The organism is Ruegeria sp. CK2, from assembly GCF_056536585.1.
This window is the reverse complement of the sequence record NZ_JBQFPW010000011.1, coordinates 113,149-163,656: the sequence shown is the minus strand read 5'-3', so window position 1 is coordinate 163,656 and position 50,508 is coordinate 113,149. Positions and strand designations below refer to the sequence as shown.

53 protein-coding genes (1 of these 53 only partly in view) are annotated in these 50,508 nt (G+C 56.8%); 19 read left to right on the top strand and 34 right to left on the bottom strand.

From position 1 onward, the window contains the following. Positions 1 to 95 precede the first annotated feature (95 nt). From pta to ACR0BU_RS16910, 6 genes are all read left to right on the top strand, one after another. Positions 96 to 1,118, top strand: a complete 1,023-nt coding sequence (gene pta / locus ACR0BU_RS16935; RefSeq protein ID WP_298937290.1) for a phosphate acetyltransferase — start codon at positions 96 to 98, stop codon at positions 1,116 to 1,118. A 73-nt stretch (positions 1,119 to 1,191) separates the two neighbouring features. Beyond that, a complete protein-coding gene (locus ACR0BU_RS16930) occupies positions 1,192 to 4,005 on the top strand; it encodes a molybdopterin oxidoreductase family protein (RefSeq protein ID WP_480738058.1) in 2,814 nt (937 codons plus the stop codon). Continuing rightward, positions 4,002 to 4,766, top strand: a complete 765-nt coding sequence (locus ACR0BU_RS16925) for a 4Fe-4S dicluster domain-containing protein (protein WP_480738059.1) — start codon at positions 4,002 to 4,004, stop codon at positions 4,764 to 4,766. Before ACR0BU_RS16930 ends, ACR0BU_RS16925 begins: the two co-directional genes overlap by 4 nt. Further along, a complete protein-coding gene (locus tag ACR0BU_RS16920; RefSeq protein WP_480738060.1) occupies positions 4,766 to 5,653 on the top strand; it encodes a dimethyl sulfoxide reductase anchor subunit family protein in 888 nt (295 codons plus the stop codon). The genes ACR0BU_RS16925 and ACR0BU_RS16920 overlap by 1 nt, the downstream gene beginning before the upstream one ends. 105 nt (positions 5,654 to 5,758) lie before the next feature. After that, a complete protein-coding gene (locus tag ACR0BU_RS16915; RefSeq protein WP_299887611.1) occupies positions 5,759 to 6,220 on the top strand; it encodes a carboxymuconolactone decarboxylase family protein in 462 nt (153 codons plus the stop codon). Beyond that, positions 6,217 to 7,098: a sigma-70 family RNA polymerase sigma factor gene (locus tag ACR0BU_RS16910; RefSeq protein WP_480738061.1), complete on the top strand. Its 882-nt coding sequence runs from the start codon at positions 6,217 to 6,219 to the stop codon at positions 7,096 to 7,098. The genes ACR0BU_RS16915 and ACR0BU_RS16910 overlap by 4 nt, the downstream gene beginning before the upstream one ends. Before the next feature lie 37 nt (positions 7,099 to 7,135). Here ACR0BU_RS16910 and dapA read toward each other — a convergent pair whose 3' ends face one another. Next, complete coding sequence (dapA, locus tag ACR0BU_RS16905) at positions 7,136 to 8,008, bottom strand: 4-hydroxy-tetrahydrodipicolinate synthase (RefSeq protein ID WP_480738062.1); 873 nt, start codon at positions 8,006 to 8,008, stop codon at positions 7,136 to 7,138. A 133-nt stretch (positions 8,009 to 8,141) separates the two neighbouring features. On the opposite strand from dapA, the gene ACR0BU_RS16900 reads away from it, so the two are divergent. Beyond that, on the top strand, positions 8,142 to 10,115 hold the full coding sequence (locus ACR0BU_RS16900) for a lytic transglycosylase domain-containing protein (RefSeq protein WP_480738063.1): 1,974 nt from the start codon (positions 8,142 to 8,144) through the stop codon (positions 10,113 to 10,115). Here ACR0BU_RS16900 and ACR0BU_RS16895 read toward each other — a convergent pair. Together ACR0BU_RS16895 and mnmC2 are read right to left on the bottom strand one after the other, a co-directional pair. Beyond that, complete coding sequence (locus ACR0BU_RS16895) at positions 10,089 to 10,958, bottom strand: DMT family transporter (RefSeq protein WP_480738064.1); 870 nt, start codon at positions 10,956 to 10,958, stop codon at positions 10,089 to 10,091. The genes ACR0BU_RS16900 and ACR0BU_RS16895 overlap by 27 nt on opposite strands. Next, on the bottom strand, positions 10,955 to 11,620 hold the full coding sequence (gene mnmC2 / locus ACR0BU_RS16890) for a tRNA (5-methylaminomethyl-2-thiouridine)(34)-methyltransferase MnmC2 (RefSeq protein ID WP_480738065.1): 666 nt from the start codon (positions 11,618 to 11,620) through the stop codon (positions 10,955 to 10,957). Before mnmC2 ends, ACR0BU_RS16895 begins: the two co-directional genes overlap by 4 nt. 55 nt (positions 11,621 to 11,675) lie before the next feature. Here mnmC2 and ACR0BU_RS16885 point away from each other — a divergent pair, with 55 nt between their 5' ends. Next, entirely contained in the window at positions 11,676 to 12,710 is a 1,035-nt protein-coding gene (locus tag ACR0BU_RS16885) for an NAD(P)/FAD-dependent oxidoreductase (RefSeq protein WP_480738165.1), read from the top strand. Between the two features lie 20 nt (positions 12,711 to 12,730). Here ACR0BU_RS16885 and ACR0BU_RS16880 read toward each other — a convergent pair whose 3' ends face one another. From ACR0BU_RS16880 to ACR0BU_RS16865, 4 genes are all read right to left on the bottom strand, one after another. Then, positions 12,731 to 13,531 carry an HTD2 family dehydratase gene (locus ACR0BU_RS16880; RefSeq protein ID WP_480738066.1) on the bottom strand — a complete coding sequence of 267 codons (801 nt, stop codon included), beginning with the start codon at positions 13,529 to 13,531 and terminating at the stop codon, positions 12,731 to 12,733. A gap of 15 nt (positions 13,532 to 13,546) precedes the next feature. Then, positions 13,547 to 14,089 carry an NADPH-dependent FMN reductase gene (locus ACR0BU_RS16875; protein ID WP_298937302.1) on the bottom strand — a complete coding sequence of 181 codons (543 nt, stop codon included), beginning with the start codon at positions 14,087 to 14,089 and terminating at the stop codon, positions 13,547 to 13,549. Positions 14,090 to 14,222: 133 nt separating this feature from the next. Beyond that, positions 14,223 to 14,894, bottom strand: coding sequence for a YiaD family glycine zipper/OmpA-like lipoprotein (locus tag ACR0BU_RS16870; protein WP_298937303.1), 672 nt, complete (start codon positions 14,892 to 14,894; stop codon positions 14,223 to 14,225). A 128-nt stretch (positions 14,895 to 15,022) separates the two neighbouring features. Beyond that, positions 15,023 to 15,715: a helix-turn-helix transcriptional regulator gene (locus tag ACR0BU_RS16865; protein WP_299082121.1), complete on the bottom strand. Its 693-nt coding sequence runs from the start codon at positions 15,713 to 15,715 to the stop codon at positions 15,023 to 15,025. 104 nt (positions 15,716 to 15,819) lie between these two features. On the opposite strand from ACR0BU_RS16865, the gene ACR0BU_RS16860 reads away from it, so the two are divergent. After that, positions 15,820 to 16,011, top strand: a complete 192-nt coding sequence (locus ACR0BU_RS16860) for a hypothetical protein (protein ID WP_298937305.1) — start codon at positions 15,820 to 15,822, stop codon at positions 16,009 to 16,011. 2 nt (positions 16,012 to 16,013) lie between these two features. On the opposite strand, the gene ACR0BU_RS16855 is transcribed toward ACR0BU_RS16860, so the two are convergent. After that, on the bottom strand, positions 16,014 to 16,661 hold the full coding sequence (locus tag ACR0BU_RS16855; protein ID WP_480738067.1) for an RluA family pseudouridine synthase: 648 nt from the start codon (positions 16,659 to 16,661) through the stop codon (positions 16,014 to 16,016). Positions 16,662 to 16,758: 97 nt separating this feature from the next. On the opposite strand from ACR0BU_RS16855, the gene ACR0BU_RS16850 reads away from it, so the two are divergent. Then, entirely contained in the window at positions 16,759 to 17,169 is a 411-nt protein-coding gene (locus tag ACR0BU_RS16850) for a nuclear transport factor 2 family protein (RefSeq protein WP_480738068.1), read from the top strand. A 2-nt stretch (positions 17,170 to 17,171) separates the two neighbouring features. Continuing rightward, positions 17,172 to 17,882: an SGNH/GDSL hydrolase family protein gene (locus tag ACR0BU_RS16845; protein ID WP_299082115.1), complete on the top strand. Its 711-nt coding sequence runs from the start codon at positions 17,172 to 17,174 to the stop codon at positions 17,880 to 17,882. Here ACR0BU_RS16845 and rarD read toward each other — a convergent pair. The 10 genes from rarD to ACR0BU_RS16795 all read right to left on the bottom strand — a co-directional run bounded on the left by rarD (position 17,873) and on the right by ACR0BU_RS16795 (position 28,989). Beyond that, positions 17,873 to 18,778, bottom strand: coding sequence for an EamA family transporter RarD (rarD, locus tag ACR0BU_RS16840; RefSeq protein ID WP_480738069.1), 906 nt, complete (start codon positions 18,776 to 18,778; stop codon positions 17,873 to 17,875). The genes ACR0BU_RS16845 and rarD overlap by 10 nt on opposite strands. 169 nt (positions 18,779 to 18,947) lie before the next feature. Next, a complete protein-coding gene (locus ACR0BU_RS16835; protein ID WP_480738070.1) occupies positions 18,948 to 21,401 on the bottom strand; it encodes a GcvT family protein in 2,454 nt (817 codons plus the stop codon). An 89-nt stretch (positions 21,402 to 21,490) separates the two neighbouring features. Beyond that, positions 21,491 to 22,474, bottom strand: a complete 984-nt coding sequence (locus ACR0BU_RS16830; protein WP_299082111.1) for a GlxA family transcriptional regulator — start codon at positions 22,472 to 22,474, stop codon at positions 21,491 to 21,493. A gap of 9 nt (positions 22,475 to 22,483) precedes the next feature. Continuing rightward, complete coding sequence (locus ACR0BU_RS16825) at positions 22,484 to 23,377, bottom strand: homocysteine S-methyltransferase family protein (protein WP_298937312.1); 894 nt, start codon at positions 23,375 to 23,377, stop codon at positions 22,484 to 22,486. Positions 23,378 to 23,388: 11 nt separating this feature from the next. Then, positions 23,389 to 24,441, bottom strand: a complete 1,053-nt coding sequence (locus ACR0BU_RS16820; RefSeq protein WP_480738166.1) for an alcohol dehydrogenase family protein — start codon at positions 24,439 to 24,441, stop codon at positions 23,389 to 23,391. 3 nt (positions 24,442 to 24,444) lie between these two features. Continuing rightward, the gene (locus ACR0BU_RS16815) at positions 24,445 to 24,921 is read right to left on the bottom strand and encodes a cupin domain-containing protein (protein ID WP_299887651.1); all 477 of its coding nucleotides are present in this window, start codon (positions 24,919 to 24,921) and stop codon (positions 24,445 to 24,447) included. An 18-nt stretch (positions 24,922 to 24,939) separates the two neighbouring features. Continuing rightward, positions 24,940 to 27,396: a GcvT family protein gene (locus ACR0BU_RS16810; protein ID WP_480738071.1), complete on the bottom strand. Its 2,457-nt coding sequence runs from the start codon at positions 27,394 to 27,396 to the stop codon at positions 24,940 to 24,942. A 15-nt stretch (positions 27,397 to 27,411) separates the two neighbouring features. After that, a complete protein-coding gene (locus ACR0BU_RS16805; protein ID WP_299082104.1) occupies positions 27,412 to 27,792 on the bottom strand; it encodes a GFA family protein in 381 nt (126 codons plus the stop codon). 4 nt (positions 27,793 to 27,796) lie between these two features. Next, a complete protein-coding gene (locus ACR0BU_RS16800; RefSeq protein WP_298937317.1) occupies positions 27,797 to 28,420 on the bottom strand; it encodes a LysE family translocator in 624 nt (207 codons plus the stop codon). Then, complete coding sequence (locus tag ACR0BU_RS16795) at positions 28,420 to 28,989, bottom strand: helix-turn-helix domain-containing protein (protein ID WP_299082101.1); 570 nt, start codon at positions 28,987 to 28,989, stop codon at positions 28,420 to 28,422. The genes ACR0BU_RS16800 and ACR0BU_RS16795 overlap by 1 nt, the downstream gene beginning before the upstream one ends. A 143-nt stretch (positions 28,990 to 29,132) precedes the next feature. On the opposite strand from ACR0BU_RS16795, the gene ACR0BU_RS16790 reads away from it, so the two are divergent. Continuing rightward, positions 29,133 to 29,387, top strand: a complete 255-nt coding sequence (locus ACR0BU_RS16790; RefSeq protein ID WP_299082099.1) for a DUF1294 domain-containing protein — start codon at positions 29,133 to 29,135, stop codon at positions 29,385 to 29,387. A 29-nt stretch (positions 29,388 to 29,416) separates the two neighbouring features. Here ACR0BU_RS16790 and ACR0BU_RS16785 read toward each other — a convergent pair whose 3' ends face one another. From ACR0BU_RS16785 to ACR0BU_RS16775, 3 genes are all read right to left on the bottom strand, one after another. Beyond that, entirely contained in the window at positions 29,417 to 29,881 is a 465-nt protein-coding gene (locus ACR0BU_RS16785) for an NUDIX hydrolase (protein WP_298937320.1), read from the bottom strand. A 29-nt stretch (positions 29,882 to 29,910) separates the two neighbouring features. Then, a complete protein-coding gene (locus ACR0BU_RS16780; protein WP_480738072.1) occupies positions 29,911 to 30,366 on the bottom strand; it encodes a GAF domain-containing protein in 456 nt (151 codons plus the stop codon). A 92-nt stretch (positions 30,367 to 30,458) separates the two neighbouring features. Beyond that, entirely contained in the window at positions 30,459 to 31,631 is a 1,173-nt protein-coding gene (locus ACR0BU_RS16775; protein WP_480738073.1) for a thiolase family protein, read from the bottom strand. 100 nt (positions 31,632 to 31,731) lie between these two features. On the opposite strand from ACR0BU_RS16775, the gene ACR0BU_RS16770 reads away from it, so the two are divergent. From ACR0BU_RS16770 to ggt, 3 genes are all read left to right on the top strand, one after another. Beyond that, positions 31,732 to 32,070: an STAS domain-containing protein gene (locus tag ACR0BU_RS16770; protein WP_299887671.1), complete on the top strand. Its 339-nt coding sequence runs from the start codon at positions 31,732 to 31,734 to the stop codon at positions 32,068 to 32,070. A gap of 22 nt (positions 32,071 to 32,092) precedes the next feature. Beyond that, complete coding sequence (locus ACR0BU_RS16765; protein WP_480738074.1) at positions 32,093 to 32,458, top strand: ATP-binding protein; 366 nt, start codon at positions 32,093 to 32,095, stop codon at positions 32,456 to 32,458. A gap of 296 nt (positions 32,459 to 32,754) precedes the next feature. Next, positions 32,755 to 34,332, top strand: a complete 1,578-nt coding sequence (ggt, locus tag ACR0BU_RS16760; RefSeq protein WP_480738075.1) for a gamma-glutamyltransferase — start codon at positions 32,755 to 32,757, stop codon at positions 34,330 to 34,332. Between the two features lie 35 nt (positions 34,333 to 34,367). Here the strand turns inward: ggt and hspQ are convergent, their stop codons facing one another. Further along, complete coding sequence (gene hspQ, locus ACR0BU_RS16755; RefSeq protein WP_298937326.1) at positions 34,368 to 34,694, bottom strand: heat shock protein HspQ; 327 nt, start codon at positions 34,692 to 34,694, stop codon at positions 34,368 to 34,370. 328 nt (positions 34,695 to 35,022) lie between these two features. On the opposite strand from hspQ, the gene ACR0BU_RS16750 reads away from it, so the two are divergent. Continuing rightward, a complete protein-coding gene (locus ACR0BU_RS16750; protein WP_298937327.1) occupies positions 35,023 to 35,604 on the top strand; it encodes a transglycosylase SLT domain-containing protein in 582 nt (193 codons plus the stop codon). 15 nt (positions 35,605 to 35,619) lie between these two features. Here the strand turns inward: ACR0BU_RS16750 and ACR0BU_RS16745 are convergent, their stop codons facing one another. The 4 genes from ACR0BU_RS16745 to ACR0BU_RS16730 form a co-directional block, all read right to left on the bottom strand. Beyond that, positions 35,620 to 36,216, bottom strand: coding sequence for a LolA family protein (locus tag ACR0BU_RS16745; RefSeq protein WP_298937328.1), 597 nt, complete (start codon positions 36,214 to 36,216; stop codon positions 35,620 to 35,622). A 39-nt stretch (positions 36,217 to 36,255) separates the two neighbouring features. Then, positions 36,256 to 39,195, bottom strand: coding sequence for a DNA translocase FtsK (locus ACR0BU_RS16740; protein WP_480738076.1), 2,940 nt, complete (start codon positions 39,193 to 39,195; stop codon positions 36,256 to 36,258). Positions 39,196 to 39,209: 14 nt separating this feature from the next. Continuing rightward, positions 39,210 to 40,391 carry an aminotransferase class I/II-fold pyridoxal phosphate-dependent enzyme gene (locus ACR0BU_RS16735; protein ID WP_480738077.1) on the bottom strand — a complete coding sequence of 394 codons (1,182 nt, stop codon included), beginning with the start codon at positions 40,389 to 40,391 and terminating at the stop codon, positions 39,210 to 39,212. 108 nt (positions 40,392 to 40,499) lie between these two features. Then, on the bottom strand, positions 40,500 to 41,828 hold the full coding sequence (locus ACR0BU_RS16730) for an amidase (protein ID WP_480738078.1): 1,329 nt from the start codon (positions 41,826 to 41,828) through the stop codon (positions 40,500 to 40,502). Positions 41,829 to 41,878: 50 nt separating this feature from the next. Here ACR0BU_RS16730 and ACR0BU_RS16725 point away from each other — a divergent pair, with 50 nt between their 5' ends. After that, positions 41,879 to 43,141 carry an FAD-dependent monooxygenase gene (locus ACR0BU_RS16725; RefSeq protein ID WP_480738079.1) on the top strand — a complete coding sequence of 421 codons (1,263 nt, stop codon included), beginning with the start codon at positions 41,879 to 41,881 and terminating at the stop codon, positions 43,139 to 43,141. Here ACR0BU_RS16725 and ACR0BU_RS16720 read toward each other — a convergent pair. The 6 genes from ACR0BU_RS16720 to ACR0BU_RS16695 all read right to left on the bottom strand — a co-directional run bounded on the left by ACR0BU_RS16720 (position 43,138) and on the right by ACR0BU_RS16695 (position 47,171). Continuing rightward, the gene (locus ACR0BU_RS16720; protein WP_298937333.1) at positions 43,138 to 43,323 is read right to left on the bottom strand and encodes a Trm112 family protein; all 186 of its coding nucleotides are present in this window, start codon (positions 43,321 to 43,323) and stop codon (positions 43,138 to 43,140) included. The genes ACR0BU_RS16725 and ACR0BU_RS16720 overlap by 4 nt on opposite strands. After that, positions 43,320 to 43,961: an LON peptidase substrate-binding domain-containing protein gene (locus ACR0BU_RS16715; protein ID WP_299887694.1), complete on the bottom strand. Its 642-nt coding sequence runs from the start codon at positions 43,959 to 43,961 to the stop codon at positions 43,320 to 43,322. The genes ACR0BU_RS16720 and ACR0BU_RS16715 overlap by 4 nt, the downstream gene beginning before the upstream one ends. A 27-nt stretch (positions 43,962 to 43,988) precedes the next feature. After that, positions 43,989 to 44,906, bottom strand: a complete 918-nt coding sequence (trxA, locus tag ACR0BU_RS16710; RefSeq protein ID WP_480738080.1) for a thioredoxin — start codon at positions 44,904 to 44,906, stop codon at positions 43,989 to 43,991. Positions 44,907 to 44,991: 85 nt separating this feature from the next. Then, the gene (locus ACR0BU_RS16705) at positions 44,992 to 45,780 is read right to left on the bottom strand and encodes an exodeoxyribonuclease III (RefSeq protein ID WP_480738081.1); all 789 of its coding nucleotides are present in this window, start codon (positions 45,778 to 45,780) and stop codon (positions 44,992 to 44,994) included. 72 nt (positions 45,781 to 45,852) lie between these two features. Then, positions 45,853 to 46,260 carry a GFA family protein gene (locus ACR0BU_RS16700; protein ID WP_480738082.1) on the bottom strand — a complete coding sequence of 136 codons (408 nt, stop codon included), beginning with the start codon at positions 46,258 to 46,260 and terminating at the stop codon, positions 45,853 to 45,855. 224 nt (positions 46,261 to 46,484) lie between these two features. Next, a complete protein-coding gene (locus ACR0BU_RS16695) occupies positions 46,485 to 47,171 on the bottom strand; it encodes a response regulator transcription factor (RefSeq protein WP_120634046.1) in 687 nt (228 codons plus the stop codon). Positions 47,172 to 47,333: 162 nt separating this feature from the next. Between ACR0BU_RS16695 and ribA the strand changes: the two genes are divergently transcribed. Continuing rightward, on the top strand, positions 47,334 to 48,428 hold the full coding sequence (gene ribA, locus ACR0BU_RS16690; RefSeq protein ID WP_480738083.1) for a GTP cyclohydrolase II: 1,095 nt from the start codon (positions 47,334 to 47,336) through the stop codon (positions 48,426 to 48,428). Further along, on the top strand, positions 48,425 to 48,925 hold the full coding sequence (locus ACR0BU_RS16685; RefSeq protein WP_480738084.1) for a L,D-transpeptidase family protein: 501 nt from the start codon (positions 48,425 to 48,427) through the stop codon (positions 48,923 to 48,925). The genes ribA and ACR0BU_RS16685 overlap by 4 nt, the downstream gene beginning before the upstream one ends. On the opposite strand, the gene ACR0BU_RS16680 is transcribed toward ACR0BU_RS16685, so the two are convergent. Both ACR0BU_RS16680 and ACR0BU_RS16675 read right to left on the bottom strand, forming a co-directional pair. After that, positions 48,909 to 49,568: a YggS family pyridoxal phosphate-dependent enzyme gene (locus tag ACR0BU_RS16680; protein WP_480738085.1), complete on the bottom strand. Its 660-nt coding sequence runs from the start codon at positions 49,566 to 49,568 to the stop codon at positions 48,909 to 48,911. The genes ACR0BU_RS16685 and ACR0BU_RS16680 overlap by 17 nt on opposite strands. A 102-nt stretch (positions 49,569 to 49,670) precedes the next feature. Then, positions 49,671 to 50,508, bottom strand: the 3' portion of a protein-coding gene (locus tag ACR0BU_RS16675; RefSeq protein WP_298937341.1) for a porin. The gene runs 104 nt beyond the window's last position; only the last 838 of its 942 coding nucleotides appear in the window; the start codon falls outside the window, past its right edge; its stop codon occupies positions 49,671 to 49,673.

Here is a 50,508-nt window from a genome sequence, read left to right as displayed (position 1 = left end):
GGGCGAACCCTTCCGCCGCGACGCCATGAAAAAACCCGTCGCAGTCGCAGGCGTCAACGCAAACGACATGACACCTCAAATACAAGCGTAGGCACGTGAAACCTCTGCGTACAATTCTCGGAACTGAAACCGGTTCCGACAAGATCATCGCCCTTGCTGAGGGCGATGATCCACGCGTTGTTGAAGGTGCTCTGAAGGCGCGCGCTGAAGACATTGCCCAGATTATCCTTGTTGGAGATCGGGCAAAGGTCGTTGCTTTGCTAGAAGAACAGGGCGGGACGGATGTCGATGGAATAGACATTCATGATCCAAACGACTCCCCGCATTCGGGGGCATTTGCGGTGTCTCTTTATGAGTTGCGCAAACACAAAGGCATGACGCCTGAACAGGCACGGCAACAAGTCCGCAATCGTCTGAACTATGCCGCAATGTTGGTGCATGAAGGTCTCGCAGACGGAACGGTTGGCGGAGCGGTTGAAACAACATCAGCCACTGTCCGGGCCGCGCTTCAAATCATTGGCAAAGCGCCTGACGCCGCGATGGTCTCCAGCTTTTTCCTGATGCTCTATTGCCGGGACCATCATACTGTTCGGGGGGCGCATATCTTTGCCGATTGCGGCCTCGTCGTGGATCCGAATGAACAGGAACTGGCAGAGATCGCGCAAGCATCAGCCAAGTCTTATCAGACCTTGACCCACGAAACGCCCAGGGTTGCGATGCTGTCGTTTTCGACCAGAGGCAGTGCAAATCACCCCAAGGCCTCAAAGGTCATCGAGGCAACACAGATTGCAAAATCTGCAAATCCCGACCTTTTGATTGATGGTGAATTGCAGTTCGACGCCGCCTTCGTTCCAGAAGTGGCGGCGAAAAAGGCGAAGGATTCTCCACTGCGCGGAGAAGCAAATGTCTTTATCTTCCCAAACCTCGATGCGGGCAATCTAGGCTACAAAATCGCCCAACGGATCGGTGGTGCCGAAGCAATCGGACCAATCCTGCAGGGTCTGGCAAAACCCGCAAACGACCTGTCGCGTGGATGCTCGGCCGAGGATGTATTGCATATGATTGCCGTGACTGCCGTGCAGGCACATCACTCAAAAGCACAGGACGCATCCGATTAAAGCCAGCTAGCAATAAAGGTTTTGTTCTGACCGAAATACTGGAAGGATCGAACCAACAGCCAAAGGGACGTACATGAACCAGCCAGTTATCGACACATCGCCGAAGGTTTCGGACGAGGTCCGTAAAACCACCTGTTACATGTGCGCCTGTCGATGCGGCATCAATGTACATATGAAAGACGGCAAGGTTGCCTATATCGAAGGCAACCGTGACCACCCGGTCAACAAGGGTGTCTTGTGCGCGAAGGGCAGCGCCGGGATCATGCAAGTCAACGCGCCTTCGCGCCTGCGCAAACCATTGCGCCGGGTCGGGCCACGCGGATCGGGTGAATTTCGCGAGATCGAATGGGACGAAGCGATCAGCACTGCGGTAGGCTGGTTGAACGAGTTGCACGAGACTGCACCGCAAAAACTGGCGTTTTTCACCGGGCGGGATCAGAGCCAAAGCTTCACTTCGTTCTGGGCGCAGAACTTCGGAACGCCAAACTACGCGGCGCATGGCGGGTTCTGTTCCGTCAACATGGCTGCCGGCGGCATCTACACGATGGGCGGCGCGTTCTGGGAGTTCGGTCAACCCGACTGGGACCATACAAAGCTGTTCATGCTGTTTGGCGTGGCAGAGGACCATGACAGCAATCCGATCAAAATGGGCATCGGCAAGATCAAGGCGCGTGGCGCGCGGGTGATCGGGGTCAACCCGATACGGTCCGGGTATAATGCTGTGGCTGATGACTGGGTCGGCATCACGCCCGGCACCGATGGCTTGTTCATCCTGTCCCTGATCCATGTGCTGATGAAGGCAGGCAAGATCGATCTGGACTATCTCGGCCGCTACACCAACGCGCCGATTCTTGTGAATGCTGCTGACGGCCCGGAAAAAGGTCTGTTTCTGCGCGATAACGACGGCAAGCCACTAGTGATTGACCGCAACACCGGCAAACCCACTGCATTTGACAAACCCGGTGTTCGCCCGGATTTGTCAGCGACTTACGAAAAAGATGGTGTTACCCATCGTCCCGTCTTTCACCTAATGGCGGACAAGTACCTCTCGGATGAACACGCGCCAGAGGCCGTGGCCGAACGGTGCGGTATCCCAGCCAAACGCATTCGCGCGATTGCCGCTGAAATCGCCCGTGTGGCCTTTGACGAGGCCATTGAGCTGGATCAGGAGTGGACTGATTTCCGCGGTGAAACCCACGCAAAAATGATCGGTCGCCCTGTCAGCTTTCATGCGATGCGCGGAATTTCAGCCCACGCCAATGGATTTCAGACCTGTCGCGCGCTGCATGTGCTTCAAATCTTGTTGGGAACGGTCGAGGTTCCGGGCGGCTTCCGCTTCAAACCGCCCTATCCCAAACCGGTTGAGGCGCACCCGACACCGCATGGTGATCGCCGCCCCGGGCGCCCGCTGAATGGCCCGCATCTGGGCTTCCCACGTGGCCCCGACGATCTGTTGCTGGATGATGACGGACAGCCGCTGCGCATCGACAAGGCCTTTACCTGGGAAAACCCGATGTCGGCCCATGGGTTGATGCACATGGTGATTTCCAACGCCGCGGCAGGCGATCCGTACAAGATCGATACGCTGTTCATGTACATGGCCAACATGTCCTGGAATTCCTCGATGAACACCAAGGGCGTGATGGAGATGCTGACCGCCCGCAACGAAGACGGCAGATACGTTATACCAAACATCATCTATTCAGATGCGTATTCGTCAGAAATGGTGGCCTATGCCGACCTGATCCTGCCTGACACGACGTATCTTGAACGACACGATTGTATTTCGCTACTGGATCGCCCGATCTGCGAGGCCGACGCAGCTGCCGACGCCATCCGCTGGCCGGTGATCGAACCCGATCGTGACGTGCGAGGATTCCAATCCGTGCTGATTGAACTGGCCAACCGCATGAGTCTGCCCGGCTTTACCAATGAGGACGGTAGTCCAAAATGGAAAGACTACGCAGACTATATCGTTAATCACGAACGTCGACCGGGTATCGGACCACTGGCCGGGTTCCGTGGCCCGGACGGTGACAAAGAAGGCCGTGGCGAAGTAAATGCCGATCAGTTGAACCGCTATATCGAGAATGGCGGTTTCTATGTCGCGCATATTCCGGACGGGGCTGACTATTACAAACCCTGGAACACGGCCTATCAGGACTGGGCCGTGGGTATGGGCATCTATGACAGCCCGCAGCCCTACCTGTTTCAGCTTTATTCCGAACCCATGCGCAAGTTCCAGCTGGCCGCCGAAGGCCATGGCGACCGGCAACCGCCGGATCACCTGCGTCAGCGTATCCAAGACACGATGGATCCGCTACCTATCTGGTACGAAACAGACCAGCAGGGCAACGAAGGTTACAGTATCAACGCGCTGACCCAACGCCCCATGGCGATGTATCACAGTTGGGGCACACAGAATGCCTGGCTGCGGCAGTTGCACGGGCGCAACCCGCTTTACGTACCAACGAAACTCATGCGGGAACACGGGCTGCAGGATGGCGATTGGGCCAAAGTCAGCTCTCCGCACGGAGAGATCACTGTTCCGGTCATGGAGATGGCGGCGCTAAATGACAATACGGTCTGGACGTGGAACGCCATCGGTAAGCGCAAGGGTGCTTGGGCGCTGCAAGACGACGCGCCCGAGGCGACCAAAGGGTTCCTGCTGAACCATCTGATCCACGAACTGATGCCGCCCAAAGGCGACGGGATGCGGTGGGCCAATTCGGATCCGATCACCGGTCAGGCCGCGTGGTTCGACCTAAAGGTCAAGATCGAGAAATCAGAACCCCCGGGCGATGCTGAAAGCCAACCAGAGTTTGATCCAATTAAATCACCGGTGGGAACCGGCCCCAAAGACCTTGCGTGGAAGGTAGGCAAATGACCCAACTCCCCCAATCCACGAACCGCAAGATGGGTTTGGTCATCGACCTTGATACCTGTGTGGGCTGCCATGCCTGCGTTATCTCATGCAAAGGCTGGAACACCGAAAACTATGGCGCGCCTTTGTCCGATCAGGACGCTTATGGCGCTGACCCCTCGGGTACCTTCCTGAACCGAGTGCATTCTTATGAAGTCCAGCCAGCCGAGGGCCACGCCCAATTGGTTCACTTCCCCAAATCCTGCCTGCATTGCGAAGATGCGCCCTGCGTTACCGTTTGCCCCACCGGGGCCAGTTATAAACGTGTCGAGGATGGCATCGTTCTGGTCAATGAAAGCGACTGCATCGGGTGTGGCCTGTGTGCCTGGTCCTGCCCCTACGGAGCCCGCGAACTGGATATGGCCGAGGGTGTGATGAAGAAATGCACGCTTTGCGTCGATCGCATCTACAACGAAAACCTGCCCGAAGTGGACCGGGTTCCATCCTGTGTTCGCACCTGCCCTGCAGGCGCACGCCATTTTGGCGATCTGGGCGATCCCGACAGCGATGTCAGCAAACTGGTCGCGGAACGTGAAGGCATGGATCTGATGCCAGAGATGGGCACGAAGCCGGTCAACAAATACCTGCCGCCCCGCCCCAAAGACACTGTTGAAGACCAGATCGATATTCTGGCACCACTGCTGGCCCCTGTTGCGGAAGAACCAAAGGGCTTCATGGGATGGCTCGACAAAGCCCTCGATAAAGTCCCCGGGGGAGCGAACTGATGCACCCGGCACCTTCTGTCATCATCTTCACCACCTTCTCTGGTCTGGGCTTCGGGCTACTGTATTTCCTTGGGTTCGGTGTCCCGGACGTATCGGGCGTCACGGCATTTGTGTTCTTCGCGATCGCCTTTGGTCTGGCTGTTGGCGGCCTGCTGGCGTCGACCTTTCACCTCGGCCATCCCGAACGGGCGTGGAAAGCGTTCAGCCAATGGAAATCAAGCTGGCTGAGTCGCGAGGGCATCTGCGCCGTGGCCGCCCTGCTGGTCATGGGGCTCTATGCCATTGGCGTGATATTCCTGGGACAGCGCTGGGTTTTTCTCGGACTTCTCGGCTCGATCCTCAGCCTCGCAACGGTCTTTACGACCTCGATGATCTATGCCCAGCTCAAAACCATCCCGCGCTGGAACATGTGGGCGACACCCGCCATGTTCATCACCTTCAGCATCGCGGGCGGGTCCTTGCTGGCGGGTGCGGAAAGCCTTGCGCCCAAGCTGATGGCTGTGGCCGGGGTCGTGCAACTGATCTATTGGGCGATGGGGGACAAAGCGTTTCAGAAGGCGGGCACCGACCTGGGTTCGGCAACGGGTCTTGGTGATCGCGGCTCTGTCCGCGCCTTTGAACCGCCCCACACCGGCACAAACTACCTTCTGCGCGAATTCGTTCATATCGTCGGGCGCAAACACGCCCAAAAACTGCGCATCATATCGTTCGCTCTCGCCTTTGTTCTGCCCATCCTGCTGATCATCGCTCCGGTAGACGGCATCGTGATCAAACACCTTTTCGCGCTGTTTGCCGTCCTCTCTCACATCGCTGGAGTCGTCGTCTCCAGGTGGCTTTTCTTTGCACAAGCCGAACATGTTGTCGGGCTGTATTACGGAAAACGGTGATAATTTTGAAAAGAGCCTCAAACAGAGGCTCTTTTTTTCAATTATGTCACAAATCTAGTCGCTGGCCCGTCCTGTTTCTGTTCAACTCATAAACAGGAGATTTCAATGTCCGCACGCATCAATCATTTTTCCGTTGCGCCAACCTTGATGCAACCCATGCTCGACATGGAGGAGCGTCTCAGAGCATCGGGGTTGGAACACAGTTTGATTGAACTTGTGAAGCTTCGTGTGTCACAGATAAACGGCTGCGCCTATTGCATCCACATGCATACCCATGACGCCCGCGCGAATGGCGAGAGCGAGGACCGGCTGCACTTGCTGAACGCGTGGCACGAATCGTCGTTATATTCCGGACGCGAACGCGCCGCGCTATCTTGGGCTGAAAGCCTTACCAGGATTGAATCCAGCCGAGCTGCCGAAGCGACGTATCAGACAATGGCGGCACAGTTTTCCGAGGAGGATCAAGTGGCGCTGACATTGGTTATCACAACCATCAACGCCTGGAACCGCATCGCAATTGGCTTCGCGATACCACACCCCACGTCCAGCAAGGCATCAGCGGCGTGACCCGCAACGAAGAAGTCCCCGACGATCAGGTTTTCGTCGTTCTGCAGCCGCGCTTGTTCGCGGTTGCATATCGCATGCTCGGAACCGTCAGCGATGCTGAGGATATCGTGCAGGATGCCTATCTGCGCTGGCGGCGTGTCGATCCCGAAACTGTGCGTGATACGACGGGCTACCTTATCCGTATCGTTACGCGGCTCTGTCTCGACCATTTGCGCGCGTCAAAGGCTGTTCGCGAAACTTATCCCGGTGAATGGCTGCCAGAACCTCTGGTAACCGAGGATCCAACAGAACGGCTGGATCGGGACGTGTCGATCGCACTGTTGATGGCGCTGGAAAGGCTATCCCCGCTGGAACGCGCGGCCTTTCTTCTGCATGACGTCTTCGACCAATCCTATCACGAACTGGCCGAAACGCTAAAGCGCAGCCAAAGCTCATGCCGGCAATTGGTCAGCCGCGCAAGAAAACATGTCGATCAGGCCAAACCGCGAACCAAGATCGCACGCGAACATGGTGAAAGCCTTGCCACCGCTTTCTTCAGAGCAGCCAAAAGTGGGGATACCAACGGTCTGGCAGAAATGCTGGCGCAGGATGTCCAATTACATTCCGACGGTGGCGGCAAGGTTATCGCGACGCTAAATCCGATCTATAGACAAGATAAGGTCATTCGATTTTTTGCCGGGCTGGCGCGGAAGCCATCTGCTCAACAAAGGGTCGACTGGGTCACGTGTACGCTGAACGGGCAACCTTCGATCATTAGTCGCGACCCGAGAGGCTTCGTACAGGCGATTTCCCTCAACGTCGAAGCAGACCAGATCACAGCTATCTATATGGTGCGCAACCCCGACAAGACCCGGCACCTTGAAGCACTTCTGACCTAACAGGGCCTGCACGACGCACAGGCCCAGAGGTTTGACGTTAAAGTAACCCTGCGTGGGCCATGGCCGCGTCGATGGCGACCTTGGTGCTGTCTTCCAGCGTGGTCAGTGGCGAGCGCACCTCTTCGCTACAACGCCCAAGCTTGCTCAGCGCGTATTTTGCGCCCACAAGCCCGGGTTCGATAAAGATCGCCTCGTGCAGCGGCATCAGTCGGTCCTGATACTTCAATGCGGTCGCATAATCGCCGGCCAGTGTTGCCTGCTGGAACTCTGCGCAAAGATTTGGTGCGACGTTTGCCGTGACCGAGATGCACCCAACCCCACCATGGGCATTGAAGCCAAGCGCCGTTGCGTCTTCGCCAGACAACTGACAAAAATCGGGACCGCAGGTTGCGCGTTGCTGGCTGACACGCGCCGGATCACCGGTCGCGTCTTTGACGCCGATAATGCGCGGCAGCTTAGCCAGCTCACCCATCGTCTCAGGCGACATATCGATGATAGAACGGCCGGGAATATTGTAGATGATAATCGGAATGTCCGCGCATTCGTGTAGGGTTGTGAAATGCGCCAACAACCCGCGCTGGGTCGGCTTGTTGTAATATGGCGTCACGACCAAAGCCGCAGCAGCGCCGACAGTCTTGGCGAACTGGACAAACCGGGTGGCTTCGACCGTGTTGTTTGATCCTGCCCCGGCGATGACCGGAACGCGTCCAGCGGCGGCTTTGACAACCTCTTCGACCACCGTTTCATGCTCTTCATGGCTAAGCGTTGGGCTTTCCCCAGTGGTGCCGACAGGAACCAGCCCAGTGGAGCCTTCCTGGATTTGCCACTCAACCAAGTGTTTGAGCGTGTCCAAATCCAACTCGCCGTTGCGGAACGGGGTGACGAGAGCTGGCATCGAGCCTTTGAACATGAAACGCTCCTTCGGGTGCAGTTTGCAATTTTCGCACTCCGGTCCATCACGATTTTAGCTTTGTGAGTTGATCCCGGCGGCGCAAGGTTTATCCTCACAGGCTCTATCCTCGGTTGGTTGGGAAATGCAAGGGATGACACGCGTTATAGCCCTGTTGATAGCAGGGATTATGTTTTTGGCGCTGCAGCCGGTCTCGGCACTGGCGAATACGGCAGGGGACTTGCGGGCCGGGCTGTATGAAATGCGCAAAGGCGACTGGAACGAAGCGCTACGGGTTTCGGGGGCACGTGGATCTGTGTCGCGAGACATCATCGTTTGGCACTGGTTGCGCGAAGGATTCGGCAGCTCGGGCGATGTTCTCGTGTTTCTTGAGCGACGCCCGGATTGGCCGGGCCTCGCCTGGCTGCGCCGCGAAAGCGAGCCATCATTTACAGGCGCAGATCCCAATCGGGCACTTAAGTTCTATGCCGAGCTTCCGCCGCAAACTGCAGAAGGCGCGTTGAACTATGCCGTCGCGTTGATGGCCAAGGGTCGGCAAGGTGATGCCGAGGCAGATATCGTGACCGCATGGCGCACGATGCCCATGGGTTCTGGGCTGCAAAAAGACTATCTGGAGAATTTCGGCAAGCTGCTCAAGCCCCATCATGCGGCACGGCTGGACCGACTGCTGTGGGACGGCCATCTTATCAGCGCCGACCGGATGCTACCCCTGGTCAGCGATGATGATCGCAAGCTGGCCGAGGCGCGTATCGCCCTGCAAAAACGCCAGCCGGGTGTGGATGGCAAGGTCGCGGCGGTTCCAGACTCTCTGACCGGGTCCGCAGGCCTTGCGTTTGACCGCTTTGTATGGCGCGACCGCAAAGAACTTGACGATAGCGCAATTGACCTGATGCTGGCCCGTTCCACTGACCCAGACGCATTGGGCGAGCCGGACAAATGGTCGGAAGGGCGGCGCAGACTTGCGCGCCTTGAAATGCGCAACGGTGACCCGTCACGCGCGTACAGAATTGCCGCAAACCACCACATGACCCCCGAGATGGGGTATGGCTATGCCGATCTTGAATGGCTGTCCGGATTTCTGGCACTGCGTAAGCTGAACGATCCGGCAACGGCCGCCCGGCACTTCCAGAATTTCACGGGCGCGGTGAAATCACCTATCTCAAAAGGTCGTGGTGGGTACTGGCTGGGACGCGCCTATGCTGCGTCAGGGGACGCCGAGAAAGCCTATGACGCTTACGCCAAGGGCGCTGACTATCAGACCTCTTTCTATGGTTTATTGGCTGCCGAGCAAATAGGGCGACCCTTTGATGCCGAGTTGGCCACACCCCGCCGTGCGCCACATTGGAAGCAAGCCGGTTTCGCCGATTCCAGCGTTCTGGAGGCCGGGTTGTTGCTGCTGAAAGCTGGCGAGGACAATTTGGCGGAACGCTTTCTGACTCATCTGGTTGAAGACCTTGATTCCGTAGAAGCCGCCCAATTGGGCGATTTGGTCATAGAACTAAAAGAGCCGCATCTTGCGGTCATGATCGCCAAGCGCGCCGCAACAACCGGAACTGTTTTGCCTGCCGCCTACTACCCAGTGCATCCGGTTGCTGACATGGGGCTACCAATGGCCAAAGAAATGACCTTAGCCATCGCCCGTCGTGAAAGCGAATTTGATCCGGTTGTCGTCAGTGGTGCGGGTGCGCGCGGTTTGATGCAGGTGATGCCTGCCACAGCAAAACTGGTCGCGCGGGAACTCGGGATCCTCAGCGGACATCAGACCGGTCGGTTGACGTCGGACTGGCAATATAACGCAAAGCTAGGGGCCAACTACCTGTCCGGGCTGGCCGCTGATTTCAACGGCAATATCGTGATGATGTCCGCTGGTTATAATGCCGGACCCAGGCGGCCAATATCCTGGATGGCACGCTACGGAGACCCTCGTACCGGGGACATAGACGTGGTCGACTGGATTGAGACCATCCCGTTCAGCGAAACCCGCAACTATGTGATGCGCGTGGCGGAAAGCCTGCCGGTGTACCGCGCACGTCTGGGCCAGCCAGCGCTGCCAGTTCCCTTCTCGCAGGAATTGGTTGGCTCAACTCTGGCGGCGTTCGCGCCATAACGTGAACAGCCCTGCGGCAACAACAATCGATGCACCTGTGACAACCTCGGGGCGCAACGCTTCGCCAAAGATGGTGATTCCAAGAATTGCGCCCCAGACCAGGTGGAAATAGGCGAAAGGCTGCACGGCGCTGGCCTCGGCCATCTCATAGCATTTGATCAGTAGCCAGTGTCCCAACACGCCGCTGACGCACAGCACCGCCATCCAGATCCAATCGCCTCTGGCCATGGGTTCCCAGAACCACATGCCGACCAATGTCATCGCCACTGCGCCCGCAACCCCAGTCCAGAAGAAACTGGTGGCGGTGCTGTCCTGACGTGCCGCATATCGGGTCAAAAGCCCGTAGAGCGCAAACATCAGCGCTGAAATCAACGGGACAATGGCCCACGGGTTAAAGACGCCGACGCCAGGCTGCAAAATGATCAGAACACCCACGCATCCAACGCCGATGGCGGCCCAGCGCCGCCACCCAACTTTTTCGCCTAATACCGGGCCACTCAACGCTGCTATCAAAAGGGGGTAGCAGATAAAAACGGCCATGGAGTCGATCAGACCCAGGATCGTGAAACTGAACACGGCCACGCAGATCTCGGCCGCCAACAGAACGCCGCGAAACACCTGAAGACCCAGCTGGTTGGTTCGGGTTGCTGCCTTCAATCCACCGGGTGCCCGAGCCGCCAGCGCAATGACAAACGCCGCGAAGAACCAATAGCGGATCATCACGACCATATATGTGTTGTAGGTCCCGGCCAGATGGCGCGAGATGCCATCCTGCAAGGCAAACACAATCGTCGCAGCAATCATCAGCGCGATGCCTGCACGGGCATTGTTTTGCTGTGTCATAGTTTGACAGCCCGCGTCATATGCCGCTTGTGGCCATAGCCAGATGTTCGCGTGACCTGAAAACCGGCCTCTTGCAAACCTCGCCGTACAAAACCTGCGGCGGTGTAGGTGGCCGCTGTACCTCCTGGTGCGGTGTGTTGGGCGACGTCCTGCATCAACTCTGCGCCCCACAGCTCCGGGTTTTTTGCCGGGGAAAACCCATCAAGAAACCACGCATCTGCCATCCCGGCCCAAGCGGGCAATGTCGCTCGCGCATCTCCTTGGATTACTTCAAGCTGCAGGGTTTCAAGCTGGCACTTGTGACCATCCCAATGCGTTAGGAACCGATCGCTCCATGGCTGCAATTCAGGGAACCCAGCCAAAGCGCGCCGCATGTCTGCGGACGCCATGGGAAAGGCTTCGAAACTGCTAAAGTACAGCGGGCTGGTTTGCCCCGATCTCTCCCACTCGGACCAAACGGTCAACATGTTCAGACCGGTGCCAAAACCAAGTTCTGCAATGTGAAACCCAGGGGCGAAACGCACGGGCAGATCATTGCCCGCCAGAAATACATGGCGGGTTTCTTCCAGGCCGTTGTGCAGTGAGTAGTACGGGTCATCAAAACGATCCGAGACCGGAATCTGATCATCCGTCCACGTCAACTGGGCGCGCTGGTCTGCCATTCGGGAATCCTGTAGCTAAGCGGCGCGACACTGAACAAGGATAAGGGAATTGGCAATGGTCGATGTGACGGTGCGCGGCGCGGGGATTTTTGGCTTGTCCATCGCATGGACCTGCGCCCGACGCGGTGCAAAGGTTCAGGTTGTCGACCCCTTTGGCCCAGGCGCCGGGTCAAGTGGAGGTCTAGTCGGCGCCTTGGCCCCACATGTGCCCGAAAACTGGAACGCCAAGAAGGCTTTTCAGTTCGAGAGCCTGATCTTGGCCGAGCCGTTCTGGACTCAAGTTGAAGCAACTGGTGGAGTATCAGCTGGTTATGGTCGCCTGGGGCGCATCCAGCCCATCCCTGATCAACATACCCTGAACTTGGCCCACCAACGCCAGATATCAGCTGAGGAGCTGTGGCAAGGTCGTGCAGAATGGCGCGTTGTCGAAATAGCACAAGCCGGTTCATGGTGCCCACCCAGCCCAACAGGCTATGTTATCCACGATACTCTGACAGCGCGCATGCATCCCCGCCGTGCCTGTGCAGCGCTGGTTGCCGCCTTGTCCGTGATGGGCGTGAGGATCCTGACCAAGGCCCCTGACCAAGGCCGCGTTGTGCATGCAACCGGGCTTGCCGGGCTACAGGAACTGAACGAGGCCTTTGGCAAGACCGTCGGCAATGGCGTCAAGGGTCAAGCGGCGCTGCTGCGGTTTGATGCAGGTGTAGCGCCGCAACTCTTTGCCGATACGGTCCACATGGTGCCGCATGCGGACGGAACACTGGCCATCGGATCCACGTCCGAGCGGGACTATGACGACCCAACCAGTACCGATAGCGCTTTGGACGACGTGATTGAGCGCGCCACGCGCGCCGTTCCTGTCCTGCACGGCGCCGAGGTGATTGAGCGTTGGGCCGGAGTTCGCCCCCGCAGCAAAAGCCGGGCACCGATGCTGGGGGCCCATCCCTTGCATCAGGGACAATTCATCGCCAACGGGGGGTTCAAGATCGGTTTTGGCATGGCCCCCAAGGTGGCCGATGTCATGGCTGATCTAATTCTTGAAGACCGCGACACCATTCCCAAAGATTTCCGGCCCGACGCGTCTTTGTGATAGCCAAAGACTGCCCCCGCCTAGCCGGGGGCAGTCAAAGCAACCGCCTGCATACAGGACCGCCCGTCTGAACCACGCACCCAAAGATCCGGCCCATTGCGGCACAGCGTGGCAGTTTCGAAACACATCAAAGGTGATGACGCACGGAAAGAAAACCTGGTCAGGTTACCCATCAGCTCTTCGGCAAACAGCATCAAAAGCTGTGCAAGCAAAGGGCCGTGTACCACCAGCCCTGCATAGCCTTCAACATCCCTCGCATAGTTCAGATCATAATGGATGCGGTGACCGTTGAACGTCAAAGCCGAATACCGAAACAGCAGAGTTGAATCGAACCCAACCTCGCGTTGGTCCGTCTCATCTGTTCGGGCCGCAGGTGTCAGCGGCTCAACCGCTGTTGCCGAGGGGTCTTCGCGATACACGAGGTCCTGCCATTCGGTCAGGCAATGCGTACCCTCTTGCCAAATCTCATGCCGCAAAGTCACAAAACCAAGCGGCCCGGACCGCCCGATCTTAGAAGTTCTCGAGTCCAGCACCGATCTGCGTTCAGCCTCGACACCTGCCCGTATGGGCGCATGAAACTCCAGACGCCCACCAGCCCACATCCGGCGCGGCAGTCCCATATCGGGAATCGGACCAAGACCAACCTTAGGGTGCCCATCGCGCCCCAGTTCGGCAGGTGCGCGTGGCGTCCAGAAGTATAGCTGGTGAAAAAACGGCGGCAGGTACGATCCGTCAATAATTGTCGCCGCCCGGCCCAGCGCCACCTGAAAAGCAGCGGCGCGGGCGGGATCCATTTTGTCAAACTGGATATCGTCGATCATGCTAACAGCGTTGACTTAAATGCCAATCTCGGCGCGTAGCTTCTGCATTAGCGTGTGCAGCATTTTCTCATACCGCTCGGATGTCAGTTTTCCCTGTTCGTCAAACTCGTTCGAGCTGTTGGCCAGATGAATTTCCGGCCCCTGAAGGATGCGCGGTTGGAACGGCACCATATACGCGCGAAGAATCATTTGCGCACGTTCCCCACCAGCGCGACCTGCCGCAGCAGACATCACCGCAACCGGTTTGTTTGCCCACGGATTGCCTTGTGTTCGACTCACCCAATCCAGCGCGTTTTTCAGAACGCCAGAAGGGCCCTTGTTATATTCAGGGGTCGAAACGATAATCGCATCCGCCTGCCCGATCTGGTCCGAAAGTGTTTGGACCCCGGTTGGTATGCCTTCGCCTTCCTCTAGGTCGCCATCGTAAAGGGGCAGGTTCAAATCTGCTTCGACGAAACTGGCAGGATCGAACAATCGGGCGGCTTCGCGCAGAAGTTTGCGGTTGGTGGCGCTTTGGCGCAGCGACCCAGAAAGGCCCAGAAGGATCGGTTCGGACATCAAGGAAAACTCCGTTTCGTTGTTTTCCATAGTTAGACCGAGTTCACCCGGTTCCAAACCCCGTTTTGCGCACAATCGTTGCGCAACGCCAGGGCCGCCCTCAGGCGACCCTGTTTAGGACTTTTGTCAAGGATCAGGCGTTGCCGCTGGGAATGACGATGATCTCGACCCGACGGTTCTGTGCCTTGCCCTGAGGTGTCAGGTTCGACGCCACCGGATTGTTTTCGCCCTGTCCGATGGTGCGAATGCGATTGTAGCTGACACCGTTGGCTTGCAGAATATCGGCCACGGCATTCGCCCGACGCACTGACAGACCCTGATTGTAGCTCGCATCGCCATCACTGTCGGTATGACCGATGATCTGCACGTTGGAATTCGGGTAATTTACGAGGTTCTGACCCACTTTCACCAGATCGGACCGCAGTGCCGGGCGCACGGTCGAGCTGTCGGTGTCAAAGGTGATGTCATTCGGCACAGTGACAATCAGACGGTCGCCTGCGTTCACGATAGTGATGCCGTCATTGGCCAGTTGCTGGCGCAGTTCCGCCGCCTGACGATCCAGCTGATTGCCGATCACGCCACCGCCCGCGGCACCAATGGCACCACCTGCGACCGCCCCCAGAAGCGGATCCGAGTCGTTTGCGATAGCGCCTACACCTGCACCGATCAAACCGCCAATCAGAGCACCCTGCTTGGCGTTCTGGTTCGGGTCGTTTTGGACATTCAACGTGCCCGGATCGGTACACGCACCTAGCGCAAGCGCTGAACACAGCCCTACGGACACAACAAACTTGGAAATCGTCATAGTTTCACCTTCTGCTCTGGCACCCACTGTAAGGGCTTGCCTCATTTGTTGCAGTATAGCACGGCGCGTATGCGCAGCCTCAAGCTACAAAACGGTGATATCGGCAAATACTCGCCAAATGCGCGTTTTCACACGGTTTCGGCAGTGCTGTCCCAAAGGTCCTGCTCCTGCCACAGATCCCGCAACGATTCACCTTGTCCACAAAAACTCTCGTCAGCACTTTCGCTGGCCCAGATGCGGTCTGTACGGAAATGACGAAAACCATTGCGCAGCTCGCACCATCCAGCCAGCATTGTGCACTCGATGTGGTAGATCAGCGCGACCGGTCGAACGACACGGGTTGTGCGCTCGCCCTCCGCACTCACATAGGTAATCCGCAGTTTCTGTTCGGCCCGGATAGCCTCACGATAATTGGCAATTGGCACACAGCCTTTTGCGGGGTCATCGGTAGGTGTGCCCCACGGTGCGACTTGTAGCCAGTCTCTGGGGGCGTGCAGCGCGTCGATCTTCCTGCAAATGCGCCGGGCAGCCTGCTGCAGCTGGCTGTCGCCGGTACGCGCCAGCATGGACAGACCAACCCAAAGCGCCTCGACCTCTTCAGAGTCGAAATTCAGCGGCGGAAGATCATAGCCACGTCGCATCAGATATCCGACACCCGCCTCGCCTTCGATAGGTGTCCGCTGGGCCTGTAATTCCGCGATGTCCCGATAGACCGTGCGTACCGAAACCTCTAGTTTTTCCGCCAACATTTCGGCCGTCACCGGTGCGCCAGCCGCACGAAGAATCTGGATGATTTCAAACAATCGGGTCGAGCGGCGCATGTCTTACTCCTTGGGATCTGCTGACACACTAGCACACCCCCCTGACAGGGTGGTGTCAGGAGTGATGCGCGAGACTTTCTAAGAGCTGAAGAAAGGATCGAAAGATGTCTTACTACGACAACCACGTTATGATGAGCTTGAAACTTGGCCGCTGGTCGCAGGAGCATTCGCTGCGCGCGTATGAGATTGAACGAGAGATTATGGCAGCCCGTCAGAAAACACCGGTTAAGTCCAAAATACGCATTAAGCGGTTTTCATTGGGCAACCTGAAATCCCTATGGGGCAGCACGGCCTGACCTCAAAACGCGGGCGCGGCCCTGAATTTCATAGACACCCCACCTTCCGGGTGTTTCAGGCGCAATTCCTCGGAATGCAGCATCAAGCGCGGGAAATCACGGGCCGCACCTTCGGCGTAGAACGGGTCGCCCAGAATCGGGTGCCCCGATGCCAGCATATGAACCCGCAACTGATGCGACCTGCCCGTCTTGGGAAACAGACGGATGCGCGTGGTGTCGGCTTCGTGCTTAACAACACGCCAATCCGTGACCGCCGGTTTTCCGGTTTCGTGACAAACCATCTGACGCGGACGGTTGGGCCAATCCACGATCAACGGCAGGTCCACCGTGCCGACCTTGGGCTCAACAATCCCCCAGACACGCGCGACATAGGTCTTACGGGTCTGGCGCTTTTCAAACTGCAGGCCCAGATGCCGTTGCGCATGTGGCGTTTGGGCGAAAACCATCACGCCGGATGTATCCCGATCCAACCTGTGCACCAGCAATGCCTGGGGAAACGATGCCTGAACCCGTGCCAGCAGACAATCCGCCAGATGCTCTCCGCGCCCTGGCACTGACAACAAGCCCGGCGGTTTGTTCACTGCGATCAACTGCGCATCTTCGTGCAACACGTCCAGCGGCGTTTGAGGGGGGCTATAGGTCTCGCTCATGGGCGCCTGCCTATCGCAGCCCGCCACCTCTCGCAACGTCGTCCTTGCCTGTCGGCTGACCTTCGGCAACTCTCGTGCCAGCGACAAAGGAGAGGCCATGCACCCGACCATCGAACGACTGCAAGAGGTTGTTGCCAAAGGCGACGACTCGCTGATTTCAGAGCTTCTGGCCGAAGATGTCCGGTTCATGCCGCCAACATATTACAGCACTTGGACAGGCCGCGCGCCAGTCGCGGCCGTGTTGGGCCATGTTGGACAGGTCTTCTCGGACTTCAGCTATCGCCGGATTATGGGTGAGGGGAAAGACTGGGCACTGGAATTTCAGTGCAAGGTCGGCAATCTGGATGCCGTCGGCGTAGACCTGATTACGTTGAACGACGACGGCCTTGTGCAGACTTTTGAGGTTGTCATGCGACCCTACAAAACCATCGGTGCATTGCGCGAAGCGATGATGGCGCGTGTGATGACCGATGTCCGGTTTCTGGAATTCAAAAACGCCTTGAGCTGATCATGCCCGCTCGAATTGCTGCCGATCAGATTCTGCGATGGCCACTATTGCCTGTGCTTGCCGCGCAAGGCCTGTCCGTGCGGCGCAAGGCACAGTTGCTGCCAGAACCAAAAGGCCCAAGGGAAGGGCGCGCAGGTCGTGGACCTCGCCTGCGTTTGTTGATCGCAGGCGACAGTTCGGCAGCTGGGGTTGGCGCGGGGACACAGGCGCAGGCTCTGTCGGGGCATTTGGTGAGAAAACTCGCCAAACACCATTCGGTCGAATGGCGCCTCGAGGCCACGACGGGCCATACGACCGAGGACACGATCAACCGCCTGCAATCACTTCAGGGCCGGTTCGATGTCGTGGTGACTGCGCTTGGCGTGAACGATGTAACCCGCGCGGTGACACGCAAGCAGTTTGTCGAACGGCAAACCCGGCTTGTGGATGTCCTGACCGGTACCTTTGGCGCGCGTCGGGTTGTCGTGACAGCCGTACCGCAGATGGGTCGGTTCCCCGCCTTACCGCAGCCGTTGGCTTGGGTTCTCGGGCGTCAGGCTGCGCGGTTGGATCACGGGCTGCGGCAGGTCGCCGACGCCTGCCCCCAAGTTCGGCACCTGACGCTGGACCTGCCGGATGACCCGGCACTGGCGGCTCCCGACGGGTATCACCCTAGTCCAAAAACGTATGCGCTCTGGGCTGAAGAGGCGGCGCGCCTACTGCTTCAGGTCTGAGCTCGGGCTTGCCGGATCATCGGGATTGAGTAGACCACGAGGGCCGACCAGATCAGCGGGAATGCGATCATGCGACCCCGATCAATTTGTTCGCCGAAAACAGCGACTGCTGTAATGAAAATCATGGTCGGGGCGATGTATTGAAGAATGCCCATTGTGGACAGGCGCACCAGCTTTGCCCCATTAGCATAAACCAACAACGGAACCGCGGTCACGATACCAGCACCTGCCAGTAGCATCGTGTCTGTCGCAACTGATCCGAAATGGCCGGTGCCTTGCCCGCCTAACCATGTCACATAAGCCAATGCCGGGATCAGAAGGATCAGAACTTCCAACAAAAAACCCTGATTGGGACCAATGGGAAGCGAGCGTTTGAAAAACGCATAAAACCCCCAGCTGAACATCAGACCAAGCGCGGCCCAGGGCAACCGCCCGGCCTCAAGCACCAGCACCAGAACGCCAAGCGCCGCTAAGCCAACTGCCACCAATTGTGTGCGATTTAGTGGCTCGCGCAGCAGGATCGCACCCAGCGCGATGCTGAACAGCGGGTTGATATAGTATCCAAGAGCCGCGTCCAGCGCGTGTCCTGACGTGATCGCCCAGACATAAATTGCCCAATTCACGGATATCAACATTGCCGTCAAAGCGGCCATGCCGAGCATGCCCGGGTTCCTGATAGCAGCTTTGATATCCCGTGTACGGCCAAGGGCGACCAACAGTAATCCTGCGATAGGAACCGACCAGATGATGCGATGGGCCACGACCTCAACCGGTCCGATATGTTCCATCGCTTTCATATAGATTGGCAGAAAACCCCACAGCACATAAGCGGTTACAGCCAGGACCAAGCCCTTTGGCGTGTCCTCGTTCTGAGGCTGTTTCGGCAAGTTGGCCATTGTGGGTCTCCGGTTGATACCAAAGACCTTTACGGCAGATCATCGCCTGTTGGGAACTGTGAAATCCGTGAAGTCGGACATCAAGAAATGTGATGGGTCCTTGGCAGACTAGCGCATCCCGAGGAAACGAGGCGCATACACGCCTCGACCAGTTCGTCATTGCGTTTTGTTAGACCTTCACGCGTTCTGATTTCGGATCATACATCGGCTTCAGCGACGCTTCGGCTTTGACCTTTACGCCGCAGACATCGATCTCGTAGGTCGACGCCAACACATCAGCAGGTTTCTCACCTTCGCAAGGCACATAGCCAAGGCCAATCGCGCCACCCAGAGTATGGCCGTAGTTGCCCGAGCTGAGATAACCCACATATTCGCCATCCCGCACAATGGGTTCGTTATGGAACAGCAGCGGCTCGGCGTCGGTCAGCTTGAACTGCACCAAACGGTTCTTGGGCCCCCTTTCCTTGCGCGCAATCACGGCCTCACGCCCGATGAAGTCACTGCCCTTATCGACTTTGACTGCAAAACCAAGCCCGGCATCGACCACGTGATCCTCGCACGTAATGTCATGGCCAAAATGGCGGAAGCCCTTTTCGATCCTGCAACTGTCCATCATATGCATGCCGCACAGCTTCAGCCCCAAGTCCTGGCCTGCCTCGTGAAGCGTTTCAAAAACATGACCTGCCATGTCGGAAGACACGTAGATTTCCCAACCAAGCTCGCCCACGTAGGTAACGCGATGCACGCGGGCCAAGCCCATGCCGATCTCGATCTCTTGTGCTGTGCCAAAGGGGTTTGTGATATTCGAGAAATCAGCGGGCGAGACTGTTTCCAACAACGCCCGCGCATTGGGGCCCATAACAGCCAGAACACCTTCGCCTGCCGTAACGTCAGTGATAACGACGTTGAAGCCTCCGGCGTGGCGCATCATCCAAGTCTGGTCGGCCAATCGGGTCGCCGCTGGAGTGACAACTAAGTAAGACGTTTCAGTCAGACGGGTCACGGTCACGTCTGCCTCAATCCCTCCTGATCGATTGAGGAATTGGGTGTAGACGATCTTGCCGTTGGCCACCGAGTAATCACCGCCGCCAATGTAGTTCATGAACGCCTCGGCATCCGGTCCTTCGACGCGAATTTTGCCGAACGAAGACATGTCATACATGCCCACGTTTTCACGCACCGCACGATGCTCTGCAGCCGAATTCTCGAACCAGTTCTGGCGCTTCCAGCTGTATTCATACGCACGCTCCTGGCCCTCATTGGCGAACCAGTTTGCCCGTTCCCAACCCGCTAGCTCACCCATTACGGCGCCCTGTTCCATCAACTGGTGATGGAATGGGGTCCGACGTACGCCGCGCGCGGTGGCTTTTTGGCGATACGGATAGTGATCGGCATACAATAGACCCAACGTTTCCTTCGAGCGTTCGAATAGATACTGCTTGTTGCCCTGGAACGGCTGCATTCGGCTGACGTCTACATCGCCCAGATCGAAAGGCTTCTCACCGGAATCCATCCACTCAGCCAATGCCATTCCTGCGCCACCAGCGGATTGGATGCCGATCGAGTTAAAGCCCGCTGCAACCCATACATTGTCCATCTCGGGTGCCAGCCCCAAATGATACGCATCGTCCGGCGTGAAGGATTCCGGCCCGTTGAAGAAGGTGTGAATACCCGCCTCGGCCAACATCGGCATCCGGTTACATGCCGCTTCGAGGATCGGCTCGAAGTGGTCAAAATCTTCGGGCAACTGATCGAACTCGAAACTGTCGGGAATGCCTTTCATCGCCCAGGGCTTGGCATTGGGTTCAAACGCACCCAGCAGGATTTTTCCCGCGTCTTCCTTGTAGTAAGCACATTCATCCGGCACGCGCAGCACCGGCAGCTGCGTCAGCCCATCGATCCCTTCGGTCACGATGTAAAAGTGCTCGCACGCATGGAGCGGCACGTTCACCCCGGCCATGCGACCCACTTCGTGGCCCCACATTCCGGCGCAGTTGACGACCATATCACATTCAATGTGGCCCGAAGCATTGCCATCATCCGCGACCCAATCTACACCCGTGACATTGCGACCATCTTTGACGATGTCGGTGACCTTCACACGTTCTTTGACAATCCCACCCCGCTGCCGCGCGCCCTTGGCCAGGGCCAGCGCGATATTGGCTGGATCCCCCTGCCCGTCGAGCGGTAGGTAAACCGCGCCTTTCACATCTTCCAGATTCAAGTGCGGATACAACTCGCCAACACGCGCGTTGGAAATTTCTTCGACCTCGACACCAAAAGCCCGGGCCATCGCGGCCTGACGATAGATTTCTTCCTTACGCTCTTCGGTCAGGGCAACAGTGATCGATCCGCACCGTTTGAACCCGGTGGCCACGCCCGTTTCTTCCTCTAGCGCGCCATAGAGCTCCTGACTGTATTTCGCCAGTTTAGTCATGTTCGCAGTCGCCCGCAGCTGGGCGATCAAACCCGCAGCGTGCCAGGTTGTGCCGCTGGTCAGCTGCTTGCGTTCCAGCAGCACAACATCGTTCCAACCTTTTTTGGTCAAGTGGTAGGCGACAGAGCATCCGATAACGCCGCCACCGATGATGACCACGCGGGCCTTGTTAGGAAGATCAACCATTCTGACGACTCCACTTTGTCAGGTTTCATCCTGAATGACATGAAAGATCGACAGGAAACCCACCAAAAACGTCAGCGCGTCGGCAAAAATCACCTTTGAGACGCTTGTCGTTTTTCCCGCCGCATCACAAACGGCGTGATGCCAAAAACGCTTTTGTAGACTGACGAGAACCCGTTGGTGAAACCGCAAGCCAACCCAATTTCCCGCACGCTCATCGTTGTGTTCAACAGTAGGTTATTGGCTTTGGCCAATCGCATTTCTCGGTAGAAGCTATTCGGGGTCGTGCCAAAGAATGATTTGAATTTGCGTTCCAGCGATCGGTTCGACAGGTGTAGATCCTTAACGATCTGGTGGATTGGCATCGGATCTTCGATATTCGCCTGCATCAGCTTAATACACTGATCAAGCTTTGCATCCCCGGTAGCGGTTGTTTTTGCGCCAGAAAACGGCTGCATGGATGAGAAATCGCGGATGTTCTCATGCAGCATGATATCGGCTACCGTCATCTTCGCAGGTCCCGAGATATGCCGACCTATTACGGCCAAGGCGATGTCGGCCGTCGCGCCCATCCCTGCGCAGGTCACGACGCCACCCTGTTCAGTAGCAATCGAGAGCTTTGCCTCGAATCCTGCCCCACGTTCGCGAAGAAAAAAGGCATTTTCCCAATGGGTTGCCAGATCGGCAGTGCCTTGTTCGTCAATGTAACGGCTCGCGGCTTCGGCCAGCAAAAAAACCTGGGCACCACGATAGGTGTAGTCTGAAACGATCCGCCCCAGTGACAGATCTGGCTGATCGGGGTCCGAGTTGCCGATAACAAACAGGTAATCAGCCTTTGGCTGCGATGGCACGCATTCGGTTGAAACCGTGGCATCGCTGCTGCTGGCCACCGAACCGCCCCGCAGGGACCGGTACGCGTATCTGAACGGGGGCGCAGCGCAGACCCGGTTTGCCAGACGCAATACATCCACCAGTGACGCCACTTCCAGCAACACAAAACCCGGTGCCACCAGAATGTCGAAGCTCCAGGTTTCCTGAGTTTGCTCGGAACCAGTGGGGGATGTTTTGGCTGCCATGTGCCTTCCTCAGACGATCCGATGCCCGGCCAATCGAAGCTTTTTGGACAAAACCTCGATATGATCAGGACCAATCTCGCAACACCCGCCGACAATGGTCGCGCCTTGAGCGATCCATTCCATGACATGTTCTGCGTATGCGTCCGGGCCAAGGTCCTGTCGCTGATCCAAACTGTCGACAGTTGGCGCATCTTCCAGGAACCCTGAGGAGATATGCGTGAACCCATTGGCATAGGCACCAAACGGCAGTCCCATCCCCGCAAGGATCTGCAAGGCAGCCGGAACGGCCTCGGGCCGCGAGCAATTGATCAGCACAGCATCCGGCCGATATTGTTCAACAAGCGGCGCGATGTCGCTAAGCCACTCACCGGAACGCAAACGTGTGCCATCCTCATCCATGACCGACAGCGCCAACCAAACTGGTTTTGCGGACGTTGCAGTGCCTCGCATTGCTCCTTCGGCTTCAAGCACTGAAGACACTGTTTCAATTAGAAACAGATCGACGCCACCCTCCATCAACCCAACCAATTCGGCGAATTTTTCGGCGGCATCCACGGGATCGGGATTCAAGTCTGGGCGATATGACGCCAGCAAAGGCCCAAGAGCACCGGCAATGCGGGCATGTGTATCCGGGCGGGCTGCCCGAGCCTGCGACACGGCGGTTTCGACCAACACTTCCAGCTGATCCTCCAGCCCTTCACGCACCAGTCGCGAGCGGTGGATCGCATAGGTATTGGTTGTCGCAATTGTTGCGCCACGACGGAAGTATTCGGCATGAACGGCCTGGACCAACTCGGGATGGTCCATCATGACTTTGGTCGACCACAAAGGCGTAGGGCTGTCGCCGCTGCGCTTGACCAGTTCTTGCCCAACCGAGCCATCCAAAAGAGTAATATCTGCCATCTTACGACTCCTCAGGGGATTAGAACCATCTTTCCCGGCAACGTTTTGGATAGGAAATCCTCTTGCGCCTTGGCAATGTCCTTCAGGGGGTAGGTGCGTGAAATCAATGGCTTGATCCGCCCTTCGTTCATCAACTCAACCAAGCGACCAAAAACCTCAGGCGACTGATGAGTGCAGCCGTGAATGGTGATGTCGCGCAGATAGATATCGCGCAGATCGGTCTCGACGATCGGACCGCCAATGGCGCCGGAGACGGCATAATGACCGCCCGGCTTCAGTGCGAGGATCAGGCCGGACCAAGCGGCACCACCAACCACATCTATCACGGCATCGAACATGTCCTTTGGGATGGATGCGTCGCGTTCGAAAGTCGAAACAGCGCCTTGTGATTTGACCGCTTCTGCTTTGGCCGCACCGGTCACACCGCAGACGGACGCACCGCGCAAAGCCGCCAGTTGTACCACCGCCAAGCCAACACCTCCCGACGCGCCAGTGATCAAGACCTTGTGCCCGGCGGTGACGCCAGCCCGTGTCAACAGGTTCTCGGCCGTCCCGAATGCGCAGGGAATTGCAGCGATTTCCACGTCCGTCAGGGGCGACGCGGACACATCGTAAAGGTCATCTGCCTCAACCAGACAGTATTGCGCGAACGCCCCGTCGATTTCTGAACCCAGTGCGATAAATCCATGCGGGTTACCGGGCCTTGGGCGTGGCAGGTTGATTGGGCACGTCACGCGCTGCCCATGTTCGAATGAACTACCTGTTCCAACGGCCTCGACGATACCGCACAGATCACCGCCCTGAACACGCGGGAACTGCAGGGCCCCGCCCCAACCGCCTGCTTCGACCTCTTGATCGACCGCATCCGTGGCGCCAGTCACATCCGACGAATACCAGCCCACCCGCGTATTGATATCTGTATTGTTGACCCCGGCAGCAGCCACCCGGACAAGCACCTGACCCGGCCCGGGCTGGGGAATGGGTATGTCGTCACGCCATTCCAACGCCTCTGGACCACCATGGCGTGTGAGGTAGACACCGGACATCGTTGCAGGAGATGCCATCATTCAGCTCTCGTCATCGGGGTGAGGCGGGATTGGTCCCATTGGCACGATATCGTAACGGGCATTCAACTCAGCCATCTTTGCCTCATCGGCGAAATCGGTTTCGCTCATCTTTGCCAGTTCCGCTAGAAAACCGTCAAACCCCGATGGTTGAAAGATCATCAGCATCTTAGCAGGCGCATTCCCGATCACGCGGCAAGCATGGGCTACCCCCGGCGGGACATGCATCGTGGTTCCTTTGCCACATCGGTGCCAATCCCCGTTAACGTAGAAGTCCACTTCACCTTCAAGGAAATAGAATGTCTCGGCATGGGTGTCGTGGCGATGAAGGCCAAGCGCAAAGCTGGCCTTCAGATTGTCTTCCATAAGCGTATAGGCACCATCCGTGTCCTTCCCGGACACTTTGACAAAGGTATGATCGTTTTCCCAGTCATAGTTGGGGCCCTCACCGGGTCCCAAAATGGCGTATCGTTTGCTCATGGCGGCCTCCTTGAGAGTCTAAGCGCGCAACCGCTCATTCTCGGGATCCCAAAGCGGTTGATCCTGCTCTACCACGGCGCGGCATTTCTGACCGTAGATTTCGATCTCAAGCTCGGTGCCCGGATTTGCCAGATCAGCCTTGATCATGCCCAGCGCGATCGATTTGCCAACGCGGTACCCCCAAGCGCCCGAAGTCGTCTCGCCGACGATCTCTCCGTTTTGCCAAATGCAGGACATGTAAGGCGCATCGCTATCGCCTGCATCAACGGTCATCGTGACAAATGCCTTTTTCACGCCTTGCTGCTTTTCGTTCAGGATCGCGGCCTTGCCCGGGAAGTCCTGTGGCTTGTTCAGCTTGACGAACCGCTCCAGCCCACCTTCCAGCAATGTGTAGTCGGTTGACAGGTCGCCCTTCCAGGTGCGGTAGCCTTTTTCGATACGCAGGCTGTTCAGAGCATACATGCCAAAGGGTTTGGCACCGACGTCCAAAATCGCATCATAGATCGCAGGCATATCCGCATTTTCGGCATGAACCTCCCAGCCCAGCTCGCCAGCGTAGGACACGCGCAACAAGGCGACCCAACCGCCCTTGATTTCGCTTTCCTGAAAACTGAGCCAAGGCAACGACAGATCTGCATCACATACTTTGCTCAGAACGTCCCGAGATGCGGGTCCCGTGACGATGAGCGTGCTCATTCGGGTTGTCCAATCGTCAAGCGCAAAGGCAGCGTCGGCGGGTATGTGGCGCTCCAGCCACTCGCGGTCGTGCCACTGCGCCGTCGCCGCCGTGACCAATATAAAGAGGTCCTCTGCCTCCCGCGTGACAGACATTTCAGTCACGATCCGACCGCGTTCATCCGAGAAATACACCAGCCCAACGCGGCCAATCTTGGGTAGCGCCCCCGTGACCATGCCACGCAGCCACTCATCCGCACCGGGTCCTTGAATTTTGAATCGCGAAAAGCCTGGCAAATCCAATACACCGCAATGGTCGCGCACAGCCTCGCATTCCTGTTTGATCCGCTGCTCCCACGGACCAGAACGACCCCAGGTATGGGTCGCCTCAAGCGAGGTGTCATCGCCGGGTTGCGCGAACCAATTGGCGCGTTCCCAGCCATTATAGGCGCCCATGACACCGCCTTGGTCTTTGACCTTGGCATGTATCGGCGACAGCTTTTTGTCGCGGGCGGCAGGCCATTCATGGTGGGGGAAATGCATGGCGTATTCATTGCCGTAAACTTCCATGCCTTTCCGATTGCAATAGTCCTGATCGGTGTAGTCGGTATATCGGCGCGGATCGACGGCCCACATATCCCATTCGGTGCTGCCATCGACGATCCATTCGGCCAGCACTTTGCCAGCACCACCGCCCTGCGCAATCCCGAAGGTAAAGGTGTGTGCCTCGAACGCATTCTTTACGCCCGGCATTGGGCCGATCAGTGGCAGACCATCTGGCGCGTAGGGGATCGGTCCATTGATCACGCGGCCAACACCCGAGGTTGCCATTAGCGGCACACGCTCCATCGCGTCCGTCATGATATCCTCGATCCGATCCAGATCGTCATTCCACAGTTGGAACGAGAAATCTTCGGGCATCGGGTCATCCTCGGTCATCCAATGGCCCTTACAGTTGGGTTCATAGGGGCCAAGATTGAAGCCGTTCTTTTCCTGCCGCAGGTAGTAGGAGATATCTACGTCACGCAGCAGCGGAAGTTTCTTGCCGCCGTTCTCTTTGGACCATGTTTCGACTTCAGGCACTTCGTCGGTCAAAAGATACTGGTGGCTCATCACCATGGCCGGAACGGTGCGACCACCAAAGGCTTTGAACCATTCACCCACACGCTGCGCATAGTAACCGGCGGCGTTCACAACATAATCGCAGTCGATGTCGCCCTTATCCGTATGGACGGTCCAGGTTCCATCACCACGCTGCGTCACGCCAGTTGCGGGTGTGAAGCGCAGGATCTTTTGCCCAAGATCACGCGCACCCTTGGCCAGAGCTTGGGTCAGCTGCGCAGGATCGATATCACCATCGGTTGGGTCATATAGGACGCCTTCGAGGTCATGCGTTTCAAGAAATGGATACCGTTCCTTCGCTTCTTCCGGGGTCCACATCTCCATCGGGATACCCTGGTACCGACCCATCGACATGGCATGTTCGAATTCCTGCATCCGCTCCTTGCTGTGCGCCAATCGGATCGACCCCGAAACGTGATAGTTCATTGGGTAGTCGACCTCATCGGCAAGGCGTGAATACAGCTCGGTCGAGTAGCGCTGCATATTCATGATCGCCCATGAATTTGAGAAGGTCGGTACATTGCCTGCAGCGTGCCATGTCGAACCAGCAGTCAGTTCGTTCTTTTCCAGTAGAACACAATCGGTCCAACCTTTTTTTGCCAGATGGTAGAGCGAGGAGGTCCCCACCACACCACCACCGATGATGACCACGCGGGCTTTCGTCGGAAAATCACTCATGCGTTTAGTTCCCTATCACTGTGCCTCTTGAGGCAGGTCGTCTTTGATGTCGTAGTAATCGCCCTTGTCGGCCACAAAGATGTGCCGGGCGAGCTTCAGGTCGGTGGGCTCATCCAAGGCGCCCATAGAAATTGAAATCGTATCTTCATCATCGTGCTGCCAGAACAGGAACGATCCGCAGGCCCTGCAGAATCCACGGCGCGCAATGTCCGAGGCACGGAACCAACTCAGCGTTTCATCCGACGAAAAGCTGAGATTGTCCTCATGGGTACTCGTCGAGGCCCAGACATGGCCTGATTGGTTGCGGCACTGGCCGCAATGACACGCGGATGGTGCAGAAAGCGCACCATCGATCGCAAACGCAACCGAACCGCAGAGGCATGAGCCTGAATGCATGTGACTATCCCTTCGCAATAGGCGCGGTGCTGGTTCCCAGCAACACACCGTAGATGATGAAGCAGCCCGCCATCGCCCGACGGACCCAAGTATTGAAAACCGCTCCTAAAGCCGCTTTTCCCATCACGGCGCCCAATACGGTGAACCCTGTGTAGCTGAACATTGTGATCACCAGCGCGGTCGGCATGATCATCATCATCTGCTCCCAGATCGGCACGTCTGGCTGCACGAACTGGGAAAAGGCCGCGAGATATCCGGCAACGCTTTTGGGGTTGATCGTCGCTACCGCCAATGCGTGCAGATAGACCTGCCGCGCAGGGCGTTCCGAAGCAGGCGCAGGTTTTGTTGCATTCATCCAGCCTCGAAGACCGAGCCAGATAAGAAATCCGGCTCCGACAAGTTTTGCAATGAAGAACCCAGTTGGTGAGGCAGCGATAAGGGCTGTCACGCCCAGCGCCGAAAGGATCAAGAATGCACTGGCCTGTGTCAGGATGGCCAGTACACCCAGCATCGCTTTGGAAAGCGGCAAGCTCATTCCGTTTGATATACAGTTGACCGCATTCGGCCCCGGTGTGGTGACGAACACCACCCAGAACAGCGCGAATATGGTCCAGGCATCAAAGCTCATCAGTACACCGGCGGAGCGATGACCCAGATGGCCACAGCAGGAGAGAAGAATGGGTTCGACCATTGGTAGGGTTCGTGTCGGATCCGAAAGCTGTCACCGGGCCCAACCGTGAATTTGCGATCCCCAATTTTCAGATCCAGATTGCCCGAAATCATGTACCCCACTTCTTGCGTGGGCCGATTTGCAGGGGTCTGCATGCGCGAGTTCGGCTCAAATGTGGAATACACCATCTCAAAGTCATCGGTCAGATCGGGTGAGAGCAATTCTTCGATCAAACCTTCCTCATTTGACCCCATTGGCCGACGTGACCCTGCCCGGACGATGTATCCTTGCTCATCTGCTGGCGCGGCCGAATGTGCAAACAGCATCGACATTGGCACACCCAGACATTCTGCGATCAACCTCAGGTCTGAGATCGAAGGTTCAGACATATCACGCTCAACCTGGCTGAGCCAACCGACAGACCGATCCAATCGTGCGGCAATTTCGATCAGGGTCAACCCACGCGCCTTGCGCAGGGCGCGTAAATCCGCTCCGAGTGTGGCGCTGGGTAAGGCCTGGCTGTTCACTAACCGCTCCGAATCTTGTGAAATTTTCTTTCCGTTTTTCACGATGAAGCAAAATTGTGAAATTTCAAAGTATTTTTTCATTTGCAGCGTGTCACCCAGATATCTAATCGTCTGGCATGTGGATTTCGGTGGTGTACCTTTGGATGATCAACGTCCTGACCTTGCTAACTTTTGGTTGGGACAAGGCACGCGCAAAACGACGCAGGCGCAGGGTTCCTGAGCGTAAATTGCTCTGGCTGGCTGCGCTTGGTGGCAGCCCCGCAGCGCTTCTAGGTCCCTGGATATTCCAGCACAAGACACGCAAGCGCGGATTCACGATGCGGTTGCTAGGGATCGTTCTGGCGCAGTCGGCGGCTGTTTACCTGGTGATTTCAGGAAACCTTTTCGGGCTGGATTGACACGTAGAAACTACCCCTTTGAAAGGCGGTTACCCAAATTCTATCCGCAAATGATGACTTGGCTTTCTCAGAACAAACTCATCCCGTATCCAACGAAGAACCCGCCTTTGACCGCCGAAGGCAACCATTTCAACAGCGCCGTCAAAGCTGACCCAAACATAGTCACTGTGCTCAAAGTTCAGTTTCACGTCAGCTTCGTTGTCGATGTAAGCAACAAATACTGGGGACATCGTTATGGCATCGCGATGTGGCTCGTAAAACTGTTCGCAAATGTCAGCAGAGTACAGCGAAACCGCTTCTAAACCCGTTTCTTCCCGCAGTTCACGCAGCGCAGCCTGCCAAGCGGTTTCGTTTTCTTCAATCGAACCGGCGATCTGGCACCATTCTCCTTCAAGCGACTGGGTGCGCTTCAACAGCAAGACTTCGACATTGTCACGACCTTCACGAATGGCGACCAATGAGACAATGAATGCTCTGATAGGAACTTCGGGCACATCGATATCCGCTTGCTTGAGCTGCGTTGTCAGTATCGCGAGAATACACTGGTTAGGATTTCACCAAGTTTCTCTGCGTCTTTCTCATCAAACGCATCCGGCTGGTCACTATCGATATCAAACACCGCGATAACCTCGCCAGCCGCGTTCCGGACCGGTAGAACCAGTTCGGATCGGGTCGAGGATGCACAGGCAATGTGACCGGGAAAGGCATCGACGTCGGCGACAAGCTGCACTTCACCCGTACGCGCGGCAGCGCCGCACACACCCCGATCAAAAGGGATCACAAGGCAACCATGGCCGCCCTGATAAGGTCCGATTTTCAACAACCCGGGCGCGGTGACGCGATAAAATCCGGTCCAATCGAACCGTGCATCAGAATGGTGCACTTCACAGGCAATAGTAGCCATCAGGGCGATTTCGTCAGTTTCGCCCTCGGTCAGGGCAGCAATGGTTTTGGCAAGCGCGCCATAGTCGATCATCATGTGTGTACCCGTTTCGCTGAGGGGTCAGGACACTGCCCGGTTCCCGAACCGCTTGGTCAATTCCCCCGAATTATTGCGAAACAGGGAAAGGGTCAAACGCGTTCAATGGCGATGGCTGTACCTTCCCCACCACCTATACAAATCGCGGCGACGCCCCGCTTGAGGTTGCGTTTTTCCAGCGCATTCAAAAGCGTCACCATGATCCGGGCACCGGACGCACCGATAGGATGCCCCAATGCGCAGGCGCCACCGTTCACGTTGACCTTGTCGCGTGTCAGACCCATTTCATACATGAAGGCCATGGGAACCACGGCAAAGGCCTCGTTGACTTCCCACAGATCGACATCCTCTTTCGCCCAACCGATGCGCTCCAACAGCTTTTGCGCCGCCGGAACCGGAGCGGTGGTGAACAGACCCGGGGCCTGCGCATGGCTTGCATGGCCTAGGATCCGGGCGCGAACGTTCAGACCCTGAGCCTCAGCTGCGTCAGCAGAGGCGAGGACGAGCGCCGCAGCCCCGTCAGAGATGGAAGAGGAATTGGCAGCTGTGACGGTTCCGTCTTTCCGGAAGGCCGGTTTAAGGGTCGGTATTTTCTCGGGCCGCGCGGATTTGGGCTGCTCATCAACATCCTGCGTTAGTTCACCTTTTCGAGTTCGCACGACAAAGGGCGTGATTTCACCCTCGAACGCACCACTGTCCTGTGCCGTCAACGCGTTTGACAGCGATTGCAGGGCGTACTCGTCCTGTGCTTCGCGCGTGAACTGATAGGCTTCTGCGCAGTCCTCGGCAAAAGTGCCCATCAGGCGACCCTTGTCGTAGGCATCCTCCAACCCGTCGAGAAACATGTGGTCAACCACCTGACCATGGCCAATACGTGCCCCGCCACGCATCTTCGGCAGCAGGTACGGCGCGTTTGTCATGCTCTCCATCCCGCCTGCGATCATCGTGTTCGCATGACCCAGCGCGATCTGATCAAAGGCAATCATCGCCGCCTTCATCCCTGACCCGCACATTTTGTTGAGCGTGGTGGCCGGGACCTCTTCGCCCAGACCTGCCGCAAATCCTGCTTGACGAGCGGGCGCCTGACCCTGCCCCGCCGGAAGGACGCACCCCATCAACATCTCATCAACTGTCCGGGCACCTGCCTGCTGCAGGGCAGCAAGCGCAGCACTGCCGCCCAGCTCAGCCGCAGTGACACTATCAAAGACACCCTGAAACCCACCCATCGGTGTACGCGCGGCCCCTGCAATCACGACTTCTTTCATCCCGGTATTCCTTCTGTTGTCGGCCCTTGAATACCGAATGGTAAGAATTGCCGTCTAGCGTATTTATACGACGCAATTTCAGTTTGGAGGGCAGTCGATCATGGGGCTGACCAGCACAATCACTGGCGCAACACAAGTTATCACGGTTCATTCCGACCGTATCGACGCCGCAATGGCCATACAGTTCAAAGAAGATATGCGCCGCGAAACCGATTCGGGTACAGATCGAGTTGTTCTCGATCTTGCGGGTGTGGAATTTATCGATTCCAGTGGCCTCGGCGCGATTGTCGCATCGATGAAGCAGCTGGGAGGTAATCGAAAACTGGATTTGGCGGGACCTCAACCGGTCGTCGAAAAGGTGTTCAGATTGACGCGCATGGACACAGTTTTTCGGCTGTTCCCGACCTTGGACGACGCATTGTCAGCCACAGCTGACTAACCTCTAGCAGGAGTGGACCGGCGTGAATCCAATTTCTAACGAGACCTGTCTGGAGTTGAGCTTTCCCGCAACGGAAGCTGAGGCCAGTGCCGGGATTGAACAGCTTAGCATCGGTTTGTCCAATCAAGGCTTACCTGTGCAGAAAGCGGATGATGTGAAAATCGCACTGGCTGAAGCAATCAACAATGTCGTCGAACATGCTTATGCTGGCATTGCGCCGGCGAAAGTTCAGGTCACTTGTCGACTGGATCAGGATCGACTGGATATTCTGATCTCGGACACGGGCAACCCTCTGCCAGGATTGCACCCCCCTGACGGAATACCAGCCTCGGTCGATACGACGCCGCAGGATCTGCCGGAAGGCGGGTTTGGGTGGTACCTCATATGAATTAACGAGTGATATCAGCTACGAGCGTCGCAAAGGATGCAATCGACTATCCTTGCGGTTTGATTTTACGGGGCACAGTTAGTTTAGCGAGGATAGTCACAATAAGGCCATTTTCGAACCATTGTAGCGCCCCAAACAACGTTCATAACTCATCCTGTAGCTCAGATAGCTTCCCTCGGCGTCACGAATCACAGCCCCCACCCAGTGAACGGCGCCGAGGAACTTCTCCCTTGAAATAGCTGGACAAAACGAGACCGCGATATACCTTCGCCACGTCAATGCGAAGGGGATGCGCCATGCGTGATTTGCACAAACCAGGTCGGTCAGAGGTTTTGGCAATCGAAGGGATGTGCGCCACATCGCACCCGCTGGCTGCAAAGGTGGCGATCGATGTTCTCGCCCAAGGCGGCAATGCGATGGATGCTGCGATTGCCGGTGCCGTTCTGCTTGGAATTTGTGAGCCGCAAATGACAGGATTGGGCGGTGATTGCTTTGTTCTGTTCAATCGAGCGGGCGAAAACGAAATACGCGCCCTGAACGGTTCGGGCCGCGCGCCTGAGAGCGCTTTGGCGCAACACTTGCGGGACAAGGGTTTTGCCTCCGTTCCATTGAACAGTCCTGACGCCGTTACCATCCCCGGGGCCGTGGACGCGTTTTGTCACCTTGCTCAGACCGAGGGGCGCTTGGGTCTGGAAGCCCTTTTGCAACCGGCGATTCACTATGCGGAACGGGGCGTTCCAGTCGCACCCAGAGTGGCTTTTGATTGGCAGATCGGTGCAGCGACGCTGCAAGGCGCAGCCAGAGAACGCTATTTGATCAACGGAAAGGCACCAGAAACCGGTCAGGTTTTTCGAGCACCGGGGCAAGCAGAAGTTCTACGCCGGATCGCCCGCAATGGGCGCGACGCCTTCTATTCGGGCGAAATCGCTCAAGACATGATCGCAGCATTGGCTTCAATGGGCGGCGTTCATACCGACGAGGATTTTATGAATACCAGATGCACGGTCACGGACCCCATAAGCGGAGACTACGGTGGTATCGAACTTGTCGAGCATCCGCCCAACGGACAGGGCGCCACGGCCATTCTGTTGCTGAACATTCTCAGGCATTTCGATCTGCAAAACATGGATCCTTTTGGGGCAGAACGGGTGCATATCGAGGCTGAGGCCACGAAACTGGCGTATGACGCACGAAATCGTCTCATCGCCGATCCGGATCACACCGATATGTCGGAGCGGTTCTTGAACCGTGAGATAGCAGAGCAGCTTGCCGCCCTAATCGATCCAAAACGCGCGATGTCTGCACCGGCGCCGCTGACCGAGACGGTCCATAAGGACACGGTTTATATTACTGTCGTAGACCGTGACCGAATGGCCGTGTCGTTGATCTATTCCATATTTCACAGTTTTGGTTCAGGCATTGCATCCGAAAAATACGGAATTCTTCTGCAGAACCGAGGGGCTGGTTTTACCTTGCAGCCGGGTCATCCCAATGAATTTGGTGGCGGGAAACGTCCCATGCATACGATTATCCCGGGGATGCTTCGCCAAAACGGCCGGGTGATGATGCCATTTGGAGTTATGGGCGGAGCCTACCAACCAACCGGTCACGCGCGTTTCCTGTCCAACCTTACTGATTTCGGCCTTGGACTGCAGGAGAGCATTGATGCCCCTCGCGCTTTTGCTGACGGATCCGTCCTAAAGCTGGAACGCGGTCATACAGATAAAATCTCGAAACAATTGTCTGAAATGGGTCACAATATTCAAAAACCGGAAACACCACTGGGTGGCGCACAGTCAATACGAATCCGCGAGGATGGAGTTCTCGAAGGAGCAAGTGATCCGCGCAAAGACGGCTGCGCCATCGGGTATTGACGGAAACCGCATCGCAACGAGCGGGTCAGACTTACTCAGTTAAGGTGGAAGTGCAACGGATATCCACCGTCTTCAAAAGGCCCGAACATGTTGGGAATATCGGGATGCTCAACGGGCTCGCCAGATTGGTCGGCGATCAAATTTTGTTCTGAAACATAAGCTACATAGAAGGATTGGTCGTTCTCGGCCAGCAGGTGGTAGAATGGCTGATCTTTGATCGGACGGCTGTCTTCCGGGATCGCCTCATACCATTCCTCAGTGTTTGAAAACTCAGGATCCACGTCAAAAACCACCCCTCGGAAGGGATGTTTTTTGTGGCGAACCACCTGACCCAGGCGGTACTTGGCTTGTGTCTTCAGCATTATTCTGCCCCCAAAGCAGTTACTACCCCGTTCCGGGTATAAAATCCAATCATTGATCTGCAATTCAGGGAAACAGTCTGTGAACCTCTGACTGACAGTGTGCAAGAACATGGGGTTCGTTTTTTCAACGACAAGCACCGGTTTTACTACGGTGACGTTAGGTTTCGTCGTCGATTAGCTGGCTGTCGCCCGATTTGCGACGCAGGAAATGACGTGTGCTTGCATGTCCACGCCTGACGGATCGGCCGTTTTGGCCATCGCTTCATGACGAATGTGATTCCCTCAGACTACAATCTGCGCTAGAATAAAGAAAAAAGGCACGAGGCACATGAGCAGAATTCTTATCGTACTCTTCGGGGTGCTGCTTTTGGCATCCTGCGGGGGTGGTTCGCAACGACCGCCCAGCAAGCTGAACGATGCATGCAGCATTGCGCGCGAACGTCCGGATTTCATCAAGGCGTTCAAAAGCACCGAACGGAAATGGGGCGTGCCTGTTCACGTCCAGATGGCGACAATCTACCAAGAAAGCCGATACCGCCACGACGCGCGCACGCCGCATCGTTACGTATTAGGCGTGATCCCGATGGGTCGGCAAAGTAGCGCCTATGGCTTCAGTCAGGCTCTGGATGGAACTTGGGATGAATATCAGCGCGAAACCGGAAAGCGCCGCGCCAAGCGGGATCGCATCCGCGATGCATCTGACTTTATCGGTTGGTACATGAACAAATCATACGAGCGCAACGGCATTCACCCCGCCGACACACGCAATCAGTATCTAGCCTATCACGAAGGTCACACTGGTTTTGCGCGCGGAAGCTACAACAATAAGTCCTGGCTGCTGAACGTCGCCAGCGATGTGGATTCACGCGCACAGTTGTATCAGTCACAACTGGCCGGTTGCAGATACTAAGACTGGCTTGGCGGGTCAGCGATTGTCTGACCCGCGCCTTTCCTTGCTGGAAAACAAATCCTGATCCAGGCGACCGCCGTCCGCCAGCGGTCCAAGCAATACCGTGGTCTGGCTGCCTGCGTTATCATGGATCACCCATTTGCGAAGCTCAACCGGATCACCTGTGAACATAAGTTCAATACGACCGGAATCTGGGTTTTTGGGATCCTGAGCTGTCACGACTGTGGCCGTACCATCGAAGCTATGGCCCACGACCATATTCGCCTGACTGAGGTTCACGTTCCTCGCCAAAACCAAGGATAGCGGGGTGCGCTTCAGGGGATACTGCTCGGGCGGTTGGTTCGACTTAGGATCGAATATCTTGACGCTGCCAGACCGGGCCACAACAACCGCACTGTTGGGTGGGTCGTATTCAAACCGCATTTTGCCCGGTCGCTCCAGCCACAGCTTCCCTGTGCTCAGCGACCCGTCATCATTGACCTGAGTGAATGTTGTCTGAACCGTTTTCAAACCGTTCAGGTAGGTTGATATCTGCGACAGCGGAAGCTTATCCGCGGCCCAGGCCGCCGGGGCAGCCAGTGTTAAAGCAAGGGCAAAAGCAATCTGTTTCATGACACTCAGATATGCGCTTTGACCTTGTTATTAAATATCCTATTGCTCGGGGACCAGGATTTCGCGCTTACCGACATGATTTGCCGATGAAACAACGCCTTCGTCCTCCATTTGCTCAACAAGCCGCGCAGCTTTGTTGTAACCAATGGCAAGTTTCCGCTGAATGTATGAGGTCGAGCATTTGCGATCCTTGATCACAATCGCCACCGCCTGATCGTACAAAGCGTCCTCACCATTGGTATTACCGCCGGTGTTCAAGCCCAAAACAGCATCGATATTGTCGGCTTTGTCTTCGGCCGGACCATCCAAAACGGTGTTCACATAGTCCGGCGGGCCGTACTGTTTCAGGTGGTTGACGATTTCTTCGACCTCTTCGTCCGAGACAAATGGGCCGTGACAACGGGTGATTTTGGCACCGCCCGCCATATAGAGCATGTCGCCCTGACCCAGCAGTTGTTCAGCGCCCATTTCACCCAGAATGGTACGGCTGTCGACTTTCGATGTTACCTGGAACGAAATACGGGTCGGGAAGTTTGCCTTGATCGTACCGGTAATCACGTCGACTGAAGGCCGCTGCGTTGCCATGATCAAGTGGATACCCGAGGCCCGTGCCATCTGTGCCAGACGCTGAATACAGGCCTCAATCTCTTTACCTGCAACCATCATCAGGTCGGCCATTTCATCGACAATTACAACGATATAGGGCATCGACTCTGGTGCGAATTCTTCCGTCTCGAACATCGGCTCGCCGGTTTCATCGTCAAACCCGGTCTGAACCGTACGGCTGAACATTTCGCCCTTGGCCAGCGCATCCTTCACCCGGCCATTGTAGCCGGCGATGTTGCGGACACCCATTTTGGACATCTTGCGATAGCGATCTTCCATCTCGCCGACGACCCATTTCAGGGCGACAACTGCCTTTTTCGGGTCGGTTACAACGGGCGACAGCAAGTGCGGAATGCCATCATAAACCGACAATTCCAACATCTTGGGGTCGATCATGATCAGGCGGCACTCATCCGGAGTCAGCTTATACAGCAGCGACAGGATCATCGTGTTAATTGCCACCGACTTACCGGAACCGGTGGTTCCGGCAATCAGAAGGTGAGGCATCTTGGCCAGATTGGCTACAACAGACTCGCCGCCGATATCCTTCCCCAATGCCAGCGGCAGGGCCTGATTGCCGTCGCCAAAATCTCGGCTGGACAGAATTTCCCGCAACACCACCATCTCGCGGTTCTCGTTCGGCAATTCGATGCCAATGACCGAGCGACCCGGCAGGGTCGAAACCCGTGCCGATAGCGCTGACATCGACCGCGCGATATCGTCGGCCAGACCGATCACACGGCTGGCTTTCAAGCCTGGTGCCGGCTCCAATTCGTACATGGTAACAACCGGGCCGGGACGGACGCTGACGATCTCGCCTTTGACGCCATAGTCATCCAGCACGTTTTCAAGCATCCGTGCATTTTCCTCCAAGGCCTCATCGCTCAGATGATGGCGCTGAATGGCGGACGGGTTTGACAACAAGCCAAGCGGTGGCAATTCGAAATCCGAGTGCTTTTCTTCGAATGACAATGTCGGTTGCGCCTCGGCCTGCGCACGACGCGACGGTGAAGGTGCACGGCGAACCGGTTGTGCCACAACGGGCTTCCGCGGCTCTGCGACTGGAATTTTCATCGCAGGACGTGATTGCATCGCCTGATCGGCCGCATCTTCAAACACGGCTTCGTCCTCAATTTCTGGCTGGGGCTGATACTCATTCATGTAGTCGTCGGCATCAGCCAGCTGCGGTGCATATGCGTCGGCAACCGGGTCTTGCCAGTCGACTGCCCCGGCACCTGTCATCGGCGGTTCCGGCGGCAAACCCGTCGAAGTCAGTGGCGGCTCAGGTGGTAATCCATCGTTCTGCGAAGCATTCAGGATCAGGGGGTCGGGTCCGCGCCCCCTGCCCTTGGTGAGCGGCAGATTCGGATCGGGCTCTGGTGTCACTTCCCCGCTGGCGACTTTGCGATTGCGCACAGCCGCCGAGATTTTGGACTGAATGCGGTCCTCTCCGGGCATGTCATCATAGCCCATGACAGGATCCGGGTCGATCAACTCGGGTTCTGGCATTGGGTCCGGGCGGCGGATCAGTGAGGGCATTCTGGCCAGTAGACCCGTCTTAGCAACGGGTTCCGGATCGAACAATTCCGGCTCATCAAAGACTGGATCGGCGTAGGCCAACTCGTACTCGTAAACAGCCTCGGCCGCTTCCACGCGAGCCGCTTTGCGATCATCCCACTGTGCGCGACGTTCGCGCGCAGCCCGTGCCGTCGCTGACGCTCCGCGGCCCAACAGGGTCATCAGCATGTCGTAGGCCATCACGAGTCCCAACAGAAACGCGCGGAACCCCCGCTGTACATCCGTTTTGATGAAGCCCAGCACAAAGATACCCAATGCGATCATCCCAACGGCCATAATCAGGGACATCAGTTTGACCAGAAAATGAGAGGCGATCGGCAGCAGGGTCAGCAAGGCGCCCATTGCAGTATCGCCGAACAGGCCTCCTAACCCATAGCTATGGGTCGCGCGCCACTCGGCACCGGGTAGCAGCGTTGCGGCGTACACAGAGACAACGGCAATCCAGATCGGGGCAAAGATCAAGCGGGCTACGGCCCGCTCTTCACCGAAATGCCCGGCAAACCGCACACCCCAGCCAATCAGCACCAACGCAATGCCCCAGCTTCCCCAACCAACGATCATGAACAGCGGCGCTGCGATCGAGGCGCCGATCCGCCCCATCCAGTTCTGCACTGGTGCGTCTGTTGATACCATCCAGTTCGGATCGTCCGGCGTATAGGACCAGATCATTGCAGCGGCGGCAAAGCCCAAAAGGATCAGGGCTATCCCGATCAGTTCCTTGCTGCGCCGTTCAATGGCGGCTTGGGTCGTGCTGTCCAACAATGGATCGCGGTTGCGCGCGTTGTAAGATGCCATTTTGCCCTCGTACCTCACAAATAGATGCAGTCGCGGAGCTGGGTCAGCCCGTGCTGCATCTCTGTTCTTGGGGCCACCATGGCGACCCTGATAAACTGCTCGCCCGGGTTCTTTCCCGGATCACCTTGAGAAAGATATGCGCCCGGCAAAACCCGAACTCCGGTTTCCTGCCAAACCTTAAGCGCTGTTTCCTCGCCATTCTCGACGGGCAACCACAGGAAAAACCCGGCTTCAGCGGGCATGTAGCCTTGAACGCCGGCGAAAACCGCATCCGCAATGGCGTATTTTTCCTGATAGAGCGCACGATTTTCAGCAACATGGGCCTCGTCTGCCCAAACCCGGGCGGCGGCAGCTTGAAGCGGCGCGGGCAACGGGGAACCTGAGTAGGCGCGCAACTGTTTGACGAGCTTGATCGTTTCTGGCCCGCCTGCAATCAGACCCGACCGCAAACCAGCTAAATTCGACCGTTTCGACAGTGAATTGAACAGCGTGACCCGCTCGGGATCAGCGCCGAGCTCTTGTGCGACAGTCAGAACGCCAACTGGTGCCTCGTCGCGGTAAATCTCGGAATAGCACTCATCGGCGAAGATGCGGAAATCGTATGCCTCGGCCAGCCGGATCAATTCGGCCCAATATTCGCGCGATGCGACCGCCCCCTGCGGGTTCGCGGGCGAGCAGATATAGGCCACGGCGGTGCGGTTCAACACGTCCTCGGGCAAGCCTGCATAATCCGGCAAATGTCCCGTGGCTGCGGTAGCAGGTACGAAATACGGCTCCGCTCCGACCGAGATCGAGGCGACCATGTAGACCTGATAAAATGGGTTCGGGCACAGGACGACCGGTTTTTGGCCGTTCTTTTGTTCGGGGCACAGGGCCATCGCGGCATTATATAACCCCTCGCGCGTGCCGTTCAGAGCCATCACATTGGTGTCCGGATCCATCGCCACGCCATAGCGCCGTTTGATCCAGTCAGTGATGGCAGCGCGCAGTTCGGGTGATCCTTCATTCGGCGGATATCCCTGGAATCCACCGGCGTTTTCCATGATCACATCCGTCACCCAGGCCGGAAAATCGTGCTTGGGCTCGCCGATGGTCATGTGAATTACGTCGCCACCCGGCTGATGATGATCCAACAGGGCGCGCAGGCGCGGGAATGCATATGCCGGTAGGTTCGAGAACCGCTCGGGGAAATTCATAAGTACTGCCTCAATACCGGGATCATTTTCGCCCCGTTTTTTGTCAGATTACAGATCACGCACCCCTTCGTCCAGACAAAGAGGTGCCGAATCAGGGGATTGTGGCATTCAGGTCAGTGCAGATTCGACCGCTGAACCGGCACGCAATAGGGCCTCTTCAGACCCTGGATAGCCCAACATCATAAGGCCGCATCCCGGTGTTCCAGTGGGCAAAGTCAGCGCAGCCAAGCCCATCAGATTGCCGATCCGGGTGTTCCGCAGGGCAAGAAGGTTCTCGGTCACGTAATACTCATGATCGCTCATCAAACGGTCCAGATTGGGCGGCAGTATTGGCGCAGTCGGGGCCAACACGGCGTCGAAACTGGCCGTTGCCGCATCCCAAGCGGTGCGGCAAGCCTTTAATTTCGACCACGCGGACACATAATCCGGACCGGAATACGTCTTGCCCATACGGAACCGTTCCAGAATTTCGGGATACATCGCCTCGGGGTTCGCTTCGATCACGTCACGCCAAAGGCCATAGGCTTCGGTAGTGTAAAGAACACCGGACAGACCCATCGCCTCGTTCAATTCCGGCACGTCCAAAGGAACGATTTCAGCACCCGCTTCCTGTAGTTTTCGCAGCGCATCATCATAAGCTTTGCGCGGCATATCACGCAGATCATCCTTGGCTACATTCTGCAGGTCGGCAAACCGCCGCCCTTTCAGTGTCGCCCCGCGTAGATCTGCGGGTGTTCCACCTTCCAGAAGCGCCAGCACATGTGCTGCATCTTCGACAGATCGCGCCAAGGGCCCTACGGTGTCGAAGCGCAGGCAGAGCGGTACCGTGCCTTCCAGACTGACCCGCCCAGCGGTGGTTTTCAAACCCACCAAATTGTTCCAGGCAGCCGGGATGCGCACGGACCCGCCCGTGTCCGACCCAATGCCACATGCCGCCAAACCCCAAGCAACAGACGCCGCTGCGCCAGAGGATGATCCACCTGAAACCGCGTCTTCATCGTCAATACAGGGCGGCGTGCCGGTGATCGGGTTCAAACCAAGACCCGAAAAGGCCAATTCGCTCATATGTGTCTTGCCCAAGCAGACGGTTCCCATGGCTGTGGCGTTGCGTAGAACCACTGCGTCTGCGTCGGGTACGCGGCCTTTCAGCAAGGCTGATCCTGCCTCGGTTGCTGTACCAGCGGTATCGAACAAATCCTTCCAACTGATCGGAACCCCATCCAACAAGGAACGTCGCAAGCTCAGACCCGCTCTCTCTTTGGCGGCGGCAGCCTCGGCCCGTGCTCTGTCATGGCTCACGCGTGCATAGATCCGGTCGCGGTGCGGATGGGCATCAATGGCGGACAGGTAGGTTTCGGTCAACTCAACCGGATCAATTTGGCCCATGCCGATTCCACGACCCAGATCACACGCCGTCATGGTCAACCAATCCTGCATTTTATCCCTCCGATTTCTGGCTTTTGGCGACGGTAGCGACAGGACCGCACATGGACAATCCCGAAAGGGCGCGCATATTGCAGGGCATGACAATGGCTTCGAATATCCTGATCGTTGGCGGCGGCTTGAATGGCCCGGCGCTGGCGCTGGCGTTGGCGCAAACCGGGCATTCGGTTGCAGTAATAGACACGCTGCCAGAGACGCTGCGTATGAAGGCCACGTTTGATGGGCGCGCATATGCCTTGGCGTTGGCGTCTCAGCGTCTTCTGGATGCGATCAAGGTTTGGGATCGGGTCGCGGAGCACGCGCAGCCAATGCTGGAAATCAAGGTGACGGACGGCTACGCAGGCGCTGGCCCGTCGCCGTTCTTTATGCATTTCGACCATGCCGAGATCGAAGAAGGTCCGATGGGATACATGGTCGAAGACCGCCACCTTCGCCGCGCCTTTTTGGACGCGATGACGCAAGAGCAGCAGATCACCCAACTCAGCGGCAAGACAGTTGTTTCTCAAAAGACCGACATGGCAGGCGTAACACTGGCACTTGACGACGGATCCACCGTTTCGGGTCAGTTGGTCGTCGGATGTGATGGTCGCCGCAGCGGTACAGCGGCGCGTGCCGGTATTAAGCGCAGCGGTTGGGACTATGGCCAAACAGCCCTGGTTTGCGCCATCGAACATGATCTGCCGCATCATGGCGTCGCCCATCAGTTTTTTATGCCCCCAGGCCCGTTGGCGATCCTGCCTCTAACCGGCAACCGCAGCTCGATTGTCTGGAGCGAACATACGGAAACCGCGCAGCGCATCAACGCCATGTCTGAGACGGATTATCTTCAGGTCCTGCGCCCCCGTTTCGGAGATTTCCTCGGTGACATATGGCTACAGGGCGACCGATTCACCTACCCGCTGAACCTGACCATCGCCAATTCCTTCATATCGGACCATTTGGCTTTGGTCGGGGACGCCGCCCACGGCATGCACCCGATTGCCGGGCAAGGCCTGAACGCAGGCCTGCGCGATGTAGGCGCATTGGCCGAGGTTCTGACTTTGGCTGGGCGTCGAGGGGAAGACATCGCATCGACACTGGTTTTGGAGCGGTATCAAGAGTGGCGCCGGTTTGACACCGCCGCTTTGGCCATGGCGACGGATGTGTTCAACAGGATGTTTTCAAACGACAACCCTGTCCTGCGGATGGGCCGCGATATCGGCATGGGCCTGGTCGGCTCGCTGCCCGGGTTGCGCCGTAGCTTTGTGCGCGAGGCCGCCGGGCTGACCGGAGACTTGCCGAAACTGCTGCAGGGCCGCGCGATTTAGTCCAGTTCGCGGGCCTCGTCCACCAACATCACTGGTATTCCATTGCGGATCGGAAACGCCAAACCCGCAGCTTTCGACACCAGCTCCTGTCGGTCAGCGTCATAATGCAGGGTCGTCTGGGTTTTTGGGCAAATCAGCGCCTCAAGCATGTGGCGGTCAAATGCGTGTTCGGATGCGTTCATTGCAGTGTTTCCTCATTTGAACCGCCACGAAGGGCGAACTCGATCAATGTCACCAGTGTTTCGCGCCGGGTGCGCAAACAGGGCGCCTCAAGCAAAGCCTGTTTTTCTTCGGGATCGAAATCCAGAAGCATCGAAAGCGAATTCACCAGTAATTCGTCATCGGCATCTTTCATGGAATCCCAATCAGTTGACAAATCCCGTGATGAGAAGAACCGCTCGAGTAAGGTTAAGAACCGTGTACGATTAAACTCGTCATCCTTTTCGGTTTTACCCAAGTCGCGGTCAAACCCACCCCATGCGACAGCACACCGCCGATAAGGTGTGAATGCGTCCAGTTCCGAAGTGATCCGAAACCGCGAAACCCCGGTGAGCGTGATCAGATACCTACCATCCTCAGTCTCGGAAAACTGTGTCACACGACCGGCACATCCGATCTGATGCAATTTCTTTTCGTCACTCGGGGACGGGTTCGGCTGCACCATGCCAATCAGACGTTCCTTGGTCTTCAAAGCATCATCCAGCATTTGCAGGTAGCGCGGTTCAAATATGTGCAAAGGCAAGCGTGACCGGGGCAACAGCAACGCCCCGGGCAGTGGAAAAACGGATATCGTATCCGGCAGGTCGGCGGGATGCATCATGTATCCGAGTGTAGCTCTGAACCGGAATTAGGCAAATATCATCGAGCTGAGTTTGCGGCGTCCGTTCAGAACAATCGGATCATTTGGCTTCAACGCATCAAAGATCGTGAACAGCTGCGACTTGGCTGCACTTTCATTCCATTCGCGATCCCGGCGGAACAGTTCTAGGAGTTGCGCCACGGCCTCTTCCACATCGCCATTGGCATGCAGTGCCTGCGCCAGATCGAATCGCGCCTGATGATTGTCCGGTTCAGCGTCCACCAGCGCTGTCAGATCGGCCACCGGACCCGCGTCAGCGGCCTGTTTGGCCAGCTCAAGCTGCGCATGGGCTGCTTCGATTTCAGGCGACGTAGAGATCTCGGCGGGTGCGCCATTCAAGATCGCTTCGGCCTGCTCAAGATCACCAGATGCAATGTGAGAACGCACAAGACCACCATAAGCCGCGGCATGGTTGGGGTCTTCGCCCAGGATAGCGGCAAAAGTCTGAGCTGCATCAACAGCGGCACCTTCAGTCAGCATTTCCTCGGCTGCTGCCACCGCGTCTTCCAATTGTCCACCGGGGCTTTCCCCACCAGCGGCTTCTATAACACGATCCACAAATGCCTTGATTTCAGATCCCGGCACGGCACCCTGAAATCCATCAACAGGCTGACCCTTGAAAAAGGCATACACGGTTGGGACCGACTGGATGCGCAATTGCGAGGCGATTGCCTGAGCTTCGTCGACATTGATCTTGACCATTTTCACCGCGCCTTTGGCAGCGGTTACGGCTTCTTCCAAAAGTGGGCCGAGCGTTTTGCATGGGCCACACCAAGGTGCCCAGAAATCAACGATAACAGGAATGTCCTGTGAGGATTCGACAACGTCGGCCATGAACGTGGCCTCGGTTCCATCTTTGATCAGATCACCGGTATCAGAGCCGGCTGCGGTGTTCAGAAGGTCCATGGCAATCACTCTTTCGTTCAAATTTGCGCCCTATATGCAACCACTGAGCGCGGAAACCAAGGGGGAGTTTTCAGGCCGTATCCGATCAAATGTCAAAGGTCGCAAAAACCGGAGCGTGATCACTTGGCTTTTCCCAGCCACGCGCGTCGCGCAGAACCCTGCTGGAATGGCCCGCGTTCGAAATATCGGGTGTCGCCCAGACGTGATCCAGCCGCCGCCCCTTGTCCGCTGCATCCCAATCTCGCGCGCGGTAGGACCACCAGCTATACAGCTGCCCTTCGGGGATATCCTGACGGGTGATATCGATCCAACCGCCTGCGTCTTGGGTTTCGGCGAGTTGCTCGACCTCGATGGGTGTGTGCGACACGACCTTGAGCAGTTGCTTGTGGGACCAGACGTCATCCTCACGCGGGGCAATGTTCAGATCCCCGACCAGAATTGATTTCTCTGGCTTGTCCGCGTGAAACCAGTCCCGCATTTCAGTCAGATAGTCGAGTTTTTGACCGAATTTCTCATTCACTTCGCGATCGGGCACATCCCCACCTGCAGGAACATAGAAATTATGTATCGTCACTCCGTTCTCCAAACGACCGGCGATATGTCGGGCATGCCCCAGACTAGCAAAGTCCTTGTCGCCAACATCCTCAATGGGTAAGCGAGACAGAATAGCGACGCCGTTATAGCCCTTTTGACCCCGCGCAATCATATGGCTGTAGCCAAGCGCCGAAAACGCCTCGGTTGGGATCTTTTCCACTGGCGATTTACATTCCTGCAGACACAGAACATCCGGTGCTTCTTCCTTTAACAGCTTCAGCACGATCGGCTCACGCAGACGGACCGAGTTGATGTTCCAGGTGGCAAGGGTAAAGGGCATGGGGCAGGCTTCCTCTGTCGCGGTTGGCGCAACCTATCGCGGTGTAGGTGCAGGTGCTATCGGAAAAAACGTCTAGGACGGATGCCCATCAGATTGGGGTGCATCATCGTAAATCTCATACCAATCAGGTTTCTCCGAGACAAACTCGTGAAACTGGACCTTTGAAGTCAACGTCGTGTCCAGCGCGTTCGCTGCGATTGGGAAACTGTCTTCATCCGACAGAATCTCGCCAAGAGATGTTCCGCAGTCTTTGCAGAAACATCTGCCGTATTTGTAAGGAGCATTTGGCCGGTACAACGCCACCTTGTCCCTACCCTGCAGCCATATCAGATCTTCCTTTTTCACAAACACAATCGTGCTGGCCCCGGCTTTACGGCATCGGGAACAATGACACGTGCCCATTACGGAGGGTTCGCGTTTCAGTTGAAACCTAACTGTTCCGCAACAACAACTACCCTGAATCACCAAGAATGCCTCCATCCAGAAAATTCTAATGGAACATTACAAGAACATCTGATGCGGAGCAATGTTGGAATTGTCCGCAATCCTGCTGATAACAAGCAATAACAGAACAAAAAAAGGCCGGGCCAAAGGCCCGGCAGTCCAACAGGGAGGTGCATGTCATTACCCGGACATACACGGGTCGGGAGTAATCTAATTATGACCACAGAGTATCACTTTGATCCAAATCAATCTACAGGCGATCAAGATACTAGGCGATATCCGCCCGATTCTGTGACCAAAAGACGCGCATTTGACGGATCAGGCTCGATTTTCTGACGCAGCCGGTAGATGTGAGTTTCCAGCGTGTGCGTAGTCACTCCAGCGTTGTAACCCCAGACCTCGTGCAGCAACACGTCCCGGGCCACCACGCCATCAGTTGAACGATAGAGGAACTTGAGAATATTGGTTTCTTTCTCGGTCAGACGAATTTTGCGGTCATCTTCAGTGATTAACATTTTCATCGCAGGCTTGAACGTATAGGGGCCAAGAACAAAAACAGCGTCTTCGGACTGTTCATGCTGCCGAAGCTGCGCGCGAATACGGGCCAACAGAACCGGAAACTTGAATGGCTTCGAAACGTAGTCATTGGCACCAGCATCCAGACCCAGGATCGTATCGGCATCGCTGTCATGGCCCGTCAGCATCAGAATCGGACTTTTGACACCTTGTTTACGCATCAGGCGACACAGCTCGCGGCCGTCCGTGTCCGGCAGACCAACATCCAGAATCACCAGGTCGTAGATCGCCTCGCGCGCCCGCTCCATTGCGGACTGACCGTCATGCGCTTCAAACACATCGAAATCCTCGGTCATCACCAGTTGTTCGCTGAGTGCTTCGCGCAGGTCTTCATCGTCATCCACCAGCAGGATTTTCTTGAGTTGAGCCATTTCCCGGTCCTCCAAAGCCTTTTCCATCACTTGCGCGTGGAATATGCAATCAACAAGCTTTGCTGCAACGCGCTCACGCCCTCGTGTCCAAGGCAGCGGAAATATTTCACATTTTGCCCCGAAAGCGCTAGGACAAGGGCTGAACGTTACAGGGTAACATAGATGAGTCTGATCCCAGATATCACCGAACTGCTTGCACGAGCCCGCGCAGATCTGCGCATGGGCGTACCCGTCGTACTGACGGACGACAGCGGGTTCGGCGTGCTTGCTGCCTCGGCAGAAACACTCAGCCCGCAACGCCTGGCCGATCTTCGTAGGCTTGGCGGCGAACCGGTGGTCACAATCACTGGACGACGAGCGGAAACGCTCAAGGCACGGGCCTATGATGGTGATCTGGCGCGGGTTTTGATTCCAGAAGATGCAGATCTCGGCTGGGTTCAGGCCGTTTCCGATCCGTCGGACGATCTAAGTTCCCCTATGAAAGGACCGCTGATGACCAAGCGGCAGGGCAACGCACACTTGCACCGTATTGCTATCGCGTTGGCAAAGTCTGCGCGTCTTCTGCCCGCAGCGATCGTGGTTCAGGTCGAGGACGGCAAAACATTCGCCGCAGACCACGGTCTGACATGCATTGATCACACCCGCGCTGCCCCTCATCTGGCGGGCCGCAGCGCGCTGCACGAGGTTGTCGCCGCGCGCCTGCCGATGGAAGTATCAGAAGCTGGACGTTTGCATGTTTTCCGCCCCGAAGATGGGGGGGAAGAGCATTATGCAGTTGAGATCGGGCGTCCGGACCGGGACAAGCCGGTTTTGGCGCGATTGCACTCGGCCTGTTTTACCGGTGATCTGATGGGCAGCCTGAAATGTGACTGCGGCCCGCAACTGCGAGGCGCGCTGGCCCAAATGGGATCAGAATGCGCAGGCGTCCTGCTCTATCTGAATCAAGAGGGTCGAGGCATTGGTCTGGCAAACAAGATGCGCGCTTATTTTCTGCAAGATCAGGGGTTTGACACTGTCGAAGCCAACCACCGCTTAGGCTTTGAAGATGATGAACGGGACTTTCGCCTCGGCTCGGACATTCTGAAATCGTTGGGGTTCAACTCGGTCCGTTTGCTGACAAACAACCCCGCCAAGATTGCAATGATGGAGCGTACCGGCATCGCTGTGACCGAACGTGTTCCGTTGAAAGTCGGCGAAACCGCCCACAACCGTGCGTATCTGGCAACCAAGGCGGCGAAGTCCGGGCATCTGCTGTGACACCCGGTGATCTGGTGCTGACACCGAATGGTGTTCGGTTTCGTGGTCAGCTTTTCCCCTGTTCAATCGGCAGGGGCGGATTGAGCAATTTCAAACGTGAGGGCGATGGGGCTACCCCAACAGGCGTCCACCGTATCGCGGGCATGTTGTATCGGGCCGACCGCATCGCAGCACCGAACTACTGGGCGCGCGCCATCGGACCTCGGGATCTTTGGTCTGACGATGTGTCCGACAAAGACTACAATCACTTAGTCTTGGCGCCATACGCGTACAGCCACGAAAAACTGCGCCGCGCGGACCCGCTTTATGATCTGGTGTTTATTACCGACTGGAACTGGCCAAACGCAGTGGCGGGTCGAGGTTCGGCAATCTTTGTGCACCAATGGCGCCGACCTGGCTATCCTACCGAAGGATGCGTGGCTTTTCGACGTGAGCATCTGCACTGGATTGCCCGTCATATCGTACCGGGCACACGATTGATTATCCCTGCGGTTTGACCCGCTCGCCAAAGATGGCGGACCCCACACGCACATGGGTCGCCCCCAACGCGATGGCCTGTTCGAAATCGCTACTCATGCCCATGGACAGACCTTTCAGCCCGTTGCGTGCAGCGATCTTAGCCAATAATGCAAAATGCAGCGACGGTTCTTCATCAATCGGAGGGATGCACATCAATCCGCGAACCGGCAGGTCCAGTTCGTTGCATTCCGCTACAAACCCATCTGCATCTGCAGGAAGAATTCCCGCCTTTTGGTCTTCTGCTCCGGTGTTCACCTGAATGAACAAATCAGGACAGGATCCGATCTCCTGCGCCAGCCTTGCCAAAGTCTTTGCCAGCTTGGGACGATCGACGGAATGGATCGCGTTGCAAAGCTCCATCGCCTGACGCGCCTTGTTGGTTTGTAAGGGGCCGATCAGATGCAGATCAATATCGCTGTATTGCTCTTTGAACGCGGGCCATTTGCCAGCGGCTTCCTGAACCCGGTTTTCACCAAAACAGCGGTGCCCTTGTTCAAGAACGGCCTGGACCCGTTCATTTGGCTGCACCTTGGACACGGCGATCAACTTTACCGACCCATCAGACCGTCCGGAACTGGTTTCGGCCTTGGCAATGCGGGCGGTGATATCTTGCAATGACATGGCGTTCCTCAATCTGTCTTTGGCGCAGAGAAACACGATGTCGACGCAAAAGAAAAGGGCGGGTCAGAAGACCCGCCCTTAAACCTTGCGGTTCAGATCAACTTAGAAGTTGAACTGGGCACCGAAGTCGGCACGTGTCTGGCTTTCGCCGTCGCCACGCTTCGAGCGGCCAACACCACCGCGCAGCGATGCACCGCCGCCCAGGTCGTAGATGGCACCGATGCCGTACTGCTGGTTATCGTCGTCCGCCGAACCGTCACCGTAAGCGAAGGTCAGAGTGGTTGCAGCGCCAACATTGTAGGCTGCCGACAGACCGTATGCAGTGCCGTTACGTGTTGCGTCAGCAACATCGTCGTCCGCTACAAACAGAGTACCCGAGAAGTCACCGAATTCTGCACCCAAGGTCAGAACGGTCAGGGTCTGCTTCTCTGCACCACCAACGCCGTCAGTTTGACCATAGGCCAGAGCTGCGGTGATGTTGTTGAAGGTGTAGGTCGCGCTGATGTCCCACTTGTCTTCGCCGCCAGAGTCTTGGTCATACGACGCGCCGAAGGCGAAGTCGTTGATGGCGTACTGGAAGAACACAGCGTTTGCGCCAGCGCCGGTCGAAGAGTACGACAGGAAGCTGTAGTCAACGCCAGAGTACTGACCAATGAAGTTTTCCAGGCCAGGCTCGTTACCGTAGTAGTTTGCCAGGTTGTCAAACGAACCTGCGACGTTACCTGCGTCAACACGCAGACCACCGTAGATGACCGAGAAGCGCGCGCCGTTCAGGCCAGCTGCGTTGGCTTCACCAGTGTCGGCGTCTTCGTCAGCTTGCAGACGAACACGGCCTTCAAAGCGAACGCCACCGTCGGTTTCTGCGATTCCGTCGATGTTCAGACGGAAGCGAGAAACCAGAATGGTGTCGCTAATGTTAGGATCTGTCGAACGGTCTTCC

Coding starts and splice junctions, on each gene's coding strand:
- ACR0BU_RS16930 (WP_480738058.1), top strand. CDS start 1,192: ATGAACCAGCCAGTTATCGACACATCGCCGAAGGTTTCGGACGAGGTC.
- ACR0BU_RS16925 (WP_480738059.1), top strand. CDS start 4,002: ATGACCCAACTCCCCCAATCCACGAACCGCAAGATGGGTTTGGTCATC.
- ACR0BU_RS16920 (WP_480738060.1), top strand. CDS start 4,766: ATGCACCCGGCACCTTCTGTCATCATCTTCACCACCTTCTCTGGTCTG.
- ACR0BU_RS16915 (WP_299887611.1), top strand. CDS start 5,759: ATGTCCGCACGCATCAATCATTTTTCCGTTGCGCCAACCTTGATGCAA.
- dapA (WP_480738062.1), bottom strand. CDS start 8,008: ATGTTCAAAGGCTCGATGCCAGCTCTCGTCACCCCGTTCCGCAACGGC.
- ACR0BU_RS16900 (WP_480738063.1), top strand. CDS start 8,142: ATGACACGCGTTATAGCCCTGTTGATAGCAGGGATTATGTTTTTGGCG.
- ACR0BU_RS16895 (WP_480738064.1), bottom strand. CDS start 10,958: ATGACACAGCAAAACAATGCCCGTGCAGGCATCGCGCTGATGATTGCT.
- mnmC2 (WP_480738065.1), bottom strand. CDS start 11,620: ATGGCAGACCAGCGCGCCCAGTTGACGTGGACGGATGATCAGATTCCG.
- ACR0BU_RS16885 (WP_480738165.1), top strand. CDS start 11,676: ATGGTCGATGTGACGGTGCGCGGCGCGGGGATTTTTGGCTTGTCCATC.
- ACR0BU_RS16880 (WP_480738066.1), bottom strand. CDS start 13,531: ATGATCGACGATATCCAGTTTGACAAAATGGATCCCGCCCGCGCCGCT.
- ACR0BU_RS16875 (WP_298937302.1), bottom strand. CDS start 14,089: ATGTCCGAACCGATCCTTCTGGGCCTTTCTGGGTCGCTGCGCCAAAGC.
- ACR0BU_RS16870 (WP_298937303.1), bottom strand. CDS start 14,894: ATGACGATTTCCAAGTTTGTTGTGTCCGTAGGGCTGTGTTCAGCGCTT.
- ACR0BU_RS16865 (WP_299082121.1), bottom strand. CDS start 15,715: ATGCGCCGCTCGACCCGATTGTTTGAAATCATCCAGATTCTTCGTGCG.
- ACR0BU_RS16860 (WP_298937305.1), top strand. CDS start 15,820: ATGTCTTACTACGACAACCACGTTATGATGAGCTTGAAACTTGGCCGC.
- ACR0BU_RS16855 (WP_480738067.1), bottom strand. CDS start 16,661: ATGAGCGAGACCTATAGCCCCCCTCAAACGCCGCTGGACGTGTTGCAC.
- ACR0BU_RS16850 (WP_480738068.1), top strand. CDS start 16,759: ATGCACCCGACCATCGAACGACTGCAAGAGGTTGTTGCCAAAGGCGAC.
- ACR0BU_RS16845 (WP_299082115.1), top strand. CDS start 17,172: ATGCCCGCTCGAATTGCTGCCGATCAGATTCTGCGATGGCCACTATTG.
- rarD (WP_480738069.1), bottom strand. CDS start 18,778: ATGGCCAACTTGCCGAAACAGCCTCAGAACGAGGACACGCCAAAGGGC.
- ACR0BU_RS16835 (WP_480738070.1), bottom strand. CDS start 21,401: ATGGTTGATCTTCCTAACAAGGCCCGCGTGGTCATCATCGGTGGCGGC.
- ACR0BU_RS16830 (WP_299082111.1), bottom strand. CDS start 22,474: ATGGCAGCCAAAACATCCCCCACTGGTTCCGAGCAAACTCAGGAAACC.
- ACR0BU_RS16825 (WP_298937312.1), bottom strand. CDS start 23,377: ATGGCAGATATTACTCTTTTGGATGGCTCGGTTGGGCAAGAACTGGTC.
- ACR0BU_RS16820 (WP_480738166.1), bottom strand. CDS start 24,441: ATGGCATCTCCTGCAACGATGTCCGGTGTCTACCTCACACGCCATGGT.
- ACR0BU_RS16815 (WP_299887651.1), bottom strand. CDS start 24,921: ATGAGCAAACGATACGCCATTTTGGGACCCGGTGAGGGCCCCAACTAT.
- ACR0BU_RS16810 (WP_480738071.1), bottom strand. CDS start 27,396: ATGAGTGATTTTCCGACGAAAGCCCGCGTGGTCATCATCGGTGGTGGT.
- ACR0BU_RS16805 (WP_299082104.1), bottom strand. CDS start 27,792: ATGCATTCAGGCTCATGCCTCTGCGGTTCGGTTGCGTTTGCGATCGAT.
- ACR0BU_RS16800 (WP_298937317.1), bottom strand. CDS start 28,420: ATGAGCTTTGATGCCTGGACCATATTCGCGCTGTTCTGGGTGGTGTTC.
- ACR0BU_RS16790 (WP_299082099.1), top strand. CDS start 29,133: ATGATCAACGTCCTGACCTTGCTAACTTTTGGTTGGGACAAGGCACGC.
- ACR0BU_RS16780 (WP_480738072.1), bottom strand. CDS start 30,366: ATGATGATCGACTATGGCGCGCTTGCCAAAACCATTGCTGCCCTGACC.
- ACR0BU_RS16775 (WP_480738073.1), bottom strand. CDS start 31,631: ATGAAAGAAGTCGTGATTGCAGGGGCCGCGCGTACACCGATGGGTGGG.
- ACR0BU_RS16770 (WP_299887671.1), top strand. CDS start 31,732: ATGGGGCTGACCAGCACAATCACTGGCGCAACACAAGTTATCACGGTT.
- ggt (WP_480738075.1), top strand. CDS start 32,755: ATGCGTGATTTGCACAAACCAGGTCGGTCAGAGGTTTTGGCAATCGAA.
- hspQ (WP_298937326.1), bottom strand. CDS start 34,694: ATGCTGAAGACACAAGCCAAGTACCGCCTGGGTCAGGTGGTTCGCCAC.
- ACR0BU_RS16750 (WP_298937327.1), top strand. CDS start 35,023: ATGAGCAGAATTCTTATCGTACTCTTCGGGGTGCTGCTTTTGGCATCC.
- ACR0BU_RS16745 (WP_298937328.1), bottom strand. CDS start 36,216: ATGAAACAGATTGCTTTTGCCCTTGCTTTAACACTGGCTGCCCCGGCG.
- ACR0BU_RS16740 (WP_480738076.1), bottom strand. CDS start 39,195: ATGGCATCTTACAACGCGCGCAACCGCGATCCATTGTTGGACAGCACG.
- ACR0BU_RS16735 (WP_480738077.1), bottom strand. CDS start 40,391: ATGAATTTCCCCGAGCGGTTCTCGAACCTACCGGCATATGCATTCCCG.
- ACR0BU_RS16730 (WP_480738078.1), bottom strand. CDS start 41,828: ATGCAGGATTGGTTGACCATGACGGCGTGTGATCTGGGTCGTGGAATC.
- ACR0BU_RS16725 (WP_480738079.1), top strand. CDS start 41,879: ATGGACAATCCCGAAAGGGCGCGCATATTGCAGGGCATGACAATGGCT.
- ACR0BU_RS16720 (WP_298937333.1), bottom strand. CDS start 43,323: ATGAACGCATCCGAACACGCATTTGACCGCCACATGCTTGAGGCGCTG.
- ACR0BU_RS16715 (WP_299887694.1), bottom strand. CDS start 43,961: ATGATGCATCCCGCCGACCTGCCGGATACGATATCCGTTTTTCCACTG.
- trxA (WP_480738080.1), bottom strand. CDS start 44,906: ATGGACCTTCTGAACACCGCAGCCGGCTCTGATACCGGTGATCTGATC.
- ACR0BU_RS16705 (WP_480738081.1), bottom strand. CDS start 45,780: ATGCCCTTTACCCTTGCCACCTGGAACATCAACTCGGTCCGTCTGCGT.
- ACR0BU_RS16700 (WP_480738082.1), bottom strand. CDS start 46,260: ATGGAGGCATTCTTGGTGATTCAGGGTAGTTGTTGTTGCGGAACAGTT.
- ACR0BU_RS16695 (WP_120634046.1), bottom strand. CDS start 47,171: ATGGCTCAACTCAAGAAAATCCTGCTGGTGGATGACGATGAAGACCTG.
- ribA (WP_480738083.1), top strand. CDS start 47,334: ATGAGTCTGATCCCAGATATCACCGAACTGCTTGCACGAGCCCGCGCA.
- ACR0BU_RS16680 (WP_480738085.1), bottom strand. CDS start 49,568: ATGTCATTGCAAGATATCACCGCCCGCATTGCCAAGGCCGAAACCAGT.